Source organism: Bradyrhizobium australiense (genome assembly GCF_013114825.1).
Taxonomy (GTDB): domain Bacteria; phylum Pseudomonadota; class Alphaproteobacteria; order Rhizobiales; family Xanthobacteraceae; genus Bradyrhizobium; species Bradyrhizobium australiense.
This window is the reverse complement of the sequence record NZ_JAAVLX010000002.1, coordinates 219,613-277,283: the sequence shown is the minus strand read 5'-3', so window position 1 is coordinate 277,283 and position 57,671 is coordinate 219,613. Positions and strand designations below refer to the sequence as shown.

Genomic DNA, 57,671 nt, shown 5'->3' with positions numbered 1-57,671 from the left:
ACGGCGCCGGCCACCGCGCCGAGGGCCGCATCGCCTGCGCGCTGCGCAAGCGCGGCAGAGGGCGCGAGTACCAGGAGCATTGCGGCTGTGGTGAAGGCCTTGATCATATTTTCGTCCCGTCCATGAAAGGCGGGATGCTGGTCGGCTTTTATGGCGAGATGCGTGAAGTTTTGTGGCCGGAGCATGGACTTTCGGGTTCCATGACCTGCCGCACGCCCAGTGTGGCTTTCCTGTCGCCCCCTTAAGTGTTTCGACGACATCGCCGTCGTCCCTGCGAACGCATGCGAAGGCAGGATGACCTGTGGCTAGATCGCTTCGCCGCGCGCCAGCGCGGCCGCGTTACGGATCGCGGAGATGTTGGTCCTGTAGGCTTCCACGGTGCCGCCCTTGAACACCGCGGAGCCCGCGACCAGCGCATTGGCACCGGCGGCAGCCAACTGGCCGGCGACATCTGGGGCGACGCCGCCATCGACCTCGATGTCGATCGGACGGCCCGCCGTCATCGCCCTGACATCGCTGACCTTGCCGAGCGCGGATTTGATGAAAGCCTGGCCGCCGAAGCCGGGGTTGACCGACATCACCAGCACCAGGTCGATCAGGTCGATGACATATTCGATCGCGCTCGCCGGCGTGCCCGGGTTGAGCGAGACGCCGGCCTTCTTGCCGAGCGCGCGGATTGCCTGCAGCGAGCGATGCAGATGCGGGCCGGCCTCGGCATGGACGGTGATGTGATCGCAGCCGGCTTTTGCGAACGCCTCGAGATAGGGATCGCAGGGCGAGATCATCAGATGCGCGTCGAAAATCTTCTTGGTGTGCGGGCGCATCGCCTTGATGACGTCCGGGCCGTAGGAAATGTTCGGTACGAAATGCCCGTCCATCACGTCGAGATGGATCCAGTCGGCACCGGCGGCGTCGACGGCGCGGACTTCCTCGCCGAGCTTGGCGAAATCCGCCGCCAGGATCGATGGCGCTATGACGAGGGGACGCGACGCAAATTGCTGGGACATGTGCGCTTTCCCGATGCGAGAGGGCGGAACGGCCCCGCGTAACATGCAGTACGGCCGGGGGCAATGCGGCCGACGACCTCTGCTGTGGGCGGAAAAATCTGCCGCGGCGGGCAGCTATTGCCGACTTCGCCGGACCGGAAGGGATGCGGGAAAGCCCGGCTTTATTGGGTTTTTCTTGATGGCACGGCACTTGCTCAGGAAAGCGGAACACGAGCAGTCGGCCGCTATCCACGCGGCATTGTTGGAGTTCCGCCATGTTCTTTGCTCTGGGCGCCGCGTCATCGGCTTTCGAGGCTCTCAAGGCGCTGACGTCGTCGAAATCGTCGTCTGCGGCATCCACCGGCGTCAGCCAGAACGCTGCAAGCCCTTTCGATCTGTTGTCCTCGAGCTCGTCGGCCTCGCTCGGCCAGGGTTCCGGATCCGGCGGCGGTTGTGCGCAGATCTCGCCGGAGACCATGAGCGCGCTGCTCGACGCACAGAGCCAGTCCAGTTCGGATGTATCGTCGCTGTCGATGCGCTCAAATTCGCTGAAGGATTGGTTCGCCAAGGTCGACAGCGACAGCGACGGCAAGATCAGCAAATCGGAGTTCGAGGCGCTCGGCGCCGACGGCAACAGTGCCGCCCAAGCCGACAGCGTGTTCGGCAAGCTCGACAAGGACGGCGACGGTTCGGTCAGCCTCAAGGAGCTGGCATCGGCGCTGAAGGGTACCAGGAAGCATCATAATGATCATGCTGCTGACAGCGGCTCCGGCGATGCTGGCGGATCGAACTCCGATCCACTCTCGCAGGCGCGCCAGAGCGCCACCACCACTTCCGTCACCAACAGCGACGGTTCGGTGACGACGTCACTGACCTATGCGGACGGATCGAAGGTGACGATGACGTCGCCGGCATCAGGAAGCTCATCCGCATCAGCGACATCATCCTACAATTTCATCGAGCGGATGATTCAGCGCGAGGCCAAGGCGATTTCGTCCGGCGCCACCGCATCGCTCTCGGTCAGCGCCTGAGCACGAGACCCGGCGATGATCCTTCGGATTGCGGTAGTTCTTTGCTTGAGCATGATCTCTTCGAAAAACCGGTACTCACTTTTCCGGACCATGCTCTAACCGAAACGATCGCCCCACGCCGGCAGCGCACCCAGAAAGCGTAGCGCGGTCGCACTATGCACGCCGCGCGCTATAGCGCGAGCCACCGTATTGGCGGCCACCATGCCGAGTTCGGTGAGGCCGAACAGCGGATCGATCGACTTCTTGCCGGTCGCGGCGGCGAACACCACGTCGCCGTCCAGCGGGGCATGCACGGGATAGATGGCACGCGCCATGCCGGTTTGCGCGATCATCGCGAGCCGCCTGGCCTGCGGTTTGGTCAGCACGGCATCGGTGACGACGACCACCAGCGTGGTGTTTTCTGACGGCGTCGCTAACGGCCCGCCCTTGAGGCGTGCTCTCAGCATGTCCGGCGTGAACGCGGCCGGCAGTCCGTGCCCGCCAAACTCGTTGTCCTTCTCGAATGGCGCGGCCCAGAACCAAGGGCCGTCGGCGACGGTGACGCTGCCCACCGCATTGACCACCGCGAGCGCGCCGACAGTCACGCCGCCTTCGGTCTGTGCCGAAGCGGAGCCGAGGCCGCCCTTGAAATTGGCAGTGGTCGCGCCGAGACCGGCGCCTACGCTGCCGAGCGCGAAATCGTCGGCAGCCGCATTGGCCGCGGCGTAGCCGAGGTCGCGATAGGGCGGGAAGCGTCCCCATGCCTTGTTGCCGCCGTTGAGCAGATCGAAGCAGATCGCGCCCGGAACGATCGGGATGATCGCGTCGCGAATGCGAAAACCGCGCCCCTGTTCGGCGAGCCAGGCCTGCACGCCGCCCGCGGCGTCCAGTCCGAGCGCCGAGCCGCCAGCAAGCGCGATGCCGTCGATCGCCTCGACGGTGCTTTCCGGGCTGAGCAGCGCTTCCTCGCGGGTGCCGGGGCCGCCGCCGCGCACGTCGATCGAGGCAATCGCGGGCGAGTCGAAAAGGATCGCGGTGACGCCGGAGGCGACGCTTGCGTCGTGGGCGTGGCCGATGCGAACGCCGGAAATATCGGTGAGCAGGTTTTTCAAAGTGCCGGTCCGTGGGCTGTATCTGCCGGGGGCGTTCCATCCACGGATATATCAGCCGCAGGGCTTGCTTCAACTGGCAAGCGCCAGTCGGATCATCCGGGCGAGTTCGGATTTACGATAGGGCTTTGCCAACAGCAGCACGCCGGAATCCAGGCGGCCATGATGGACGATGGCATTTTCGGTATAGCCTGAGGTGTAGAGCGTCTTGAGGTGAGGCCGGCGCTTCAATGCCTCGTCGACGAGTTGGCGGCCGTTCATGGTGCCGGGCATGATCACGTCGGTGAACAGCAGATCGACGGCGAGCCCATCGTCGATGATGCGCAGGGCATCGGAGGCGTTGGCTGCCTCCAGAGTCGTATAGCCCAAGCTCTCGATCTGGGTCATCACGTAGCGCCGCACCAGCGCATCGTCCTCGACGACGAGGACCGTCTCCTTGCCGCCCTCGATATTGGCCGAGACCGCCGCTTCCGCTGCGGTCTGCTGCAATCCCGTTGCCGGCGGCAAATAGATCTTGACGGATGTGCCGTGGCCTTCCTCGCTGTAGATCTTGACGTGGCCGCCCGACTGCTTGACGAAGCCGAAGACCATGCTTAGCCCGAGCCCGGTGCCCCTGCCGACTTCCTTGGTCGTGAAAAAGGGCTCGAATACCCGTTCGAGCAGCGCGGGCGGGATTCCGGTGCCGGTGTCGCTGACCGCAATCATCACGTAATTGCCGGGCGTGACCTCGCTGTGACTGCTTGCGTAGTTTTCGTCGAGGAAGACGTTGCTGGTCTCGAGCGCGAGCTTGCCGCCGTTCGGCATGGCGTCACGCGCGTTGATGGCCAGGTTGAGGATGGCCGTAGTGAGCTGGTTCGGATCGGCCAGCGCGGACCACGCGTGCTCGGCCAGTAGCGGCGTGATTTCGATGTGTTCGCCAAGCGTGGGGTGCAGCAGCTTGGCCGCCTCCAACACCAGCGCATTGACGTCGACTTCGACGGGCTGCAGGGGCTGCTTGCGCGCAAAGGCGAGCAGATGCTTGGTCAGGTTGGCCCCGCGCTCGGCGGCTTCGTCGATCAGCTTGGCGACGGCGGCGAGTTGGGGCTGATCGGCGACGGCTTCTTCCAGAATGCCGATGGTGCCGGTGATCACGGTCAGGATGTTGTTGAAGTCGTGCGCTACGCCGCCCGTGAGCTGGCCGACCGCATCCATCTTCTGCGCATGCCGAAATTGGGCTTCCGCTGCCTGCTTTTCCGTCAGGTCGCGTCCGATAAAGAAGTGGCGGCGAACTGGCTCCGACCACGTCCCAGTCCAGTTCAGCGCGACGGATTTGCCGTCCTTGCTGATATAGCGCGTCTCGAAATTGCGCTTGCTTTGTCCGCGCCGGCCCGCCCGCATTTCAATGCGCGTACTTTCGAGATCGTCGGGGTGGATGAATTGGATCGCGTTGTGTCCGACCATTTCCGACGGCTGGTAGCCTAGAATCTCGGTGACGCTCGGGCTGACCTGGATCAAATTCCCCACGGAGTCGCTCACCAGGATGAGGTCGTTCGAGGATTCGAAGATGCGCCGCCGCTCCTCCATCTCCTGGCTAAGCGCCTGCTCCGTTCGCTTGCTTTCGGTAATGTCGCGCGCGATCTTGGAAGCACCGATGATCTTACCGGAAGCCGACCGGATCGGAGAGATGCTTAGCGAAACGTCGACCGTGCGTCCGTCCTTGCAGACGCGCGAGGTTTCATAATGTTCGATCCGCTCGCCGCCGCCGACGCGTTCCAGTATATTGCCGATCTCTGCGCGTTTGTTGGGCGGGACGATGATATTGATGCTCTTGCCGACCGCTTCCGCCGCCGTGAATCCGAACAGCCGCTCCGCGGCGCCGTTCCAGCCCGAAATGGTTCCGTCGAGCAGTTTGGTAATGATGGCGTCGTTGGACGATTCCACGACGGCGCTGAACAGGCGCTCGCGTTCGGTGCGAAGATTCCTTTCCGAGACGATTTCCCGGCGCGATGTTCCGAGCAGGCGCGCGAGCTTGGCCTGCAGGCCGACGTTGTCGATCAGCAACACGGCAAGCACGAAGCTCGCGGCGCAGAGGCTGTAGATGCGGCCGAGATAGAAGCCGAGGTCGAAGCGGGCCACGTTCAGGATCGCCGACAGCGCAATATCGAACAACCAGGCGCTCATCACGACCATCAGCCAGATGTCGAGAACGAAATGCGGTCTGCGAAGCCACAGCACCATCAATGCAGCAAAGCTCAGGCACCATACAGTCGAGACCACCCCCAGCATGATGGGCGTGTAATGACCGCCGCTCAGAAGAATCGGCAGACGGTCATGCTGCGCGGTGACGAGCCAGGCGAACGCGGCCATCACGGCACTGACCATAACGATGCTCGTAACGACGGCCGCGCCGGCCGAGCCCCGGACCTTGTCGTTGTCCGTCGCCTTCAGCAGCGCATAGCCGAGGACCAATAGCGGGAATACGCCGTGCCAGACCATATAGAGCCAAACGGTGGTCTGCGTTCCCGCGCCGAGCAGCCCGCCCGGTGCAAACAGGCCGGGAAAGGTGACGGCATGGACGATGGCTGCCATGGCCGTAAACAAATATCCGCTCGCAAGCAGCAGCAGCCCCCGTGAGCGCAAGATCGCGAATTGTGAAAACAGCAGGACGGCGGTGATCAGATCGTTGACCGCCAGCGCGGACTGGTAGCTCGCGACGAACGCCGGGACAGGGGCAAGCGGCACGCCGGCAAACGGCACAGCACAGGCGAACAGCACCGCCGAGACGCCGACCACCGCCAGCGCAGACATGCGATCGCTGCGCGTCGCCTTCATCGTGGAAAGAAAGATGTTGCGCTCGTCACCCATGTCATCTTCCGGCCAAAATGGCAGCGAACGCGCCATGACAACAGCTTTAAAGCACGCAATAGCAATAATGCATCGACGCGGCCTGACATCCAGCCGATACCAGCGCGGGAATCGCACCGCCAAGCTACGCTAGCGGCGCCGCGGCGGGAATCAACCCAAGGTACGAATTAGCTGAAGGAAACAGCAGGGAAGCCGATCAGGGTAACCACCTCTTCACCGACCGGCTGAATAGTGCCTGCGGAACCGCCGAAATCGACGAATTTCTGTCGTAAGTTAGCACGACCGATCCGGGAGGCTTCGATGCCCCGCGTGCTTGTTGTTGACGATCAGGCCGGCGTTCGCACGATGATCGCCATCGTGCTGCGTATCAATGGTTTCGAAATCGCCGAGGCCGAAAGCGCCGCATCTGCATTGCAGCTGTTCGCGGATACGAGCTTCGACCTTGCGGTCGTTGATATATTTCTGCAGGGTACCAACGGTTCCGATCTGATTGCAGCGATGCGCGCCCGCGCGCCGGGCCTGCCCGTCATCGCGATTTCGGGAATGACCGCGCTGGATTTTCTGTCCGAAACGCCTGAACTTTCCGACATCGTCGGTCTACAGAAGCCGTTTCGGCCGCCGGATTTGATGCGCGCGATCGAAACGGCGCTGGGATCGGTCCGGCCACAGGGCGGTGCCGTAGCGAGGGCAACGCGTTAGTTCTGCTACGTCATAGCCGCTCAAGCTGTCATCCTGAGGAGCCCGCAGAGCGGTCGTCTCGAAGGATGTAGGCCACAGACGGCCCTCTTCGAGACGCGCGGAGCCTGTCATCGGGCCGCTCTACGCGCGGACCCGTTGGCGCTCCTCACGATGAGGGACTTATGATGCGCTGGTCCGTCCTGCACCGTCTTACCGCTCGGCGCGTCGCAGACCATTGCCGTCGACAGCAGCCTCGACGAGGGAAACCGGATCGGCGGCAAACTGCCGTTGCGACAACGGAACCGACAGACGGCAAAGGAGGCCTTCCGAGCGCCAGTCGAATTCCGCCCGGCCACCAAGCTGCGATTCGATGCTGGCGATGACACTTCTGGTTCCGAAGCCTCGCGACACCGGCTTCTCGACGCGCGGCCCGCCGGTCTCCACCCATGTGATCTTGAGCAGGCCCGCCTGATTCTCCCAGCTCACCGACAGCCGGCCCGACAGCGCAGACAGCGCGCCGTACTTCGCCGAATTGGTGACGAGCTCGTGCAGCGCCAACGCAACTGTCTGAGCTGTCGCCGGCTCAAGCTGGACCTCCGGACCGGACAAGTCGATCTGCTCGCCGGTGGAATAGGGCGCCAGTTCCTCGGCGATTAGCTTTCTTATTTCGGCGCCTTGCCAGCTCGACAACGAGAGCACGGTATGCACGCGCGCAAGCGCATTGATCCGTCCTTCGACGGAACGGACGTAGCTCTTCACATTCTCGCCGCGCGTCAGCCGGACGATGGATTGCGCAAGCGCAAGTGCATTCTTGGCGCGGTGATCGACTTCCCGCGCCAGCAGGCTTTGCCGCTCCTCGGCCTGCTTCCGTTCGGTGATATCGACGGTGACGCCGCTGACGCGGATGACGCGGCCGCCCTTGTCGGTGCTTGCCGCCGCCGTTCCCGCGCACCAGCGCATCTCGCCATTCGGCCGGATAATGCGGAATTCCGCTTCATATGATTTCGCGCCCCGGGCGAAGCTCGCCCACGCCTCGTGCAATTCATGAACGTCGTCAGGGTGAAGCAGCGCCTGGATATTGGCCGGCGTCAGTTCGAACTTGCCCGGATCGACCCCGAGTATTTGGTACTGGCCCTCGTCCCACATAAAGTCGCCATTGACCCAGTCCCAGTCCCAGGACCCCATCTTTCCGGCTGCGATCGCAAGGCTGCGGCGCTGCTCGCTTTCCAGAAGCCTGGCGTGCGATTCCTCCAGTTCGGCGGTGCGCGCGCGCACGCGATCTTCGAGTTCGACATTGAGTCGCTCGAGCTGGCGCGTCTTGCGATAGAGTTCGGCGAACACCTTGATCTTAGCGCGCAATACTTCCGGCACCACAGGCACCGGAACGTAGTCGACCGCGCCCATTTCATAGCCGCGCAGCCGGTCGATATCGCTGACCTGAATCGCGGAGATGAAGATCATCGCCGTCTTCTGGAAGCGGGGATGCTCGCGGATCATGGCAGCGAGTTCGAACCCGTCGAGTTCCGGCATGCAGACATCGACCAGGATGATGGCTACATCGTTCTTGAGCAGGAATTCGAGCGCTTCGCGCCCGGACGAGGCCTTGACCAGGTTCTCGCCGAGCTCCTTCAGGATGACCTCGTAGGCGAGCAGCTTCGCCGGCTGATCGTCAACCAGAAGAATGTTTACCTTCTCTTGATCCATCATCTGCTTACGCCGATCAGCGGTGTAACCACATTCGGATGGCGAGCAGCAACTGCTCGGTGTTGACGGGCTTGGCGAGATAGTCCGAAGCGCCGGCTTCGAGGCATTTCTCGCGGTCGCCCTTCATCGCCTTGGCGGTCAACGCAATGATTGGCAGGCGGCTGAAGGACGGATTTTCGCGGATGACGCCGATGGTCTGATATCCGTCCATCTGCGGCATCATGATGTCCATCAGCACGATTGCGATATTTGGGGTAGTCTCAACCAGCGCAATGGCCTCGTGGCCGGTCGTCGCGGTCAGCACCTTCATGCCGCGCCGTTCGAGAACGCTCGATAGCGCGAAAATGTTGCGTGCGTCATCGTCAACCAGAAGCGCGGTCTTGCCAACGAGATCCTCATCGGAGCTATTGAGCTTTTCGAGCATTCTCTGCTTCTCGACCGGCAATTCCGTGATCACACGGTGCAAAAACAGCGACGTTTCGTCGAGCAGGCGTTCCGGCGACTCGACGCCTTTCACCACGATGCTCCTCGCCATGGTGTGAAGTTCCGCATCCTCCTCGGCCGAAAGTTCCCGCCCCGTGAACACCACGACTGGCACGTTCGATAGCGCTTCGTCGTTGCGGAGCCGGTCGAGCACCTCAAAGCCGCTCATGTCAGGCAATCGCAGATCGAGCACGACGCAGTCACAGGGCTGGTTCCGCAGCGTCGACAGCGCATCGGCGCCGGTGGCGGCGGTGAGGATCTCGATGTCGTCATGGCCGAGCAATTCGGTGATGCTCATCTGCTCGGCGGCATTGTCCTCCACGATCAGCAGGCGCTTGCGGCGAGGTTTGGCGTATTCCTTGATCTGCGACAGCGCCGCGCTGACGCCCTCGGTCGTCGTCGGCTTGTTGACGAAGGAAAACGCGCCGCGCGCCAGCGCATGCTGGCGGTCCTCGTCCAGCGTGATGATCTGCACCGGAATGTGCCGCGTTAGCGGATTGTGCTTGAGCTGGCTCAGCACGGTCCAGCCCAGCATGTCAGGCAGGAATACGTCGAGCGAGACCGCGGTTGGCTGGAACTGCTTGGCGAGTTCGAGCGCTTCGGCGCCACGGCTTGCGACCAGCACCTTGAAGCCCTTGTCGCGCGCCAGATCGATCAGCACCCGCGCATAATGCGGATCGTCCTCGACAATCAGGAGGATGGTGTCTCCCGGCGCGAGATCGAGGCGGTCGTCCGGCAATTGCTCGATGACCCGCTCCTGCGTTGAGGTGGCTTGCAGCGCCGGCGCAGGCGTGAATGGCGACGGGGCAGCGATGCGCGGCGCGATCGTGGGGCCGGAATATTTCAGCGGCAAATAAAGCACGAAAGTGCTGCCCTTGCCGGGTGCGCTGCGCAGATGGATTTCGCCGCCGAGCAGGCTGGCGAGCTCGCGGCTGATCGCAAGGCCGAGGCCGGTGCCGCCGTATTTCCGGCTGGTACCGGCATCCGCCTGCTGGAACGCCTCGAAGATCAGTTTCTGCTTCTCCAAGGGAATGCCGATGCCGGTATCCGTGACCTCGAAGGCGACGACGGCTGGCGCGTGATTGAGGATCGGATGCTCGCCGCTCCAGCCGCCGACGGCCGCCGACACGTTCAGCTTCACGCCGCCTTCCGCCGTAAACTTGAACGCGTTCGACAGCAGATTCTTCAGCACCTGCTGCAGCCGCTTGGAGTCGGTGACCATGCTGCGGGGCAGGTTCTCGTCGACATTGAGGTTGAATGAGAGATGGCGGTTTTCGGCTTCGTGCTTGAACGGGCGGCCGACGGTCTCCAGCAGGTTCGACGTCAGGATCTCCTCGGCATCGACCGTCACCGTACCGGATTCGATCTTCGACAGGTCGAGGATGTCGCTGATCAGGTTGAGAAGGTCGGTGCCGGCGCCGTGAATGGTGCGGGCGAACTCGACCTGCTTCGGCGACAGATTGCCGTCGGGGTTTTCGGTGAGTTGCTGGCCGAGGATCAGGATGCTGTTGAGCGGTGTGCGGAGCTCATGCGACATGTTGGCGAGGAATTCGGACTTGTACTTCGAGGTCAGCGCAAGCTCGGTTGCCTTTTCCTCCAGCGCGCGCCGCGCCTGTTCGATTTCCTGGTTCTTTCTTTCCACCTCGACGTTGCGTTCGGCGAGCTGCTGGGCCTTCTGCTCGAGCTGTTCGTTGGTCTGCTGCAATTCCTTCTGCTGCGTCTGCAGTTCGCCGGCGAGCTGCTGGGATTGCTTCAACAGGCCCTCGGTCTGCATCGTGGCCTCGATCGAGTTGAGCACGATGCCGATGCTGTCGGTCAGTTGTTCCAGGAAGGTCATCTGCGACGTCGTAAACGATGAGATCGAGGAAAGCTCGATCACGGCCTTCACCTGGTTCTCGAACAGCACCGGAAGCACGACGATGTTCTTCGGAATCACGCGCAGCAGTGCCGAATTTACGGGCGCTGTATCGCGAGGAATGTCCGACACCAGCCGCTGGCGCTTGTCCATGGCGCATTGGCCGATCAATCCTTCGCCGAACTGCACGACCTGCGGATGCGGATGGGCGCCGTCGCCGGCGTAGGACGAGAGCAGGTGCAATTGCGGGCTGTCGGCGTTCTCGACCTGGTAGATCACGCCCATATGCGCGTTGACGAGCGGCGCCAGTTCGGTCAAGAGCAGCCGGCCGACGGTGGACAGGTCGCGCTGGCCCTGCAGCATGTTGGTGAATCTGGCGAGGTTGGTCTTCAGCCAGTCTTGCTCGGTATTGACCTGCGTCGTGAGACGCAGGTTGCCGATCATCGTGTTGATGTTGTCTTTGAGTTCGGCTACTTCGCCGCGGGCGTCGACCTGGATCGAGCGGGTCAGGTCGCCCTTGGTCACGGCGGTCGCCACTTCCGCGATCGCGCGCACCTGCGAGGTCAGGTTGGCGGCGAGCAGGTTGACGTTGCCGGTGAGATCCTTCCAGGTGCCGGCCGCGCCGGGCACGTTGGCCTGGCCGCCGAGCCGTCCCTCGACGCCGACTTCGCGCGCAACGCTGGTGACCTGATCGGCAAAGGTCGCCAAGGTCTCCGTCATGTTGTTGATGGTGTCGGCAAGCGCTGCGACTTCGCCCTTCGATTTCACCGTCAGGTTCTGCTTCAGGTCGCCGTTGGCAACCGCCGTCACCACCTTGACGATGCCGCGGACCTGTTCGGTCAAATTGGCCGCCATGAAGTTGACGGTGTCGGTCAAGTCCTTCCAGGTGCCCGCGACGCCCGGGACCTGAGCCTGACCGCCGAGCTTGCCCTCGGTGCCGACTTCGCGCGCCACGCGCGTCACTTCGCCGGCAAAGGCGTTGAGCTGGTCGACCATCGTATTGATGGTGTTCTTCAGTTCGAGGATTTCGCCCTTCACGTCGACAGTGATTTTGCGCGACAGGTCGCCGCGCGCCACGGCGGTCGTAACTTCCGCGATGTTGCGGACCTGCGTGGTGAGGTTGGCCGCCAGCAGGTTGACATTGTCGGTCAGATCCTTCCAGGTGCCACCGACGCCGGGCACCACGGCCTGGCCTCCGAGTCGTCCCTCGGTGCCGACCTCGCGCGCGACGCGCGTCACTTCGGCAGCAAAGGAGCGTAGCTGCTCGACCATCGTGTTGAGAGTATCCTTCAGCAGCAGGATTTCGCCGCGGACGTCCACCGTGATCTTCTTCGACAAGTCGCCGCCGGCGATCGCGGTTGCGACCTCAGCGATGTTGCGGACCTGCGCCGTCAGGTTCGAGGCCATGAAGTTGACGTTGTCGGTCAGGTCCTTCCAGGTGCCGGCGACTTCAGGCACCTGGGCCTGACCGCCGAGCTTGCCTTCGGTACCGACCTCGCGCGCCACGCGCGTCACTTCCGATGCGAACGCGTTGAGCTGGTCCACCATCGTGTTGACGGTGTTCTTCAGTTCGAGGATCTCGCCCTTGACGTCGACGGTGATCTTCTTCGACAGGTCGCCCTTCGCCACCGCCGTGGTCACCTCGGCGATGTTGCGGACTTGGCCGGTCAAATTGCCGGCCATCGAGTTGACGTTGTCGGTGAGGTCCTTCCAGGTGCCGGCGACGCCGGGCACGTTGGCCTGGCCGCCAAGCCGTCCCTCGGTGCCGACCTCGCGCGCCACGCGGGTCACTTCGCCCGCGAAGCGGTTGAGCTGGTCGACCATCGTATTCAGCGTTTCCTTGAGCTGCAGGATTTCGCCGCGCACGTCGACCGTGATTTTTCGCGAGAGATCGCCGCCGGCGATGGCAGTTGCGACCTCGGCGATGTTGCGCACCTGCGCAGTCAGGTTGCCCGCCATCGAGTTCACGGAATCCGTCAAGTCCTTCCAGGTGCCGGCGACGCCGGTCACCTGGGCCTGGCCGCCAAGCTTGCCGTCGGTGCCGACTTCGCGCGCAACGCGGGTCACTTCGCTGGCAAAGGCGTTGAGCTGGTCGACCATCGTGTTGAGCGTTTCCTTCAACTGCAGGATTTCGCCCGACACGTTCACCGTGATCTTCTTCGACAGGTCGCCCTTGGCGACGGCGGTCGCGACCTCGGCGATGTTGCGGACCTGGCCGGTGAGGTTCGAGGCCATCGAGTTGACGCTATCGGTCAAATCCTTCCAGGTGCCGGCGACGCCGCGCACCAGCGCCTGGCCGCCGAGCTTGCCTTCGGTGCCGACCTCGCGCGCCACGCGGGTCACTTCGCCGGCAAAGGCGTTGAGCTGGTCCACCATGGTGTTGATGGTGTCCTTCAGCTCCAGAATTTCGCCGCGGACGTCCACCGTGATCTTCTTCGACAGGTCGCCGTTGGCGACGGCGGTCGTCACCTCGGCGATGTTGCGGACCTGCGCCGTCAGGTTGGAAGCCATCGAGTTGACGCTCTCGGTGAGGTCCTTCCAGGTGCCGGCGACACCGAGCACGTTGGCCTGGCCGCCGAGCCGTCCCTCGGTGCCGACTTCGCGCGCCACGCGCGTCACTTCACCGGCAAAGGCATTGAGCTGGTCGACCATGGTGTTGAGCGTTTCCTTCAACTGAAGGATTTCGCCCGAGACGTTCACGGTGATTTTCTTGGAGAGGTCGCCGCCCGCGATCGCGGTAGCGACGTCGGCAATGTTGCGGACCTGCGCCGTCAGGTTGGAGGCCATGAAGTTGACGTTGTCGGTGAGGTCCTTCCAGGTGCCAGCCACACCAGGCACCTGGGCCTGGCCGCCGAGCTTGCCTTCGGTGCCGACCTCGCGGGCAACGCGCGTCACTTCGGATGCAAACGAGTTGAGCTGGTCGACCATCGTGTTGATGGTGTCCTTCAGCTCCAGGATTTCGCCGCGGACATCGACCGTGATCTTGCGGGAGAGGTCGCCACGGGCGACCGCGGTGGTGACGTTGGCGATGTTGCGGACCTGGGCGGTGAGGTTGCCGCACATCGCGTTGACGGAGTCGGTCAGATCCTTCCAGGTGCCGGCAACGCCGGGAACGATGGCCTGGCCGCCGAGCTTGCCGTCGGTGCCGACTTCGCGGGCGACGCGCGTCACTTCGGAGGCGAAGGAGCGGAGCTGGTCCACCATCGTGTTGATGGCTTCCTTGAGCTGCAGAATCTCGCCGCGGACGTCGACCGTGATCTTCTTCGACAGGTCGCCATTGGCGACCGCAATGGTCACTTCGGCGATGTTGCGAACCTGGCCGGTCAGGTTGTTGGCCATCGAGTTGACGCTCTCGGTGAGGTCCTTCCAGACGCCGGTCACTTCCGGCACCTGGGCCTGGCCGCCGAGCTTGCCCTCAGTGCCGACCTCGCGCGCCACGCGCGTCACTTCCGAGGTGAACACGCCGAGTTGCTTGATCATCGTGTTGACGATGGTGGCCGACTGCAGAAATTCTCCGCCCAGCGGGCGGCCGTCGACGTCGAGTTTCACGGTCTGCAGTAGATCGCCTTGCGCGACGGCGGCGACCGCGCGCGTGACTTCGCGGGTCGGCCACAAGAGATCGTCGATCAGCGTGTTTACGGAGCCTTCCATGTCCGCCCATGAGCCGCTCGAGAGGTCGAACTTGACGCGCTGGCGCGTCTTGCCTTCGCGCCCCACCACCTGGCCGACGTGCTCCAGTTGCTGCGCCATTCGCTGGTTGGCGGCGACGATCTCGTTGAACGTGTCGGCGATCTTGCCTTCGATGCCGATGTGATCGCCGGTCATGCGTACCGAGAAATCGCCGGCGCGCATTGCCTGCAAAGCGTGCAGCAGGTCCTGCATCGGATCGGACGCGCCGTTGGTGGTAGGTGGTTTGGATTTGGCTACCCGGCGAGCGGAGGGTGATGCTCCAGGGGAAAGATCACTCATGGTGTCTCCTCGGCCGGTTCGCGCAAATCACTTGGCTGAAATGCGATTTCACAGATAGAACCGCTGCCCCTGCGGCAGATCAAGTTGGAATAACGGTTAGGGTCGTGAAATCAATGACATGGAACTCAGCCCGGGGTTCCTCAATGCGCCCGGAACCCGATAGTTCCAACGCTCGCAAAAATTATTTGGAACCAAAACGAAAAACGCCCCGGCAAGCCGGGGCGTTTGAGGTTCTGATCGGCGCTGATCATCGAAGTGATCAGGATCCCTTGGGATTGATCTCGGCGTAGTTGCCCTTGGCGTCCCACTTGTAGACGACGTAATCGATCACTTTGATGTCGCCCTTGGCGTCGAAGCCCAGCTTGCCGAGCACGGTGTCCCAATCGCCGGCCTTGATGGTCTCCATGACTTTCTTCGGTTCGGTGGTCTTCGCCTTCGCCACCGCCTGCGACCAGACCTGCATCGCGGCATACGTGTAGAGGGTGTAGCCCTCGGGGTCGATGTTCTTGGCCTTGAATTTCTCGACGATCGCCTTGGCGGTGGCCTTGTTGCGCGGGTCGGGACCGAAGGTGAACAGCGTGCCTTCGGCGGCCGGACCGGTGATCGAAGCGAACTCCTTGTCGTTCATGGCGTCGCCCGCCATCAGCACCGTCTTGAGGCCCTGGTCGCGCATCTGGCGCAGGATCAGGCCGGCTTCCTGATGGTAACCACCGACGAAAACGAGGTCGATGTTGTCGCGCTTCAGCCGCGACACGATCGAGTTAAAGTCCTTATCGCCCTTGTTGTAGGACTCGAACATCTTCTCGGTGAAGCCAGCCTTGTTGAGCGCCTTCTTGGTCTCGTCGGCCAGACCCTTTCCGTAGGTGGTCTTGTCGTTGAGGATGGCGACGTTCTTGCCCTTGTAGTTCTTGACGATGTAGTCGGCGGCAACCAGGCCCTGCTGGTCGTCGCGGCCGCAGACGCGCGCCACGTTCCACAGCTTGCGCTCGGTGAACAGCGGGTTGGTCGAGGCCGGCGTAATCTGCAGCACGTTGCCGTCGGCGTAGGCTTCCGACGCCGGGATTGACGACGACGAGCAGAAGTGACCGGCAACGAATGGAATCTTGGCGCTGGCGAATTTTTCCGCCACCGAGCGCGCCTGCTTGGGATCGCAGGCATCGTCGCCGACCTGCAGCGCCAGCTTCTTGCCGAGCACGCCGCCGGCGGCGTTGATGTCGGCCACCGCCTGTTCGGCGCCGTTCTTCATCTGCCGGCCGAATGCGGATTCGCCGCCCGTCATCGGGCCCACCACTGCGATGGAAATCTCCTGCGCCAGTGCCGTCGTCGAGAGCGCCAGCGATGCGCCCAATGCCAGGCCGATGAGTTTCAGTGATTTCATGAGATATCCTCGCAGGTCAGTCGATTTCGGGAAGCACCCGGCAGGCCGGGTAGGAAAATCACACCTATTGTCGGCTGATTTTACGACGAAGTCATCGGCAATTTTCAGGCAAATCCACGATCGGTTCGCAGCATCTTGCCGCAGCGCGCGCCAAGGGTGGTGCCAAGTGTGCCGTAGGGCAGGTGGGACGCTACTCCCGCCGGCCGCCCTCCAGATAGGCAGCGCGGATTTCAGGGCGCTGCAGCAATTCGCTGCCGGTTCCGGAGAGCGTAATCAGGCCGTTGACCATGACATAGCCGCGATGGGCCAGTTTCAGCGCGTGGTTAGCGTTCTGCTCGACGATCAGAACGGTCAGCCCATCCTGCCGGTTCAGGGTCCGGATCGCATCGAAAATTTGCCGCGCGATCAGGGGGGCCAGCCCCAGCGATGGCTCGTCCAGCATCAACAGCCGCGGCCGGCTCATCAGCGCCCGGCCGATTGCCAGCATCTGCTGCTCGCCGCCGGACAGCGTGCCGCCGCGCTGGGTCATGCGTTCCTTGAGTCGCGGGAACAGCGCGAAGACGCGCTCCAGGCCGCTCGCCCGGTCGGCCTCGCTGCTATCGGTCGCATCCGCGCCCATCTGCAGGTTCTCCGCCACGCTCATGCGCGGGAAGATCCGGCGGCCCTCGGGCGACTGGGCGATGCGCAGCCGCGCGATCTCATGCGTCGGCACGCCGGTGATATCCCGGCCGTCGAATTCGATGCGGCCGGCACGGGCGCGCGGCCGGCCGAAGATGGTCATCATCAGCGTCGACTTGCCGGCACCGTTGGCGCCGATCAGCGCAACGATCTCGCCGGCATTGATGTCGAGATCGACGCCCTTCAGCGCCTCGATCTTGCCGTAGGCCGCCCGTAGCGAGCGGATCGCGAGCAGGGGGTGAGTCATGCGATGCTCCCCGTGTCCCGGGCGCACTGCGGCGGGTAGCGCCGCTGTGCAGAACCGGGACCCATGCTCCCGCGCACAAAAGCAGATCCCGGAACAGCGGAGCAGCGTTGCACGCTGCACCGTATCCGGGAAACGTGCGGAAAGACCCTCACGTTCCGCTCTCCATCACCGCGATGGCTTCCTCCTCGTCGGCGCCGAGATAGGCGGCGATCACCTTGGGATCGTCGCGGATCTGGCGCGGCGTGCCTTCGGCGATCTTGAGGCCATGGTCCATCACCACGACGTGGTCGGAGATTTCCATCACCACGCTCATGTCGTGCTCGATCAAGAGGATCGAGGTGCCCTGGTCGGCGCGGATCGACAGTAATAATTCGCTCAAAGCAGCGCTTTCGCGCGCGTTGAGGCCGGCGGCCGGCTCGTCGAGGCAGAGCAGCGCGGGCTGGGTACACATCGCGCGCGCGATCTCCAGACGCCGCTGGTCGCCATAGGGCAGGTTGCCCGCCGCATCGTCGGCGCGGTCCAGCAGACCGATGCGGTCGAGCCAGGTCCGCGCCAGATCGATCGCGGCCTGTTCGGCGCTGCGCCAGGACGGGGCGCCGATCAGGCCAAGGAACGTCAATCCGGAGGCGCGCATCAGCGCGTTGTGCTGTGCGACCATCAGGTTTTCGAGCGCCGTCATGCCGGGAAACAGGCGGATGTTCTGGAAGGTGCGCGCGACCTTGGCCAGTTTGGCAATCCGAAAATCGTTCAGACGCTCGAGCCGGATGGCGTGGCCGTCATCATGGGTGAGCCGGATGCCGCCCGAGGTCGGCTTGTAGAAGCCGGTGATGCAGTTGAACACCGTGGTCTTGCCGGCGCCGTTCGGTCCGATCAGCGCGGTGATCTTGCGCCGCTCGGCGTCGAAGGAGAGATCGTTGACGGCGACGATGCCGCCGAAGCGCATCGACAGGCGATCGACCGAGAGAATTTGGTTGCCGCTCATCCGTGTCCCTCCTTGACGAGGTCGGACGAGATCGCCTGGCTGCGCTTGAGAAACACGGTCGGCGCCCGGTGACCGATCAGGCCGCGCGGCCGCCAGATCATCAACAGCACCATCGCCATGCCGAACACCAGCATGCGGTACTGGTCGAGCCCGCGAAAGAGCTCGAAGCCGCCGATCATGGCGAGCGCGGCGAGCGCGACGCCGAGCTGCGAGCCCATGCCGCCGAGCACCACGATCGCCAGCACCAGCGCCGATTCATGGAAGGTGAAGGATTCCGGACTGATGAAGCCCTGCCGGGTTGCGAAGAACGCGCCAGCAAAGCCGCCGAACATGGCGCCGGTTGCAAACGCCGTCAGCTTCGTCGTAGTGGTGTTAATGCCGAGCGCGCGGCAGGCGACCTCGTCCTCGCGCAACGCTTCCCAGGCGCGGCCGATCGGCAGGCGGCGCAGCCGGATCGTGACCCAGTTGGTGAGAAGGGCCAGCGCAAGGATCAAATAGAACAGGAAAACGATGCGGTGGGTCGGCGAGAACTCGATGCCGAGCAGGGCAGCAAGCCCGTCGTCGGCGGGCGAGAGCGGAATGCCGAACAGCGTCGGCCGCGGAATGCCGGTGACGCCATTCGGCCCGCCGGTCAGGCTCTGCCAGTTGATGATGACGAGGCGAATGATCTCGCCGAACGCCAGTGTGACGATGGCGAGATAGTCGCCGCGCAGCCGAAGCACGGGAAAGCCGAGCAGCACGCCCCAGAGCGCGGCGAGAATGCCGGCAAGCGGCAGGCAGATCCAGAACGACAGCCCGAAATTGGTGGCGAGCAGCGCGTAGGAATACGCGCCCACCGCATAGAACGCGACATAGCCGAGGTCGAGCAGGCCGGCGAGACCGACCACCACGTTCAGTCCCCATCCGAGCATCACGTAGGTGAGCACGAGGATGGCGAGGTCAAGAATGTAGCGCTCATTGTAGAAGAGGACCGGCACCAGAAACGTGAAGACCAGCAAAACCGGCGCGACCAGGCGTCCCACGAGCGACAGCGCGCTTTGCACTGAAGCCGGCACCACTCTGACGGTGTCGACCGGTCCCCACCATTGCCGCAGCAACTCCATGAGGATGCTGCCGACGAACACGGCCGCAACCATCGCGGCGAGGTCATCGAAGCGCGTCCAGTAGATCAACTGTCCTTGCGGGCCGGCCTCGGTGCGTACGCCGATCATCAGCGAAAACAGCACCAGCGCCACGAACGCGCTGATCAGCGCTTTCTTGAGGATGAAGGCGGCGCCCGGAGCGCGCGAGGTTTGGTCGGCGGGGGGTGCGCTCACGCTGCGGCCCGTCAGACTTTTTCGACTTCGGGCCGGCCGAGCAGGCCGGTCGGAAGGAAGATCAGGACCACGATCAGGATCGAGAACGCGGCGACGTCCTTGTACTCGACCGAAAAATAGGCCGACCACAGCGTCTCGATCAGGCCGATCAGGAGTCCGCCCAGCATCGCGCCGGGCAGCGAGCCGATGCCGCCGAGCACGGCCGCGGTGAACGCCTTGATGCCGGCGACAAAACCCATGAAGAAATCGACCAGCCCGTAATAGAGCAGGTACATCATGCCGGCCACGGCAGCGAGCGCGGCGCCAATCACGAAGGTCATCGAAATGGTGCGGTCGACGTCGACGCCGAGCAGGGAGGCCATGGTCTGGTCCTGTTCGCAGGCGCGCATGTCGCGGCCGAGCCGCGTGTTTGATACCAACCAGGTGAACAGTGCGAGCAGCACGATGGTGGTGATGACGACGATGATCTGGACGTTGGAAAGCTGCACGACAAAGCCTTCAGCACCCTCATGCAGGGTGTAGCCGCCGGTGATGATCGGCGGCACCGGTTTGACGCGCGCGCCCTGGGCGACCTGCGAATAATTGGTCAGCACGAATGACATACCGATGGCAGAGAGCATCGGCGCCAGGCGAAACGAATGCCGCAGCGGCCGGTAGGCGATGCGCTCGACCGTCCAGCCATAAAGCGCCGTGATCGCCATCGATACCAGCAGCACGACCAGCAGGATCAAGGGGATGGCGGTCAGCCCGAACGAGACCAGGATCAGGAAGGTGATCAGGGCGATGAAGCCGCCGATCATGAAAATATCACCATGGGCGAAATTGATCATGCCGACGATGCCGTAGACCATGGTGTAGCCGATGGCGATCAGGCCGTAGATTGAGCCGAGCACGAGGCCGTTGATCAGTTGCTGGGCGAAATAATCCATGCGCTGCCGCTTGAGCCTGTTCAGGACTGAACACGCTCTGGTTTTCCTTTTGACGCGTTTTCTTCACGCGAACCGGTACCCACTTCGCTCGAAAACGCTATTAAGAAGCCTGCGACGCGGCGAGAGCTCCGGCAGCCCAAGACGACGCGTCGTGTCATTTTCTAACAGTGGGAACCAAGGGCGGCAACAGCGCCGGGTGCGGCTTATTTGGCTTGTACAGAGCTAGTTTTTGCGCAGCTGGTTCCGGCCCCACACTCCTGCCACGCCTTTGCCTTCCGATGATCGCATCGGAACCTGTGTTTCAATGCAACCAACGCCTGGGCCCTCCGTTGCTTCCGGCTACGTTTAAACAACGGAGATCCTCGATGAGCAAGATGAACCAGAACCCGGGCCAGCAGAACCAGAACCCGGGTCAGAAGCCCGGTCAGCAGCAGCAGGGCGGCGGCCAGAAGCCGGGCCAGCAGCAGCAGGATCCGGGCCGCCAGGGTCAGAAACCCAGTCAGGATCCACGGCAGATGCCAGAGTAGAAAATCAGAGTAGAAAAAGGTCCCGCCGAAAGGCGGGACTTTTTGTGCGCGGTCCAGCCGCATCATGGCCGGCCGGACTTGATTCCAATTCGTGTCCCGGACGCGGCGCAGCACCTGTTGGCGGTGCGCCGCACAGCCGGGCCCCCGATGCAGCCGCCACCTGGATCCCGGCTCTGCGTCGCGTCACTTCGTGCCGCGCCGCGTCCGGGACACGAGTGCTCGGCTATTCATCTTCTTTCGAAAAATGGATCACTAGAGGCAGGCTTTCGAAAACTGGATTTATTAGAGGCAGGCGAGCCCGGCCAAGATGAGTGCCTACCGCCATCGCGATGCCAAGCTAGCTCTTCAGCAAACCTAGTTCGGCGATGATCGCGTTCGCCTCCTTGATGGCGTGATTGGCCGCCGGCACGCCGCAATAGATCGCCTGCTGCAGCAGGATTTCCTTGATGTCGTCAGGCGTGAAGCCGCCTTCGGCGAGCGCTGCGCGCACGTGCAGGCGGAATTCATCCCACTGTCCCAGCGCCACCATGGTGCCGATCACGAGCACGCGGCGGGTGCGATGGTCGAAATGCGGCCGGGTCCAGATATCGCCCCATGCATAGCGCGTGATCAGGTCCTGGAACTCGGTGTTGAATGCGTTGCGGTTCTTGATCGACTTGTCGACCCATTCATCGCCGAGCACCTTGCGGCGCTGGGCCATACCCTCATCGCGGCGTTGGTTGTCGTCCATGGTAAGATCTCTCCCTGTCATTGCGAGGAGCCAAGCGACGAAGCAATCCATGTATCCGCGAGCGGATTGCTTCGCTTCGCTCGCGATGACGTCCTTGGTTGCGGTAACTACCGTTGCGTCAGGAAGCCGATCACCGCGTCGGTGAAGGCGTGCGGCTGCTCGACATTCGAAATATGCGCGGCATCGAGGATTGTCATGCTCGCGCCGGGAATCCGGCTTCGCATGAATTCGGCGTCCGCAACTGTCGTCGATATGTCGTGACGTCCGGTGATCACCAGCGTCGGGCTCTTGATCTTGGGCAGCAGCTCGCGCTGATCGAGCGTCGACAGCGCCTCGCAGCAGGCGATGTAGCCCTCGACCGGCGTGGTCAGCATCATCGCCTTCATGTTGGCGGTGATTTGTGGCTCGCGCTCACGAAAGTCCGCCGTCAGCCAGCCGGCTATGACGGTATCGGCCACCGCGGCGATGCCGCCTTGCGTCACCGCCTTGATGCGGTCATGCCAGCGCGTCGGGTCCGGGTAATGGCAGGTGGTATTGGCCAGGATGATCTTGCCAAACCTGTCGGGTGCGTTGGCGCCCAGCCATTGCCCGACCATGCCTCCCATCGACAGGCCGCACCAATGCGTCCGCGCGATGTTGAGATCGTCGAGGATCGCCAGCACGTCACGGCCGAAACGCTCCAGCGAGTAGGGCCCTGGCGGCACGTTCGACTTGCCATGGCCGCGCCGGTCGTAGCGGATGACGCGGAACATCTGCGTCAGCGCCTTCATCTGCGGCTCCCACATCTGCATGGTCGAGCCCAGCGAATTCGACAGCATCAGCGTCGGTCCGCCGTCGCGGCCTTCGACGGATACGTTGAGCAGGCAACCGTCGGCGTCGATCATCGGCATGGGTTTTGTTCCCTCGTCATGCGCGGGCTTGACCCGCGCATCCATCTTAAAAATTGAATCTATCCTGGACGATGGATTGCCGGGTCAAGCCCGGCAATGACATTCGGAGAGATTCGTCGGCAACATTACGCTTTGCCCAGCGAAGCTAGCAAACGGTCGATCAGGGCTTGCGAAGCTCCCTGATAGGCCATCGGCTCGAACAGCTTTTCAATCTCGTCGGCGCCGAGATGTGCGGTGACGTTCGCATCCTCTCGCAGCACATCGCGCAGATGATTCTTGTCCTTGACCGCCTTCTTGCTGGCGGCTTCGACCAGATGATGCGCGTCGCTCTTGCCGATCTTTTCGGCCAGCGCCATCGCCACCGCCTCGGCCATGATCAGCCCATCGGTCGCGTCGAGATTGGCCCGCATGCGCGCGGCGTCGACTTCCAGCCCTTCCGCGATATCCACAATGGCCGCAAGCGCGCCCGAGGTGACGAGCAGCAGCGTCGGTAGCGTTGGCCATTCCGCATGCCACGGACCGGCGCTGCGCTCGTGATCCTGCACCTGCGCCGCAAAGATCGTGGCGGCGAGATTGGGCGCCATGGTCGCCGCGGCGAGCGCGCTGGCTGCCGCCACCGGATTGCGCTTGTGCGGCATGGTGGAGGAGCCGCCGCGGCCTTCGCCAGACGGCTCGAACGCTTCGCCGACATCGGTCTGCATCATCAGCGAAACGTCGCGCGCAATCTTGCCGCAAGTGCCCGCGAGAATCGCGAATACAGAGGCCGCTTCCGCGATGCGGTCGCGGTGGGTGTGCCAGGGCGCGTCGGATAGGGGGAGGTTTAGTTCCCGTGCTAGTCTCTCCGCGACCGCCAATCCCTTATTACCGAGGGCTGCGAGCGTGCCGGCCGCGCCGCCAAATTGCAGCGCCAGCGCCTCGCTGCGCACGCGCTGCAGCCGCAGCTTGGAGCGGTGCAGCGCCGCGGCGTATTCGGCGAGCTTCAGCCCGAACGGCATCGGCAGCGCATGCTGCAGCCAGGTGCGGGCGACGACTGCGGTGTGGCGGTGCTGACGCGCCAGTTTGGCAAAGCCTGCGATCGCGCGATTGATGTCGGCGAGCAGTGCATCGATGCCGGCGCGAAGGCCGAGCATGGCGGCGGTATCGATGACGTCCTGGCTGGTCGCGCCCCAATGCACGTAGCGTGCCGCCGCGGCATCCGATTTGGCGACATTTGCGGTCAGCGCCTTGACGAGGGGGATCGCGAGATTGCCAGCCTTGGTCACCGCGTCAGCCAATGCGGCGATGTCGAATGATTCGGCCCGGCACGCGCTGGTAATCGGGTCGGCCGCGCTTGCCGGAATCACCCCGAGCGAGCCTTCCGCGCGCGCTAGCGCGGCCTCGAAATCCAGCATGTTCTGCAGACTTGCCATATCGTCGCAAATCGTGCGCATCGCTGCGCTCGACAGCATCGGGGCAAGCAAAGGGGAGAGGGACGTGCTCATTGGCGCGACCTAACCATTCCGGCCGGTCAATGCCAATGCCCCTTGTCGGGTTCGCGCCTGCTGCGGTTGCGAATATGCATTGCTCATCGCGCCAGCCGGCCTTCCTTTTGGCCCGGGCGTGCTTTACTTGGGGTCTATCAGGTTGACGCGATCGAGGAGGCACCCCCCATGGCCATGACAATGAACGGCGAAGTCCAGCTTGCGGCGTCGCGCGAGGCCGTGTGGGCCAAACTGAACGATCCGGAAGTGCTGAAGGCCTGCATCCCCGGCTGCGAGGAGCTGGAAAAGACCGAGGACAACGGCTTCCGCGCCACCGCCAAAATGAAGGTCGGACCGGTCTCCGCCCGCTTCAAGGGCAAGGTCATGCTGAGCGATCTCGACCCGCCCAACGGCTACAAGATCTCGGGCGAAGGCGAGGGCGGTGTCGCCGGCTTCGCCAAGGGCGGCGCCACGGTGGCGCTGTCCGAAAAGGATGGCGGCACGCTCCTAAGCTACAACGTCGAGGCGCAGATCGGCGGCAAGCTGGCCCAGCTCGGACAGCGGCTGATCAATGGCGCGGCCAAGAAGCTGGCCGACGAATTCTTCGCCAATTTCGGCAAGGCCGTGCAAGGCTGATCTTGAGGCTGCCTTAAGGCTGATTCCTGCGCGCCGGCCCTGGTCGAACACGCCCGTCAAGTCACTCAGGCCATGCCCCAGGCGAGGGGCTCCTGAGGTTGCTCATTAGCGGGATGGCCCATATTATGGGCTTTGGAATGACTATAAACGCCTGCGTTGCCGGTACATCCGGCGGTGCAGCCCAAGAGAGTGCTGATGGCCAAGATTTCCCTGATCGTGAACGGTAATCCCGTAAACGCCAACGTCGATCCCCGTACCCTTCTGGTCCAGTTTCTGCGGGAAAATCTCCGGCTGACGGGCACCCATGTCGGCTGCGACACCTCGCAGTGCGGCGCCTGCGTCGTGCATCTCGACGGCAGGGCGGTCAAGTCCTGCACCACGCTCGCAGTCATGGCTGACGGCCACGAGGTCCGTACCATCGAGGGCCTGGCGCCCGACGGCGCGCCGCTGCACCCGATGCAGGAGGCGTTCCGTGAGCACCATGGCCTGCAATGCGGCTTCTGCACCCCCGGCATGATCATGACCGCGGTCGATCTGGTGCATCGCAAGGGCCACGATTTGTCAGACCACGTCATTCGCGAAGAGCTTGAAGGCAATCTTTGCCGTTGTACCGGCTATCAGAACATCGTTGCCTCGATCGCCGCTGGCGCCAAGGCGATGGCCAAGTCTGATCTGGCTTAAAGTCCGACCTCGCTTAATCGATTTCATCGCGACCCGCGATCAGGAAGTTCTCATGTACGAATTCAAATATCATCGGCCGGCGACCGTGCGGCAGGCCGCCAACCTCCTGGTGAAGAACGAAGACGCCAAGGTGATCGCCGGCGGCCACACGCTGGTGCCCGTCATGAAACAGCGGCTAGCCAGCCCGCCGCATCTGATCGATCTCTCCCATATCGAAGGGCTCGACGTCATCGAGATGAAGGGCCGTTCGCTGGTGATCGGCGCGACTGCCAAGCATGCCGATGTCGCGACGTCGCCGATCGTCGGCGAAGCCATTCCGGCGCTCGCCGAACTCGCCGGCGGAATCGGCGATCCCGCAGTGCGCCACAAGGGCACGATCGGCGGCTCGCTTGCCAATAATGACCCGACGGCGGACTACCCCGCGGCTGTGCTCGCGCTTGGCGCCACCATCGTCACCAACAAGCGCCGCCTCAAGGCGGAGGAATTTTTCCAGGGCCTGTTCACGACGGCGCTGGAAAATGACGAGATTATCACCAAGGTTATGTTCCCGCTGCCGAAGAAGGCGGCTTACGTCAAATTCCGCAACCAGGCCTCGCGTTATGCGTTGGTCGGCGTGTTCGTTGCCAAGCGTCCTTCCGACGTGCGCGTCGCCGTCACCGGCGCGGGCTCTGAAGGCGTGTTCCGCGCCACCGCGTTCGAGGAAGCGCTGAAGAAGCGTTTTTCGCACAAGGTGCTCGACGGCATCTCGGTATCGCCGGAGGGACTGAACAGCGATCTGCACGGCAGCGCCGAATACCGCGCACATCTGATCGGCGTCCTGGCCCGCCGTGCCGTCGAAGCCGCGACGGCGAAGTAGGTTTGCCGCTTTCCGGCTCATTAAGATTGGCTATCCCATGAGTGCATCGACGCTACCCAAATCCGTCGATGGGATGCTGGAGCTATTGACCTCGCGCGGCTATCTCGCCGAGCGGTCGCTGGCGACGGTGACCTATCTGTCGCTGCGCATGGGCCGGCCGCTGTTTCTCGAAGGCGAGGCGGGTGTCGGCAAGACCGAAATCGCGAAGGTTCTGTCGGCGGCGCTGGGGCGCAAGCTGATCCGCCTGCAATGCTACGAGGGTCTCGACGTTGCCTCCGCCGTCTACGAGTGGAGCAGTGCGGCGCAGATGATCGCGATCCGGCTGGCGGAAGCCGCCGGTGACACCGATCGCGAGCAATTGTCGTCGGATATTTTCGCTGAACGCTTCCTGATCAAGCGCCCGCTGCTGCAGGCACTGGAGCCAGACGTCGCCGGAGCGCCGGTGCTCCTGATCGACGAACTCGACCGGGCCGACGAGGCGTTCGAGGCGTATCTTCTCGAAATCCTCAGCGACTTCCAGGTCACGATCCCTGAATTCGGCACCATCAAGGCGCCGCACCCGCCGATCGTCATCATCACCTCGAACCGCACCCGCGAGATCCATGACGCGCTGAAGCGCCGCTGCCTCTATCACTGGGTCGATTACCCCGAGGCCGAGCGGGAGCTTGCGATCGTCAAGTCGCGCGTGCCGGGCATTTCTGCGAAACTCTCTCAGCAGGTCGTCCACTTCGTGCAGGCGCTGCGCGACCAGGATTTCTACAAATCGCCGGGCGTTGCGGAGACCATCGACTGGGCCACCGCCCTGACCGAGCTCGACGCCCGCTCGCTGACGCCGCAACTGGTCGGCGACACGCTCGGCGCGCTGTTGAAGTACCAGGACGACATCGCGCGGATGCAGGGCGACACGCTGCAAAAGGTTTTGAAGGACGCGACGAGCGAAGATTAGTTTCGCGCGGCGTGACAGCACGCGCCGTCATTCTGGGGCGATGCGCAGCATCGAACTACGGTGCGCAATTGTGCACCTGAGAATCTCGAGATTCCGGGTCTGGTGCTAACGCACCATCCCGGAATGACGGAGAGGTTAGCGCACCATGACCACCATCGACCACCTCAATCCCCCGACCGGCCACATGGCCGACAACGTCGTCGGCTTCGCCCGCGCGCTCCGCGCCGCCGGCATTCCCGTCGGCCCCGGCGCGGTGATCGACGCACTCGACGCGCTGCAAGCAATCGAAATCGGCAACCGCGCCGACGTCTACGCCACGCTGGAGGCGATCTTCGTCAAGCGCCATGAGCATATGCTGATCTTCGCCCAAGCCTTCGACCTGTTCTTCCGCGCCGCCGAGGACTGGAAGCACATGTTGGATTCGGTGCCGCTGCCGGATCACGCCAAAAAGAAGCCGCGACCGGCCTCGCGCCGCGTGCAGGAGGCGATGGCGCAGCCCTCGATGCGCGATGAGACGCAGCACGAGCAGCAGCAGGAATTGAAACTGTCGGTCTCCGACAAGGAGATCCTGCAGAAGAAAGACTTTGCGCAGATGAGCGCGGCCGAGATCGCCGAAGTCACCCGCGCTATCGCCAATATGAAGCTGCCGCAGGCGGAGCTGCGCACCCGCCGCTACCAGCCCGATGCCAAGGGGCTTCGCCTCGACATGCGCCGCACCCTGCGCAGCTCCTTGCGCACCGGCGGCGAGATCATCGACATCCGAAAGCTCGGCAGGATTGAGAAGCCGGCGCCGATCGTGGCGCTCCTGGATATCTCTGGATCGATGAGCGAATATACCCGCCTGTTCCTGCATTTCCTCCATGCCATCACCGACGCGCGCAAGCGCGTCTCGGTGTTCCTGTTCGGCACCCGCCTCACCAACGTGACGCGGGCGCTGCGGGCAAAGGATCCCGACGAAGCCTTGGCGAGCTGTTCGTCCTCGGTGGAAGACTGGGCTGGCGGCACCCGGATTGCCACCTCGCTGCACAGCTTCAACAAATTGTGGGGGCGCCGCGTGCTCGGGCAGGGCGCCATCGTGCTGCTGATCTCGGACGGGCTGGAGCGCGAGGCGGACGCCAAGCTCGCCTTCGAGATGGACCGGCTGCACCGCTCCTGCCGCCGCCTGATCTGGCTCAACCCGCTTTTGCGCTATAGCGCCTTCGAGGCCAAGGCGCAGGGCATCAAAATGATGCTGCCGCACGTTGACGAATTCCGCCCGGTGCATAACTTGACCTCGATGGAAGGGCTGATCGCGGCGCTTTCGGCGCCGCCGCCGCCGCATCACATGAGCCGCATCCGCTCAGCAGCTTGAAAGGGCGTCAAAATGCTCAACCGCGACGAAGACATTCTGCAGGCCGCCGAGAACTGGCAGAAGGCCGGTCATGGCGTGGCGCTCGCGACCGTGGTCGAGACCTGGGGCTCGGCCCCGAGGCCGGCCGGCTCAAGCCTCGTCATCAATGATGACGGCACGTTTTTGGGGTCGGTTTCCGGCGGCTGCGTCGAAGGCGCCGTCGTGACCGAAGCGCTGGATGTGATCGCCAGCGGCAAGCCCAAAATGCTCGAATTCGGCGTTGCCGACGAGACCGCCTGGAATGTCGGGCTGTCCTGCGGCGGCACCATCCGCGTCTTCGTCGAGAAGGTGGGTCAATCGTGAAGCTGGAAACCCTCACACAGGTCAATGCCGAGCGCGCCGCGCGCCGGCCGGTCATCGTGGTCACCGACGTCGCCAATGGCGATCAGCGGCTGGTGAAAGCCAAGGATATCGCGACCGATCCGCTCGGTGCCGAGCTTTCAAAGCAGCTCCGCATGGGCAAGAGCGGCATGGTCGAGAGCGGCGGCAAGAAACTGTTTCTCAACGTCTACGCCCCGACTGCACGGCTTGTCATTGTCGGCGCAGTCCATATCAGCCAGGCGCTGGCGCCGCTCGCACGTTCGCTCGATTACGACGTGACGGTGGTTGATCCGCGCACGGCGTTCGCCAGCCCCGAACGCTTTCCCGACGTGCCGCTGATCGCGGAATGGCCTGATGTGGCGCTGCCGCCGCTCAACATCGATCACTACACGGCGTTTGTCGCGCTGACGCATGATCCGAAGATCGACGACCCGGCGCTGCTGCACGCGTTCGAGCGCGACTGCTTCTATATCGGCGCGCTGGGCTCGCGAAAGACCCACGCCAAACGCGCCGAGCGGCTGAAGGCGCAGGGCGCGTCGGATGCCGACATCGCGAGCATTCATGCACCGATCGGGCTTTCGATCGGTGCGGTGTCGCCATCAGAGATCGCGGTCGCGATCATGGCCGAGATCACTGCCGAACTGCGGCTGCCCAAGGAAGGCGTCAAGCAAACCGCGAAGGTGCAGGCGGCATGAAGTTCGGTCCCGCCAGTCCTGCCGATGCGATTGGCGGCGTCACCGTGCACACGCTGCGGCAGGGATCGCTGGTGCTGAAGAAAGGCACCACGATCGGTCCCGCCGAAGTCGAGGCGCTCAACAAGGCTGGTGTCAAGGAAATCGTCGTGGTGCGGCTGGAGGAGGGCGACGTCTCCGAAGACGAAGCCGCCGCCAGCGTCGCGCAGGCCGTTGCCGGCGAAGGCGTCACCGTCGAGCGCGCCTTTACCGGCCGCGCCAATCTGTTTGCGGCGCAAGCCGGTGTATTGGTGGTGGACCGCGCCGCGGTCGACCGCATCAACGGCGTCGACGAAGCCATCACCTTTGCGACGCTTTCGGCTTTCAAGCCGGTGGTCGAAGGCGAGATGATCGCGACGGTAAAACTCATTCCGTTCGGGGTCGAGGCGACGCTGCGCGATGCGGCTGTGGCTGCCGCGGGCCGGGACGTGCTGCGAATTGCGCCTTACGTCATCAAGCGTGTCGGCGTGGTTTCCACGCTGCTGCCGGGGCTCTCGCCAAAAGTGATCGACAAGACCTTGCGGGTGACGGCGGAGCGGCTGGCGCCGGCCGCTGCCAGCATCATTGCCGAGCGGCGCGTGCCGCATGACGAGGCAGCGCTGGCTGCGTCCATCAAGGAATTGCTGGGGCTCGGGGCCGAACTGGTGATCGTGTTCGGCGCGTCCGCGATCGCCGACCGCCGCGACGTGATTCCGGCGGCGATCACCGAAATCGGCGGCGCCATCGAGCATTTCGGCATGCCGGTCGATCCCGGCAATCTGCTGCTGATCGGCAGCGCCGGCGGCGTGCCGGTGCTGGGCGCGCCGGGCTGCGCCCGCTCGCCGGTGGAAAACGGTTTTGACTGGGTGCTGATGCGGCTGATGGCGGGTCTGAAAGTCACGCGCGCTGAAATCACCGGCCTGGGCGTCGGCGGCCTGTTGATGGAAATCGTGACAAGGCCGCAGCCGCGCACGGTTGCCGATACCGAAGCCGACCGCAACGTCACGGCCATCGTGCTTGCGGCCGGCCGGTCGACGCGGATGGGCGGTCCCAACAAGCTCCTGGCCGAGATCGACGGCAAGAAGCTGGTGCGCATCGTGGCCGAGCAGGCGCTGGCTTCGAAGGCAACGGACGTGATCGTCGTCACCGGCCACCAGGCCGATCTGGTCGAGCAGGCGCTGGCCGGCCTCAAGGTAAAGTTCGTCCGCAACCCGGATTTCGCCGGCGGGCTGGCCTCGTCGGTGAAGACCGGCATCGCGGCGGTGCCCGAAAACGCCGACGGCGCGATCGTCTGCCTCGGCGACATGCCGCTGATCTCCGCACAGCTGATCGACCAGTTGATCGAGACCTTTGCGCCGGACCGCGGCCATCTGATCGCGGTCCCCGTCAGCGACGGCCGCCGTGGCAATCCGGTGCTGTGGTCGCGGCGCTTCTTCAAGGAATTGATGACGCTGGATGGCGACGTCGGCGCCCGTCACCTGATCGCCAAGCACACCGAAGCGGTCGCCGAAGTGCCGGTCGATGGCCAGAGCGCCTTCCTCGACATCGACACGCCGCAAGCGCTGGAAGCGGCGCGGCGCGGGTAGATTCGTAAGCGTGGGCAAAGGCGCACTTGCGCCGTGCCCACAATCTATCCCAATGGCTCGGTTTGGATGGTGGGCACACGGAGCCTGTCATCGGGCCGCGCTACGCGCGGACCCGTTGGCTTTGCCCACCCCTGCGAAACCTCCCGTTCACCAAGTGGAAACTCCCGCGGGCTTAGAACTCTGCCTGTTACCTCGGGGGGAGGGGATTTTGATTGTTTCGACCGTCGCGGCGCAACACCGCGCATTGTTCGTCGTTGCATTGACGCTGCTACTGGCCGTCTCGAGCTACATCACCAAGGCGTGGGCGGCCGGCGCGGTCGCGATCGGCAAGTGCGGCGCTTACGGCCAGGCCTATGATTATGCCAGCGAGGCCGACGCGCGCACCGCGGCGCTGAAGCAGTGCAAGGGCACCTGCGCCGCGATCACCATGAAACGCGCCTGCGCCGCGTTCGCCGTCGACATGACCAATCCCTGCGGTCCCCACGGTTATGCCGTGAAACCCAAGATTTCGACTTCGCTCAACGCCGCGACAAAGAAGTGCTACGAATTCGGCGGCAAGGAATGCGTCATCCGCGCCTGGGCCTGCGACGCCAAGGGGTGATAGACTCGCCGTCATTCCGGGGCGATGCAGAGCATCGAACTATGGTGCGCAATTGCGCACCTGAGAATCTCGAGATTCCGGGTTCGCGTCTGCGACGCGCCCCGGAATGACGATCGCACCGGGAGACATTATGCAATTCGACACCAAGATCGCGGTCATCATCCGGACCGATCTCGAAGCCTGGCAAAAACTCAACGTCGCTTCCTTCCTGGCCGGCGGCATTGCAGCTGGTTTTCCCGAATGTATCGGCGAGCCTTATCTCGACGGCTCAGGCACCAAATATCTGTCGCTGATCGGCCAGCCGATTCTGATCTACGGCGCCGACCGTCCGGCGATCTCCCGCGCGCTCGAACGGGCGCTCGCCCGCAACGTGACGCCCGCCATCTATACCGAGGACATGTTCAAGACCACGCACGATGCCGCCAACCGCGAGGTAGTCCAGGGCGTGATCCGCGCCGAGCTCAACCTCGTCGGCCTCGCAATGCGCGCCGAGCGCAAGGTGATCGACAAGATCATCGACGGGCTGAAGTTTCACAGCTAGCGCTTGCGCCCGGCGGTCTTGCAGCAAGGCCGCAAAACGCGAATACTCCCGCCAGCCGGTTTCCCGAACGGAACTGCGGCCAAAAAGCCCGGCATAGGGCAACGAAGGAGGATATCATGGCGCGGGAGTCCAGGCGCGATGCGCCCAACGGCAACAACTTCGATACCAACCGGCGCAGGTTTTTGGGCAGTTCAGGGCTGGCTGCGATCGGCGCGGTGATAGGCGGCGCCATGCCATTCTCTCGCAACGACAGCGGCATTCCCAAGGCTCACGCGCAGACCGCTCCGCCCGCCGCGCCCCCATCGGCTGCCGCGCCCGCGCCGGCGAAGGGACCGCAGTACCTGAAATTCCCCGGCAAGCACGAAGGCCTCGTCGTGCTCGGCGAAAAGCCGCTGGTCGCCGAGACGCCCGAAAGCCTGCTCGACGATGACACCACGCCGATCGAGAAGTTTTACATCCGCAACAATGGGCAGATCCCCGAGGAGGCGAAGGATCCCGACTCCTGGAAAATCACCATCGACGGCGAGGTCAACAACAGACTCGAGATCACGGTCGGCGAGTTGAAATCGAAATACAAGGCGGTGACGCGGCGCATGGTGCTGGAGTGCGGCGGCAACGGCCGCGCAGGCTTCTCGCCGCCGGCGCGCGGCAACCAGTGGACCAATGGCGGCGCCGGCTGCGCCGAATGGACCGGCATTCCGCTCGCCGATCTGCTCAAGAAGGCCGGGTTGAAGCCATCCGCAAAATACACCGCCCATTATGCGGCCGACCTGCATCTGTCGGGCGACGCCAATAAGCCCAGCATCTCGCGCGGCGTGCGGTTGGAAAAGGCAATGGACCCGAATACGATGATCGTGTGGGGCATGAACAGCCAGCCGCTGCCGAACATCCATGGCGGGCCGGTGCGGCTGATCGTGCCGGGCTGGGCAGGTTCTGCCTCGCAGAAATGGCTGACGCGCATCACCATCCGCGACCGCGAGCATGACGGCCCCGGCATGACGGAGTTTTCCTACCGCACGGCGATCAAGCCGATGGTGCCCGGCGGCAAGGCCGACCCGGCGAACTTCCGCATCCTGGAATCGATGCCGGTGCGCTCGATCATCACCAATCCCGCGAACGGGGCGAAGTTCGCGGCCGGCACCAAGGAGCTGAAACTGCGCGGCGCGTCCTGGGCCGGCGATCTCACTGTCAAGCAGGTGGATATCTCCACCGATTTCGGCGCGAGCTGGCAGCGGGCCACGCTTGAAAAGCCGAAGAACAAGTATGACTGGCAGCGCTGGACCGCGACCCTGAAACTGCCGAGTGACGGCTACTTCGAGATCTGGGCGCGCGCCACCGATTCCAAGGGCGCGATGCAGCCGCATCAGTCCGGCTTCTGGAATCCGCAAGGCTATGGCGGGAACGCCATGCACCGCATCGCCGTGCTGGTCGGTTGATGCAGCGCTTTGCGTGGTTCGTGGTGGCCGGCGCGCTTTGGATGGCGCCGGCCGTGGCGCAAATCGGCTTCACGCCGCGTGACGAAAGTCCGGAGGAGTTTGCCGCAGGACCCGGCCGCGATGAAGCCTTCTACGCCTGCACCGCCTGCCATGGTTTCCGCCTGGTGGCGCAGCAGGGCATGACGCGCGCGCAGTGGGAGGATTCGATCAATTTGATGATCCGCCGCCACAACATGCCGCCGCTCGACGACAAGGATCGCGAAAAGGTGCTGAACTATCTCGAGACAGCCTATCCGCCGCGCGCGCCGGCCGGCCGGGGAGGCTGGGTGAACCCGTTTGCGAGGTGAGCGCTCGCGACTCACACTTTGCCCAGCGATCTCGCAGCATCGATGATTCGCCTGGTTCGGCGGACATGCGTATTTGATATCACAGCCATGTGATTGCGCCGCGCATTTTGCGCGGCGAGGTGCAAAATTGATGCATGATTGCGAGGTATTTGGTCTCGCATTTGCTGACACCAATACCTATCTCTCGAGTCAGGGAAGGAAATTCGCCCAGGGACAACTCCGATTAAGGGAGCCATCCATGGCGAACGTACTCACCACTGGGGCCTGGTTTTCTGCCCCGACCAGAAAACCCTCGTTTTTCAACCGATTGTTGCGCGTTCAAATCGAAGCCCGTCAGCGACGGGCTGACCGCGTCGTTGAGCAGCACCTTGCCGCCCGCGGGTTCAAGCTGACTGACGACGCCGAGGGTCAGACCGGGCGTCTGCTCACCAAGCCGGGCCGGCAGCCATGATCACACTCATTCTCGTGCACTCGGCAAGCAGGCTCGCTCGTCTTAGCAAGGAGGTTGTTGCGGCGTGGCACGAAGCTCAGCGCCTTCGTCGTCTCCTTCCCGGCCCGACCGAGGAGTAGTCCGTTGGCGTGAACAGGACGCGCCGAACCAAAAATCTCGAGCCTCGGTTCTGGTTCGATCAGCAGGCGTAGCCCGGATGAGCGACTTGTCCGCCGTAGCTCGAAAAGCGAAGGCGGAAGCGACATCCGGGTCTGGGCCCCGCATATCGCTTCGCCAATGCGGCTACTTGCCACCAGTGGTCATAAGCCGCTACCTCACGGCGATCGGTGAGACCGTGGAGCCCGAGCCGCCCTGAATCTTGAGCGGCTGCATTACAAAAGCGAATTCTCCGACGCCCTTTTGCGCGAGCTCGTCGAGCTTGAGGTTCTCCAGGAGATGGATTCCGTTCACCACGAGCGCGATCTGGTGCACGGGCAGTGACAATTGCTTGTCGGGGTTGGGCGCGACTTCGACTGGCCAGTTGTCGGCGCCGAGCAGCATCGGGTCCTTTGTGGCAAGCCAGAGCGCGGCCTGCACGCCGATGCCCGGGCAGGATTTCACGTAGCGCGGGTTGTCCTTGCCGTAGAGCTTGCCCCATCCGGTATGGATGATCACCGCGTCGCCGGGCTGCAGCGTCAAGTTTTGCTTCTTCAGAGCGCCCTCCAGATCGTCCACCGTGATTTCGTAATTGTCGCCCAGCATCTCAACGCCCTTGAAACCCGCAACGTCGATTAGGACGCCGCGCGTGAACAGCGCACCCACATTATGGATGCCGAACTTCTTGAAGCCGGTGCGATCTGTATTCTCGTCGACCTTCTGGCAATTGTACCAGCTATTGAGATGGGTCTGGTGCGCAAAGCCGTCGAACTGCGTGCCGACCTGGCCGAGCTCGGTGATGATAATCTCTTCGTTCGAGCCGCGCATGTTGGAGAACTGGTTCATGAACGTGCGCTTGGTATGCATGTCGAAGCGCCGCGTTCCGAAGAACGCCATGTTGGGACCAAGCACATGCGCCAGCTCGATCACCTCGCCGTTCCTGATCAGCTTCGCGGCGTTCAACACGGCCGCCGGCTTCTGGTGATTGGCCGAACCGCGCTCGTCGGCGGCGCCCCACTTCGATGGACAGCGTTGGCTTTCGGACGGGACCGTCCAGGTTGGTGCTTGCGCGTAGGCCGCAGCGGAAAATGCAAGCGTGATCACCGCACTCCATGTGAAAGCTTTCATCTGTAACCTCCCAGGAGAGGGCGCTCTGGAGACGGCGCCCCCCGGACAAATAATGCTGGTCCGATTGAGGCGGTTCAAGCGGCAATCTGCCTGATCACGGTGAGGTTGTTCTTCCACGCATGCCTCGAAGTCCGTTATGGTGAGGTCAAACGGGGGGAAGGCCCTTTGCGCCCACGCCAATCGACTTTCATTTTAGGGAGTAAGCACAGTATGAAACGCCGTACGTTCCTCAAAGGCAGCGCTGTGGTCGGCGCGACGACGCTGGTTGCGGCGCCTGCGATCGCGCAAGGTGCGCCCGAGATCAAGTGGCGTTTGACCTCGAGCTTTCCGAAATCGCTCGAAACCATCTTCGGCACGGCGCAGACTTTCGCGAAGTACGTGGCTGATGCCACCGACAACACGTTTCAGATCCAGACCTTTGCGGCGGGCGAGATCGTGCCCGGCTTGCAGGCCCTCGATGCGGTGAGCGTCGCGACCGTCGAGATCGCGCAGACGCCGCTCTATTTCTATATCGGCAAGGAGCCGGCCCTGGCCTATGCGACGGGCGCGCCCTTTGGCATGAACCATCGCCATCAGCATTCCTGGTGGACGTTCGGCGGCGGCGCTGATCTCTGCAATGAAGCGCTGAAGCCCTTCAATGCGCATGCGATTCTGTGCGGCAATTCCGGCACGCAAATGGGGCGGCTGGTTCCGCAAGGAGATCAAGACCGTCGACGATCTCAAAGGCCTTAAGTTCCGCATCGCAGGCATGGGCGGCCATGTGCTCGCAAGGCTCGGTGTCGTGCCGCAGCAGATCGCGGGCGGTGACGTATATCCAGCGCTCGAGCGAGGGACGATCGATGCCGCGGAGTTCGTCGGTCCCTATGACGATGAGAAGCTCGGCTTCTACAAGGTGGCGAAGTACTACTACTTCCCCGGTTGGTGGGAAGGTGGGGCGATGCTGCACATGGTCGTAAACGAAGAGAAGTGGAATGCGCTTCCCAAGCCATACCAGGCGGTCCTCAACCAGGCCGGTTCGGCGGCAGGCGCGTGGATGATCGAAAAATACGACAGCGTCAATCCTGCGTCCCTGAAGCGGCTCGTCGCCAACGGGGCGGAGCTGCGTGCGTTTCCGCAGCCGGTCATGGAAGCCTGCTACAAGGCCACGCAAGACCATTTGAACGAAATTGCCGAGAAGAGCCCGCTGTTCAAGAAGACAAAGGAGAGCCACGACGCGTACATGAAGGAAGTGCTGTTCTATACGCAGATCGCGGAAAACTATTACGACAACTACCTGCTCGGCAAAATGCGCAAGGGGTGAGTGTGTAAAGATCAGGCTCGCTTCCGTTGCGATCCTGATCGTCAGGCCGACGTGGCACTTATATAGGGAATGCTGCTCACCACAGCGGCCAGCAGGACTGTGTTGGACAGCATGCCGCCCCAATGCAGTTGGCGGAGCCGGCGCACCGCAGCGGCGTCGCCGGCATCCCGGGCGCTAAGCTGGGCATCCCACTGCCGCAAGAACCAGCCGCGCCCCCAGATCGCGACCGCCGCGATTAACGCGATTCCAAAGGCGAAAACCGGCCGACCGGCCGTGGCAAAGGCCACCATCCCGATGAGAGCGGCAATGCGCAACATCAGAAAATGGGCATTGAACATGCCGCGCAACAATTGCGCGACAGGCGGGATGTCGAGCTTCACCAGCAGAAAGGCAGGCGAGGCCAGAAAAAAATAGCCCATCGGAAAAAGCAGGATGACAATGGCAGCTAAGGCGATTCCGTCTGATGTCATGCGGTCACCCCTTCTTTCCCTCGGGCGAGGGCCGTTCCGGCGACACTTTGTAATGATACCGCGGACGTTCTTCGACACTATTGGGCTTTGGTCGGATCAGCCGCGCTTCCCGCCAATCGAGATGAAGGCCATGAGACAGGGCTCCGGCAACGGATTGCGCCAGCGATGGCGCGTACCGTTTTGCACAATGCAATCGCCCTGGCGCAAATGCACCTTCTGCCCGTCGTCCAATTCCAGCGTCATCTCGCCGCGAACCACGACGCCATAATCGATGGTGTCGGTCGTGTGCATGCCCGGAGCTTCGCGCTCGAAATGGTCGCCCATGCCGGGGACCTTTTCCGACAATTCTCTCAGCGCGCTCTCGAACGTCACGCCGGGCGGCGGCTTGTAGCCTTCGGGACGCCTGGGCGGATAAGAAATCAGGCGAAACATCGTGCCGCCTGGGTCGGGAAACGCTTTCGTCGATTTGAGCATCGGGTCCGGCTCCTGGCCGGTGAGCGCTGGCACGCCTTCTGTCATGTAGAGTTCATAGAAAGTCAGCCCCGGATTGGTATCGATCTCCACCACCTTGGGCGTGATGTCAAAGGACTTGAACACCGACTTGCCGGCCTCATTGCGGCCAGTCAGCGCCCGCTTTGGCGGTGGCAACTCGCTCGCATCTTTCGCGACAGCGGTCTGCGGCATCGCCAAGGCGGCGCCGCCGGCCATGGCGGAGAGCGCCTGCAGCAGTCGTCGCCGATCGCCGCCCTCAATTCGTTCGGAAGAAAGCTCCGCGTCATCAGCGGATTTGCTCTTGCCCCGCGGCCACCAGTCGCGAGAGAACCTTGCTGCGAACCTGCCCATCTGCGTTCTCCGTTGCAACCTGCAAATCAGCCCACCGCTACAAGCAGGGAATGAATGGCAGGCTGCTCGCAACTGTAGCAAGGCCAAGGACGTTGGCCAGACTACTTCCGGCTAGCTCATCAAACAGATTCAACCTGATTTGGGTCGTCCAGTCGTGTTCGCAAATATATTCCCCTTGTTCGCGACCCCAAATCACTGGCTATTTCCGCGCCGTCCCGTCTCGAAAAGAGGGGCGTATCGCGGTCGTCACGAACGCGAGGCGGGATGCGGTGGACGCGAGGGCGTCGGCGCGCAAAGTGGGCGCGCAAGATGAACGACGCTATTGCGTACGGCAAACCGTGTGGTCCCGACACCCGTGGCTGGTGCCAAGCTGCCGGTGGCGAATTTGATCCAACCGGATCGATGAGCCATCAAGCCGGCAGCGACGGAGGCAAGAGGAATTCCTCTCCGGGGAGAGCGCGGCATAAGCCGTCAAACCATTGCGCAGGGAATGCCGGAGTGCCTCGGCTGTACCTGTATGCTCGTGTGCGCATCTCTTAGCGCCTTTGCACACGAGACCGCGGGTGCAGCAAGCACCCGGCATTCCCTGCACCCTCCGATTTTGGGGAGGGGACATCAAGACGCAAACCTCGGGCGCGATGCGTCGCGAGAACGCCGATACGCATTCGCCCGTCATCGTCCGCGAAGGCGGACGATCCAGTATTCCAGAGACATTGATGATCAAACTCATAGAGCGGCAGCGTACTGGATGCCCGCCTTCGCGGGGCATGACGACTCGTTGTGGCGCTTCGGTGCTTCACTGTCATTGCGAGCGCAGCGAAGCAATCCATTGCCGCCTTATGCGCGGAGAGATGATTGCTTCGTCAGCTCCTCGCAATGACCTGGAAACGCCATAGCGACATCCCGCTGCATGGGATGTGACGCTTCTTTGGCGAGACGCAAAATCCCCCGCGAAGCGGCGCGATCGGCCGTTTGCAGCGACGCTCACGCCCATGTGAAAGGCCACTTCCAGTGGCGGATTGACAGTGACTGACCGGTCAGTCATAAATTAAGCATGACAAGTGAAGCTACCAAAGCCGCCAGGAAACCAGCTCCGAAGCCGGCCAATCGCCGGACCGGAGCGAGGGCGCCGACGTCCCCTAAGCCGAAGCCGGCCTCCAACCGAGCCCAGCGGGCGGCCGAGCGGCGCGGCGCCATTATCGCGGCGGCGATGGATGAGTTCATTGCGCGCGGGTTTGCGGCGACACGCCTCGACGACATCGCCAAGCGCGCCGGGGTCGCCAAGGGCACGATCTACCTGCACTTCAAGGACAAGGAATCGATGTTCGAGGAGCTGATCCGGACCGCCATCGTGCCGCTGGTCACCCGCCTCTGGGCGACACCGCCGCAGCCCGGGGCCTCGGTGCGCGACATGGTGGAGGGGTTTGCCAAAACCTTCATCGAGGAGGTGGCCACGACACGGCGCGGCGACCTTGTGCGGCTGATCGTCGCCGAAGGCCCGCGATTTCCTGCAGTAGCGGACTTCTATTACCGCGAAGTGGTGTCGCGAGGCCTCGCGGGCATGCGTGCGCTGATCGAACTCGGCATCGCGCGCGGCGAGATCCAACACAAGAACCTGGCGCGGTTTCCGCAAATCATGGTGGCGCCCGCGCTCATCGCCGTGATCTGGCAGAGCCTTTTCAGCAGACATGCGCCACTGGATGCGCTCGAAATGTTCCGGGTGCATCTCGATCTGATTTTTGGCGAACGGAGAACAGCATGACTTCGTCGCGAACGATAACGATCCTGGTCGCACTGGCGCTGGCCGCCGTGCTCGGTGGTTGCAACGAGCGCAGGGATCCGGGCTTCCAGGGCTGGGTCGAGGCCGACATGATCTTCGTCAGCCCCGACGAAAGCGGCCGTGTCACCAAACTCAACGTGCGCGAGGGCGACGAGGTGAAGCCCGGCATGCAGCTCTATACGGTCGACGACGATTTGCAGCAGGCCGACCTCAATCAGAACAAGGCGACGCTCGCCAATGCGCAGCAGACCTATGACCGCGCCGCGTCACTGAGCAAGACCGGCTCCGGCACGCAGGCCAACCTCGATTCGGCAACCTCGGCGTTGCGCGTCGCGGAAGCCCGCGTCAATACTTCCCAGACCCGGCTGGCGCGGCGGAGCGGCTTTGCGCCGGTCGGCGGCACCATCCAGCAGATCTATTTTCGCGAGGGCGAAATGGTGCCGGCGCAGCGGCCGGTGCTGTCGATCATGCCGCCCGGTAACATGAAGCTGCGCTTCTTCGTGCCGGAGACGGAACTGCCGAAGCTTGCGATCGGTGACGAGGTGAGGGTGACGTGCGACAATTGCGCGGCCGACCTGACGGCGAAGATCTATTTCATCGCGACGACGGCGGAATATACACCACCGGTCATCTACAGCCTCGATGAGCGCAACAAGCTGGTCTACCTGATCCAGGCGCGGCCGAGCCGGCCCGACGTGCTGCGTGTCGGCCAGCCGATCAGCGTGTTCCTCAATCCCCGGACGCCAGTGGCGGACAAGCGATGAACACAGTGCCTGCATCAAGCCCGGATATCGCCATCAATGTCGAGGGCCTGTCAAAATCGTTCGGCGGCCGCGAAGTCGTGCATGATCTCTCGATGCAGGTGAAGCGCGGCTCGATCTACGGCTTCCTCGGTCCGAACGGCTCCGGCAAGACCACCACCATCCGCATGCTGTGCGGGCTGTTGACGCCCGATGCCGGCGAGGGCACTTGCCTCGGTTACGACATCCGCCGCGACGCCGACAAGATCAAGCGGCAGGTCGGCTATATGACCCAGCGCTTCAGCCTGTATCAGGACCTCTCGGTGCGCGAGAACCTGGAATTCGTCGCCCGGCTCTACGGCCTGCGCGACGCGCGGGGCGCCGCGGCCGACATGATCCAGCGCATCGGCCTGAACGGCCGCGAGGAGCAGCTTGCCGGCGAGCTTTCCGGCGGCTGGAAACAACGCCTGGCGCTCGGCGCCTGCACGCTGCCCAATCCGCGACTGCTGCTATTGGACGAGCCGACCGCCGGCGTCGATCCCAAGGCGCGGCGCGATTTCTGGAATGAGATCCATGCGCTGGCCGCCGAAGGGCTGACGGTTTTGGTCTCCACCCATTACATGGACGAGGCCGAGCGCTGCCACGAGATCGCGTACATTGCCTATGGCCACCTGCTGGCGCATGGCACGGTGGACGAGGTGATCGCGAAATCGGCGTTGTCGACCTGGACAGTTTCCGGCGACGATCTCAACGGGCTTGCCGCCGAACTCGCCGGCAAGCCGGGCGTCGACATGGTGGCGCCGTTCGGCACCAGCCTGCACGTCTCGGGGCGCGACAAATCCGCGCTGGAGGCGACCATCGCGCCTTATCGCGATAAGAGCGGATGGCGCTGGGAGGACAGCGAGCCGTCGCTGGAAGACGTGTTCATCGACCTCATGAACCGCTCAAAGGATAATTTCCAATGAGTGCAACCGATGCTGCCAGCCAAAATCGCGACGTGCCGGAGCCGGCCTTCGGCTTCTGGCGGCGCAGCTTTGCGATGCTGGTCAAGGAATTCATCCAGCTCCGCCGCGACCGCGTCTCGTTCGCGATGATCGTGATGATCCCGGTGATGCAGTTGCTCCTGTTCGGCTATGCCATCAACACCACGCCCCGCCGTCTGCCGACGGCGGTGCTGATCCAGGAGGACAGCGATCTGGCGCGCTCGGTACTGAAGGCGCTGGAGAATACCAGCTATTTCCGCTTCACCCGCGAAGTACACAGCGTCGCCGAATTCGACGATCTCCTGCAGTCGGGCAAGGTGCTGTTCGGGGTCGAGATCCCGCGCGGCTTCGAGCGCGCGGTACGGCGCGGCGACCGTCCGGCGCTGCTCGTCGCCGCCGACGCCACCGATCCGGTCGCGGCCGGCTCGGCACTCGGCGCGCTTGGAATGGTAATGCAGACCGCGCTCGCGCACGACCTTCACATCGGCGATCCGCCCGCGATGCCGTTCGAGATCAGAGCGCATGCCCGCTACAACCCGGCCGCGGAATCGCGGCTCAACATCGTGCCGGGCCTGGTCGGCACCATCCTGACCATGACCATGCTGATCTTCACCGCGCTATCGGTGACGCGCGAAATTGAACGCGGCACCATGGAGAGCCTCTTGTCGATGCCGATCAAGCCGGTGGAGGTGATGTTCGGCAAGATCATTCCCTACGTGATCGTCGGTTTCGTGCAGGCCTTGCTGATCGTCAGCATCGGGGTCCTGTTGTTCGGCGTACCGATTCTCGGCAGCGTGGTGCTCTTGGCGTTGCTGACTACGCTGTTCATCACCACCAATTTGTCGATCGGCTACACCTTCTCCACCATCGTGCAGAACCAGTTGCAGGCAATGCAGATGTCGATGATGTTCTTCCTGCCCAGCATTCTGTTGTCCGGATTCATGTTTCCGTTCGCGGGCATGCCGGTCTGGGCGCAATACCTCGGCGAGGGCCTGCCGCTGACCCATTACATCCGCATCGTCCGCGCCATCATGCTGAAAGGCGCCGCTCCCTCCAACCTGCAATACGACACGATTGCACTCATTGCACTGATGCTGATTGCGATGACGATCGCGGTGACACGCTTCCGTCGCACGCTCGATTGAGGTTATAAGTGCTGGCAGCAAGAAGGTTGTGCGGTGGGTCCATTCGTCATTGCGAGCGAAGCGAAGCAATCCATGCTTCTTCAACGGGGCAATGGATGCTTCGCCGAGCCTGCCATCGGGCGCCGCTTTGCGCCGACCTGTTGGCTCGCAATTACGGAGAAGCCCAGGCGTCGTCCATACGCGTCCGGGATAGCAGGTGAGGCGATGGCTGGGTTCTGGGGCAAAGGGAAGAGCGACCAAGATTCGGGGGTATCAGCCGACTTCCAGCGCGCGTTGATGCAGGAAGTGATGACGACCGAGCTGTTGCGTATCAAGGCTCTGATCGCGACCACCGCGCTGCTCGCGATCATCCTGTGGACCATCTATTTCTTCGCATCCGAGGCGGTGAGCCGGGTCTGGCACGGCAATCTGAAGCCGGAATACCTCTATTCGATCATCGGGCCGTTCATCCTGTTCGAGCTGTGGGTGCATAGCCAGATCACCCGCCATATGCGGCAGGGCCGCGACCTGCCGGTGGTCCGGCGCTATATCGGCGCGCTGATCGAGACGTCGATGCCGACCATCGCGCTGGCGCTTCACATCAACAGCATGGGGTCGGTGGCCGCGCTCGGATTCGTGACGCCGATGATCTATTTCATCTTCATCATCCTCTCCACGCTGCGGCTGGATTTCTGGCTCTCGACCTTCACCGGCGCGGTCGCCGCCGTTCAGTTGTTTTGCATGGCGATGTTCTATCATCCGGCTGTCGGCGCAGAGGCCGAACCGCTCTACTATCACGCCGCGCGCAGCCTGATCGTCTTGATCTGCGGCATGCTCGCGGGTGCCGTCGGGCACCAGCTGCGGCGGCAGTTCGAGGCCAGTATCAAGGCGGCGACCGCGCGAGACCGCATCACCAATTTGTTCGGCCAACACGTCTCGCCGCAAGTGGTCGAGCGGCTGATGGCCGAGGGCGTCGGGACCGGGAGCGATATCCGCCGCGTCGCCGTCATGTTCGTCGATTTCCGCAGTTTTACCGCAGGTGCGCGGACGCGCACGCCACAGGAAGTGGTGAACCGGCTCGACGGCGCCTTTGCCGTGCTGGTCGATATTCTCGATCGTCACGGCGGCATCGTGAACAAGTTTCTCGGCGACGGATTTCTGGCGCTGTTCGGCGCGCCGCTCGAGGCGCCGGATCCCGCGCACCGGGCGGTCGCCGCGGCGCGCGAGATGCTGGAAGCCAATGCGCGGATCAACGAGGCGACGAGCTGGCCGCTGCGTATCGGGATCGGCATTCACCTCGGCGAGGTCGTCGCAGGCAATATCGGCTCGCCGCGGCGCAAGGAATACACCGTGATCGGCGATACCGTGAACTTCGCCTCGCGGCTCGAAGCGCTCAACAAGGATTTCAACTCGCAATTCCTGATCTCCGAAGCGGTTCGCGACGCGCTGGGCGAAGCGTGCCGCGATGCCGTATCGCTCGGCGAGGTGGAGGTCAGGGGCTACGAGCGGCCAATGGCCGTGTGGCGGCTGGGATAAGGGAGAGAAGAAATGCAGCGGCGTTACATCACTGTCGACGTTTTCACCGACCGCGCCTTCGGTGGCAATCCGCTTGCCGTGGTGCTCGATGCCGGCGGGCTGTCGACTGAACAGATGCAGGCGATCGCCACTGAGTTCAACTATTCGGAGACGACCTTCGTGCTGCCGCCGCGCGAGCCCGCCCACGACGCGCAGGTTCGTATCTTCACGGTGAACCGCGAAATACCCTTCGCGGGCCATCCTAATGTCGGCACAGCCTTTGTGCTGGCGACGCTGGCGGAAAAAAAGCCACCGGCGCGGCTGTTGCTCGAGGAAAAGGCGGGCCTGGTGCCGGTCGAGATCGTGAGCGAGCAGGGCAGGGTCGTCAGCACGGAATTCACGGCGCCGCAGCCGCTGAAGCGGATGTCGCATGTCAGTGTCGAACAGGCGGCGGCCTGTCTCTCGCTGTCGGCTGGCGACGTCAAGATTGACCGGCATCCGCCGCAGATCATCTCGGTCGGCCTGGCTTTCCTCGCGGTGGAAGTCGCCTCGCGCGAGGCGTTGCGGCGGGCGAGGCCCGATGCCGCGGCGTTCGCAAAAACCTTCCCGTGCGACGGCAGCGACGCCGTCTACTTCTATACGCGCGATGTGCCGGCCGGCGAAGAACCATGCAACTTGCAGGCCCGCATGTTCCACCCCGGCGCCAGCGGATTGTCCGAGGATCCCGCAACAGGCAGCGCGACCGCTGCGGCCGCGGCGCTGCTTGCCGATCTCGACGAAACCAAAGACGGCGAGCTGAAATTGCGGATCGGGCAAGGCGTCGACATGGGCCGGCCGAGTCTATTGCTGACCCGCGTCCGCAAGCAGAATGGCGCGATTGCGTCCATTCACGTCGGTGGCAGCAGCGTGAAGATGATGGAAGGAATGTTGCAGCTCGATCGCGAGGGGTGAGACATCGCCACGTGGTCATTGCCAGCGAAGCGAAGCAATCCATGCCGCCGCGCAAGGAAAGAATGGATTGCTTCGTCGCTTCGCTCCTCGCAATCACGGCTAAGTTAAACCTGCGGCGCGACCAGATTCTCCACCTTCACGCCCTCGCGGTCCTCGATGATCTCGGCGATCCATTGCCGGTGGCAATGCGTGTGATCGCGCTCGTAGCAGAGAATGCACACCGGCCCCGATTGCTTCACCAGCGCCGAGAGCTCGTCGAGCTCCTCCTTGGCCTGCGCCGTCTTCAGATGCTTGGAATAAATCCTATGCAGCAGATCGAACTTGCCGCTCCGCGCCGCCTCGCGGCCCTCCTTCGGCGTCCCGAGCCCCTTCAGGTGCAGGTAGGAAATGCCGCGCTCATCGAGGCCGGCCGCGAGTTGATTCTTCGAGAAGCCCGGCCGCCGCGAGGATGCAACGGCGCGCACGTCAACCAAAAGCTTGACGCCGGCGGCTTCCAGCTCGTCGAGCACCGCCTTGGCCGGCGTCTGCTCATAGCCGATGGTGAAGAGGCGTTTGGTCCTGCGGGCCATGTCGATGTCCAGTGCGCGGGTCTACGCTCAGGGAAGCTAGGGTGGCGCGCGCGTGATTTCCATATCCCGCGTTGCCGCCGGACCTGGCATACCGCATAGTTGTCCGAAAGAGCCTGTCGAAGGCCGCACTTGCAGGGGGAACACCATGAACCAATCTTGCCAGGCGTTCACATGCCTGCTCGCGCTCCTCTTCAGCATTGCCGGGGCGCACGCGCAGTCAGGCTATCCCGACCGTCCGGTGAAGGTCATCGTCCCGATCGGGCCTGGCGGCAGCTACGATCTGGTTGGGCGGCATCTGGCGGACGCGCTGTCGAAGCGGATGGGGCAGGCTTTCGTCGTCGAAAACAAGCCGGGCGCCGGCACCGTCGTCGGCACACAGGCCGCCAGCCAGAGCGAGCCGGACGGATACACGTTGCTGGTCGGCGGGCTCTCCAACATGGCGTTCAATTCGGCGCTATATTCGAAGCTCGGCTACGATCCGCGCAAGGATTTCGTGCCGGTCGCGTTGGTCTACAAGTTCGGTTACGTGATGGTCGGCCGCAAGGATTTGCCGTATGCCAAGCTGGCGGACATCGTCGCTGCAGCAAAGGCCAATCCCGGCTCGATCTCGGTCGCGACGGCGGGCGTCGGCACCGGTCAGCAACTGGTCGCGGCTGCCTTCATGAAGACAGCGGGCGTGAAATTTCAGGAAATACCCTACAAGGGCTCGCCGCCGGCCTTCACCGATCTGCTGGCGGGCCGCATCGACCTGTTCTTCGACTCGATTGCCGCCGGGCTCCCTTACGTGCGCTCGGGGCAGGCAAGGGGCATCGCCGTGCTGTCGTCGAAGCGCAGCCCGCTGGCGCCTGACGTGCCGACCATGTCGGAAGCCGGCGTGCCCGGCCTCGACGTCGATTCCTGGCTCGGCATTTTCGCACCGGCCAAGACGCCGGCGGACGTCATCACAAAACTGCGCCGCGAAATTCGCGCCTCGCTGCCTGAACTCAAGGAGCGTTTCGAGAAGAGCGGCGGTGAGCCGTGGGATCTGCCTGACGACAGGCTCGATGCCTTCGTCGCGTCCGAATACGACAACTGGACGAAACTGATCCGCGAGGCCGGCATCAAGCTAGACTGAATGTTTGATCATTTGACGCGCTCAATCAGCTCCATTGCGCCCGCCGGCGCGCGCACTTTGCCTTCGTGGATCACGTAGGCGAACACGTCGCGCGGCGCCTTCTTCGGCTTGGCCTTGTCGACGCGCGGCAGATCATCGGGCTCGCCGCCCGCGGCCCAGGCCTGAAAGCGTTTCGCCCAGGCATCGAGCTGCTTCGGCGGATAGCAGGTCTTGATCTCGTCATTGCCCTTCTGCAGCCGCGCATAGACGAAATCGCTGACGATGTCGGCAATCGCCGGATATTTGCCGTGCTCGGCGAATACGACAGGCGTTTCGAATTCGCGTAGCAAGGCGATGAATTCCGGCACGCAGAAACTGTCGTGCCGCACCTCGACCGCGTGGCGCAGTGCACGGCCGTCGAGTTTGCGCGGCAGGAGTTCGAGGAATTTTCCGAAATCGGCCCCGTCGAATTTTTTGGTCGGCGCGAACTGCCAGAGCACCGGACCGAGCCGGTCGCCGAGCTCGATCACGCCGGAATCGTAGAAGCGCTTTACGGAATCGCCGGCTTCCGCCAGCACACGGCGATTGGTCGCGAAGCGCGGTCCCTTCAACGAGAACACGAAGCCGTCGGGCACTTCACGCGCCCATTTGCGAAAACTCTCCGGCTTCTGCGAGCCGTAGTAGGTGCCGTTGATCTCGATCGAAGTCAGTTTCGACGCGGCGTAGGACAGCTCCTTCGCCTGCGCGAGTTTCTCGGGATAAAATACGCCGCGCCATGGCTCGAAGGTCCAGCCGCCGATGCCGATATAGATGTTGCCGCTGCTGTTTGCGGTCGATTTCGAGGACTTGCTCACTGGAAGACTCTTCGGAAAGGGGGAGGGCTCCGAGCCATGTTAACCAACTAGACCCCGATTAGCCAGTTTGTCACACTGGCGACAAGCTCTCGGAAATACGGGAAAGTCACGGAGTGCGATGGCCCGATCTATGGACATGGAAGTTCCTTCATCGGAGAATTGGCGTGCCTCTTGCAGAGCTTACGGGGACCGGAGCGAGGCTCCGTCTGGATCGACGCAACACGGGATGTAGTTTGGCTTCGAGCGGATCAATAATGAGCAAGCACCACCCGTCGCAATCCGCGTCTGCTCTCGGCAAGCCCGGTGCACCCGCGCAGTTCGGCGCGCTCTTGATGACCGACAGTGGGACGCAGCGGAGCGGTCCACCATACCTGTTCAGCGGACTGTCGGAATCTGAAATCGCGCACGTGTTGGGTTCGGGAAAACGCAGGGTGCTCTACCGCGGCGCGCAACTGTTCAGCCAAGGCAGTCCGCAAGACGGCATCTTCCTGATCGAGAGCGGCCGCATCAAGGTGTTCTACACCGCGCCCTCGGGGCGCGAGATCACGCTGGCTTACTGGCACTCAGGAAATTTCGTCGGGGGTCCGGAAGTTTTCAAGCAAGGCCTGCACGTTTGGTCAGGAGTCGCTGCCGTCAACAGTACGGTGCTGCATTTGCCGGGCGACGTGCTGCGGCGGATGGTGATGACGATCCCCGCGCTCGCGATCGGCATCATCGAGGGCCTCAGCTTCAAGGGGCAATGCTATTCGGCGCTGGCGCAGATGCTCGGCACGCGCTCGCCCACCGAACGGCTCGCGCAACTTTTGCTGCACCTGATGAATCTCTATGGCGTGGAAGAGCGCGACGGGGCGTTGATCGCCGCATCGTTCACCCACGCCGACCTCGCGCATATGACGGGCGTGACGCGCCAGTCCGTCACCATCAGTCTCAAGCGATTTACAGAGCTTGGTATCCTCACCGCGCACGGCTCCAACCTTGTGATCAAGAACGCGGACATGCTGAGCGACATCCGCGATGGCAAGCTCGCCAAGCCCGCGGCGTCGGACGAGGCCTGAGGGCTGGCGCCGCTCGCCAAGTCCACTTCATGCGCGGCGTAACCGTCGATGCCGGGCCGATTCCGTGCCTTGGAGCGTCCGGGGCTGAATTCAGCTGACTAATTTGTAGCCAAGGCGCTCACCCGATAGCCAATCCAGGCAGCATTCCTGTCCATTAATTGAGCAACGGGATATTTCTTCGCAATACGTTGCTCGCTTCGCACGATCGTCGTTTCCGATTCAAAGACCGCCGTTCAGAGTTTGTCTACCGGACGTCTCAAGCGGCCGGGATCGAAGCAAACGAGTTCACGGCAAATGACGTCTAGCCCCTTCATTTACGTTGCAGTTCGCGAACCGGGTCATCGCGAACAAGAGCCGCTGCAGGTCGTCAGGAGGGCTCCCCGTGGCATGTCGCTTGCACCATCAAACCATCAGGCCAGTCAATTTGCTCAGCGCCGAGCGACTCAGCCGCCCTTCGTGATGGCCGCCGGGGCGCCTCGCATGGGCACTGCACAAAATCCAGCACAGTTCGGTTCGAAAGGATTTGTCTAATGAGCGTCGGCCCTGCGTCCAAACTTTCTGGCTTCCTTCCCTTGCTGGTCGCTGCAACCGTCGGGTTGGTACCTGTGACGGCGAGCGCGGAGACCCTCGAAATCGGCATCGGCACACAGAACACGACGACCAATACGGTAACGGGTGGTGTTGTTCTGAAGGAGCTCGGCCTGCTCGAGAAGCACTTGCCCAAGACCGGCAAGTACAAGGATTTCCAGTACAAGCTGAGCTGGCAGAACGCGACGTCGGGCCCGCCGATCACCAACGGCATGATGGCCAACAATATCCAGATCGGCATGATGGGTGACTATCCGTTGATGGTGAATGGCGCCACCGGACAGGCCACCAAGAACGAAACCCAGCTCGTCGCCATCATCGCCTATAACGCCGTCGGCGGCGGCAACGGTATCGTTGTTCATAAGGACTCGCCGTTCTATGAACTCGGCGATCTCAAGGGCAAGAACGTCTCGGTGCCGTTCGGCTCCGCTGCGCACGGCATGATGCTAACATCGTTGCAGAAGCGCGGTCTGCCGCCGGACTTCTGGAATCTGGTGTCGCAATCGCCGGAAGTCGGCAGCACCAATTTGCAGGAAAAACGCATCGACGCGCATGGCGACTTCGTGCCGTTCGCCGAATTGCTGCCGTTCAAGGGCTTTGCACGCAAGATCTATGATGGCGCGGAGACTAAAACGCCGACATTCCACGGCGTCGTCGTGCGCAAGGATTTTGGCGAGAAGTATCCGGAAATCGTCGTGGCCTACATCAATGCGCTGATGGAGGCGAACGAGTGGATGCGCAAAAATCCGAAGCTCGCAGCCGAAAAAATCGAGGAGTGGACCAAGATCAACAAGGAAGTGGTCTACATCTTTCTGGGTCCGGGCGGCGTGCATACGCTTGACGCGACTATCAAGCCGCAGTGGGTCGACTCCGTCGGCGCGAACTATGCGATTCTGCAGAAACTGAACATGATCAAAGAGCTGAATATCGGCGCCTGGGTCAACGACAAATATGTTCGACAGGCCTTCAAGGAGCAGGGGCTCGACTACGACAAACAGCTTGCTTCGTTCGATACCTATAACGTCGGCGGCACCGATCCGATCTGCAACGCGCCGGTCAATGACCCCAAGAAGACCGGGGAGATCTGGATCCAGGGCGGCGATATCGTGCCATTCAGCTCGCCGGTTTGCACGCTACTCGGCGTGAAGAAATACGGCGCCGAAGGCAAGAAGTTCAACGCCGTCTACCTGGTCGATCGCCAGCTCGGCATCAAGGTGTTCGCCGACGCCGCCTTCTATTCCGTCGGCGGTAGCGACCCGAAGAAGCCGGATGTGGTGCCCTTCCTGCTGAAGAAGGATGCGGAAGCCTACGCGTCCAAGAACGGTGCCAAGCTGGCGACCTATGCCGAAGTGCTCGGCGCGATCAACGTCGGACAATAGGGTGGACTGATGGGCAGCATGGCACGCGCGAAGGTCGTAGCGTTATCGATGGTGGACAAGCATCCCGAACCTCAGCCGCTGCTGGCCGTGAAACTATCCCCAGCGGAAAATCCCACGGCGGAAGCTGGGGCTGACGCAGCTGCGCCAATCAACTCCTCTGCACTTCCGGCGCCGGAGCCAGAAGTCGTTCCGACGGTGTCGTTGACGAAGGTGTTTCGAAACCTGCTGGCGCAGATTACCCGTGAGCGCATCACCACCGCCGCACTCGCCTGCGTTTCGATCGGCGCCCTGTTCCTGTTCTGGTATATCGGGACGAAGTACCGAGTCGAGTTCTACATCCGCTTCAAGAACGTTCCGACGCCGTATGAAGTGTTTCAGCAACTGACGCAGGTCGGGCTGTCGAACAAGTACCTGGTCAATATTGCCATCAGCGTGCGGCGCATTCTGCTCGGTTTCTTCATCGCGATGGCGATCGGCGTGCCGCTCGGGCTCGCGATCGGAAAATATCAGCGCGTGCGCGACCTGTTCATGCCTGTCGTCGAGATCCTGCGGCCGATTCCGGCGATCGCCTGGGTTCCGATGTCGATCATGCTGTGGCCGAACAACGAGGCCAGCATCGTCTTCATCACCTTCATCGGCGCGTTCTTTCCTATCCTGCTCAATACCATCCACGGCGTTCATTCGCTGGACGGTGTGTTGATCCGCGCGGCGAAATGCCTCGGCGCAAGTGAATTCCGTCTCTTCCTCAACGTCATCCTGCCGGGCTCGCTGCCGCATATCTTCACGGGTCTTGCGGTCGGTATGGGCGTGGCGTGGGTCTCGCTGATTGCGGCCGAGATGATCTCGGGCCAGTTCGGCGTCGGTTACTTCACCTGGGAAGCCTATTCGCTGGTGGACTATCCCGCGATCGTGCTCGGCATGATCACCATCGGCTTTCTCGGACTGGCCTGTAGCGGCATCATCCGGATGGTTGGCAGCCTGCTGATGCCGTGGCTCGCGTTCGCACCCGGAGGCAAGCGATGATAATGGCGACAGCAATGGCCGAAACCCAGAAGGGCTTGATCGACGTACGCGACATGGGCGTGACGTTCGGCGCCAACGATAATAAGATTATCGCCGTCGACAACGTATCGCTCAATGTCCAGCCGGGCGAGTTCGTCTCGCTGATCGGGCCCTCCGGTTGCGGCAAGTCGACCTTGCTCAGCATCGTCGCCGGCTTCGTCAAGCCGACGAGCGGCGACGCGAAGCTCGACGGCAACGCGATCACCAAACCCGGTTCGGATCGTGGCGTGGTGTTCCAGCAATATTCGCTGTTTCCATGGCTATCGGTTCGCAAGAACGTCGAGTTCGGCCTGAAGATGGCCGGCCTCGAGCAAAGCAAGCGGAACACCACGGCGCGGGCGCTGCTCGATCTCGCGGAGCTCTTGTCATTCGAGAACCATTATCCGGACCAGCTCTCCGGCGGCATGAAGCAGCGCATCGGCATCGTCCGCGCGCTGGCGACCAGCCCGCAGGTGCTTTTGATGGACGAGCCGTTCGGCGCACTGGACACGCAGACGCGCGTGGTGATGCAGGAAATCCTGACCAACATCTGGCAGCAGTTCAAGATTTCGGTGCTGTTCATCACACACGACATCGAGGAATCGATTTTCCTCTCCGACCGCATCTACGTCATGACGGCGCGGCCCGGCCGCATCAAGGCGGAAATCAAGGTGCCGCTGCCGCGTCCGCGCCGGGCCGAGATGACCGACACGCCGGAATTCATGAACCTGGTGCAGGAGCTCAAGGGCCTGATCCGCGAGGAATCGCTGGCTGCCATGGCTCCGGAGATCAAGGATCGAGGCCTTTCAGGCTTTGGAATGAAAGTGGGACCGAAAGGAGTGGGCGACATCTTCTAACATCCGTTTGAACGTCGCGGCCGGACAGGCGCGAAACACCAAATCAACGACAGCAACCAAGGAGAGACGCGAACCGGCGTGCGCGTCAACGATGACCCGCGCCTGCGTCATAGATCGGAGAATTCAATGGCAAAGAAACCCAACATACTGTTTTTTCACGTCGACAACCTCGGCATGGGCGAGCTCGGCTGTTACGGCGGCGGCATTTTGCGCGGCGCCGATACCAAGCGCATGGATAGTTTCGCCAAGCAAGGCGTCAAGCTGACGCATTACGTCGTCGAACCGCAGTGCACGCCGACCCGCTCGGCGCTGATGACCGGCCGCTTCCCGATCCGTTCGGGCAATCACACCATAGCACTCGGCGGCAATGGCGGCGGCATCGTCAAGTGGGAGCGCACCATCGGCTCGATCCTCTCGGAAGCCGGCTACACCACCTCGATCTACGGCAAGTGGCACATCGGCGCCGAAGACGGCCGCTTCCCGACCGACCACGGTTTTGATGAATGGTACGGGCCGCTGCGTACCTACGACGAGTGCATGTGGCTCACTGATCCGCACTACGTAGCGGAGCGCGACGGCTTCTCGCACATGCATGAGGGCGTCAAGGGCAAGGGTGCATGGCCGCTTCTGGACGAGCAGCTCACCATGGAGACCAAGAAGACCTGCGACCTCGAGTACCAGAAGCGCGCCATCAAGTTCATGGAGAAATCAGTCAAGGCGGACAAGCCGTTCTACTGCTACTTCAACCACTCGCTGATGCACTTCCCGATGAGCCCGCGCGACGAATTCGTCGGCAAGAGCACCAACGGCGACTGGGGCGACTGCCTCTTGATGCTTGACCACGATTTCGGCGTGCTGCTCGACAAGCTCGATGAACTCGGCGTGGCCGACAACACCATCGTCGTGATGTGCGGCGACAATGGCGCCGAGGATCATCTGGCCGGCCGCGGCACCGGCGGCTTCTTCGACGGTTCCTACTTCAGCTCTGCCGAAGGCGGTATCCGCACGCCGCTCTTGATCCGCTGGCCGAACCACATTCCGGCAGGCGTTGAAAGCAACGAGATGGTTCATGTCACCGACATGTTCACCACGCTGTTGTCGATGACCGGATGCCGGGCGCCCGCGGATCGTCTGATCGACGGCGTCGACCAGAGCCCGTTCTTCCTCGGCAAGCAGCCAACCTCCAACCGCGAGTCCTGTATCGTCTGGCTCAAGGATGAGCTGCACGCTGTGAAGTGGAAGGACTTCAAGATCAACTTCAAGCGGCAGCAGCATTTCCACGATCCGGAGCTGCCGCTCGGCTTCGCCCGCATCACGCATCTGCAGGAAGACCCGAAGGAGCGTGAAGCCGTCAACCAGCGCTACGTGCGCTGGTGGGTAATGCAGCACGCCCAGCGCATCATCAGGGACTTCGAGGAGAGTGCGAAGAAGGAGCAGCTGATTCCGCCGGGAGCGCCGCTCGACTTCGTGCCCAAGCAGCACGCCAAGGCGTGAACGCAATGACTGCACCGACGAGAGCGGAAACGATCGCACTGGGTGCAGCCGGCAATCGCCGGGGAGAGGGCTGCTGCGCTCTCTCCGGCAAGGCCACGGCGGGCAACTTGCCCGGCGCGGCCAAGCTTGAATCCATGAAGTGGATTTCCGGCGGCGGTTTCTTGATGGGTTCCAACAGCTTCTATCGGGAAGAACGCCCGGTTCGTCCGGCCGTCGTCGAGGGCTTTTGGATGGACATTTACCCGGTCACCAACGGCGAATTCCGCAAATTCGTCGAGGCGACGGGATACGTCACTTATTCCGAACGTCCGCCGGACGCGGCGATGTATCCCGACGCGGACCCAGCGCTGCTGGTTCCGGGCTCGCTGGTCTTCGTCAAACCGGATCGTCCGGTCAGCCTGCGCAACAATCTCGCCTGGTGGGAGTATCGGCCCGGTGCGGACTGGCGCCATCCAGAAGGGCCTGACAGTTCAATTGTTGCCGGCCGTGACGATCATCCTGTCGTTCACGTCGCCTATGAAGATGCGCTCGCCTATGCCGCGTGGTGCGGCAAGGAGTTGCCGACCGAAGCGGAGTGGGAATTTGCCGCCCGCGGCGGCTTGGAAGGCAAGGCCTATCCGTGGGGCGACGCCGCCAATCCCGAGGGACGGTTCTTGGCCAATACCTGGCAGGGCCGCTTCCCTCACGAGAATCTCGCCGAGGATGGCTACGAGGGCACTTCGCCGGTCGACGCGTTTCCGGCCAATGGCTACGGCCTGTTCGACATGGTGGGCAACGTCTGGGAATGGACGTCGAGCCCATATGACGCCGCGCCGGATCAATTGCTGCAATCCTGCTGCCATCCGAACGCTGGCGATGACACGACCACGCGCCGCGTGGTGAAGGGCGGCTCGCATCTTTGTGCACCCAACTATTGCCTGCGCTACCGGCCGTCGGCGCGTCAGGGCGAAACGGTCGATTCCTCCACCTGTCACATCGGATTCCGCTGCGTCGTGCGTAAACCGCCGGGCTGATCAGCCTGCAGCTTTTCAACGAACAGCCAACGTCTTGGATATATCATGCAAGTCACCGGTCCCGCCGCAACACAATCTGACTTCGAAGACTCGCCATCAATCCTTGCAGTGCTTCGCGCGCCGAATCTCTTTGTTCGTGAATCGCTTGCCGGCGTCATCACGGCGCTGGCGCTGATTCCGGAGGTGATCTCGTTCTCCTTCGTCTCTGGCGTCGATCCGAAAGTGGCGCTGGTCGCCTCGATCGTGCTGTGCCTCGTGATGTCGATTCTCGGCGGCAGGCCCGCCATGGTCACGGCCGCTGCCGGTTCGATTGCGCTGGTGATTGGACCGATGGTGAAAGTGCATGGCGTCGGCTACATCCTCCCGACCGTCCTGCTTGCGGGCATCATCCAGATCGCATTCGGCCTCGCCGGACTGGCGCGGCTGATGCGCTTCATCCCACGTTCGGTGATGATCGGTTTCGTCAATGCGCTCGGCATTCTGATCTTCGCTGCGCAATTGCCTCACATCTTCAATGTTCCCTGGCTCGTCTATCCCTTATTCGCGTTGACAATTGCCATCGTCCTGGTGATGCCGCGGATGACGACCGCCGTGCCGGCGCCGTTGGTCGCGATCATTGTCGTGACTGCGGTCGTGATCGTGGGGCATCTGACAGTCCCGAACGTCGGCGGCGAGGGCACTATGGCGCCGGGACTGCCGGGCATCACCGCATTCGCGGTACCGTTCGACCTCAACACGCTCCGCATCATCTGGCCGACCGCCATCAGCGTCGCTTTTGTCGGCCTGCTCGAAACCCTGCTGACCGCCAAGCTCGTTGACGAGCTTACCGACACGCGTTCGCACAAGGGCAGGGAATCCTGGGCGCTCGGCGTGGCCAATATCGCCGCCGGCCTTTATGGTGGCATCGGCGGTTGCGCGATGATCGCCCAGACCGTCGTCAACGTGAAGATCGGGCAGGGCCGGACCCGCATTTCAACGGCAGTCGCCGCCATCGTGCTGCTGCTGCTGGTGACCGGGCTCAACGAATTGATGGCGCAGATACCGATGGTCGCGCTGGCCGCCGTCATGATGATCGCGGCTCTCAAGACGATCGATTGGCACAGCGTCAGGCCGGCGACGTTCAAGCGCATGCCAATCCCGGAAACGATCGTCATGGTGACCACCGTTGCGGTGACGGTCATCACCAGTAACCTCGCGATCGGCATCGCGGTGGGCGTGGTATTGGCGATGATCCTGTTCGCCCGCCGGGTCGCGCATGTCATTCGCGCCGAGCGCACGGTGAGCCAGGACGGCGCGTCGGTCCGCTACAGCGTCCATGGGCCGTTATTCTTCGGCTCCAGCAACGATCTGGTCGAGCGTTTCTCCTACAGCGACGACCCCAAGCGCGTTCTGATCGATCTCACCCATTCCCAGATCTGGGATGCATCGAGCGTCGCAGCGCTAGATTCGATCGAAACCAAATACCGCGAACGCGGCGCCACCGTCATCTTCACCGGCCTTGATCAGCGCAGTTCCTCGTTTCACCAGCGGCTCACCGGCCAGCTCGGCGCCTGAATTTTCGGATAGCGGCACGAAAGGATCAATCAATGGCCATCTTCCATTGGCTATCGAGCCTTACGAGCAAGATCATGCGAGCCTGGGCCGGCCGCTATCGCCCGGAGCGGCACTATATGCGCGGGTCCGGACCGGCATCGAAACGACGCCAGACCCAGGGCGCCGGTTCATAGGCGTGGTCGCTTCGCAAGGAAAAGGGCTCCGGCAAACCGGAGCCGTTCACGAGTCTTGCCAGACCGGTATGGCGTGATGCCTTAGGACTTGCCGCGCGTTTCCGGTGCCTTGCCTACGAGGCCCTGAAATGGCTGGAGAGTCTGCTTGGCGAGCTTGTTGTGAAGCTCGCAGATCTTCTGCGACTCGGCGACCGAGGTTTCATAAGCCCGCTTCACAAATTCGCTTTGAACCGTCATCGCCTTGTCGAGCGAGCGAACGCCGCTGAGTTGCTCGACAAAGGATCCGAATTCCTCGAGCGATTTCCTTGTGTAGTCGCGATAGGCGTTCGCGATGGTCTGCAGGCTGACGGGCGGAGGCTCCGCCGCGGGCTCGACGGGCGGGGACCGGATCGACGCGACCTCGGCTGGTGCCGGCTCGGCCGGCGAGGGCGCTGCAGTCGGCTGCGGCTCGGGCGACGCGGCCGGTGCATCGACCGGCTCGTCGACGGTCGGCTGATCCATCTTCGGGCTTTCCGCGTCAGCCAGTTCCGGCTGCAGTGGTGGATCCTGATCCGGGCTCTGCAATTCAACCGGCGCCGGGCTCACGGTCGGGCTCTCGGTCGGGCTCTCTTGGGGAGCGGCCTTTTTGCCCCGCTCTCCCTTGCGGTTGCGCCGTCCGGATTTCCCGGCCGGCTTGGCCTGATCTGTATTCGACATCTTGTTCCCCTATTCCTGTCAAATCAAAGGTCGAGACTCCGCCATGTTTGCGATCTAAT

General features: G+C 62.8%; 50 protein-coding genes and 1 pseudogene (1 of these 51 running past the window's edge). 31 read left to right on the top strand and 20 right to left on the bottom strand.

All coding sequences use genetic code 11. The features are described from left to right. On the bottom strand, nt 1-185 hold the 5' portion of the coding sequence (locus tag HCN58_RS04955) for a hypothetical protein (protein WP_376701145.1). It extends 274 nt beyond the left edge of the window; the window shows 185 of its 459 coding nt (coding positions 1-185); it begins with the start codon at nt 183-185; its stop codon lies beyond the left edge, outside the window. 120 nt (nt 186-305) lie between these two features. Next, nucleotides 306-1,007 (bottom strand): ribulose-phosphate 3-epimerase, encoded by a 702-nt coding sequence (gene rpe, locus HCN58_RS04950; protein WP_171578239.1) that lies wholly within the window; start codon nt 1,005-1,007, stop codon nt 306-308. A 254-nt stretch (nt 1,008-1,261) separates the two neighbouring features. Between rpe and HCN58_RS04945 the strand changes: the two genes are divergently transcribed. Then, a complete protein-coding gene (locus HCN58_RS04945) occupies nt 1,262-2,017 on the top strand; it encodes an EF-hand domain-containing protein (protein ID WP_171578238.1) in 756 nt (251 codons plus the stop codon). 95 nt (nt 2,018-2,112) lie between these two features. Here HCN58_RS04945 and HCN58_RS04940 read toward each other — a convergent pair whose 3' ends face one another. Then, entirely contained in the window at nt 2,113-3,108 is a 996-nt protein-coding gene (locus HCN58_RS04940) for a P1 family peptidase (protein ID WP_171578237.1), read from the bottom strand. 69 nt (nt 3,109-3,177) lie between these two features. Beyond that, a complete protein-coding gene (locus HCN58_RS04935) occupies nt 3,178-5,949 on the bottom strand; it encodes a PAS domain S-box protein (protein WP_235983383.1) in 2,772 nt (923 codons plus the stop codon). Nucleotides 5,950-6,249: 300 nt separating this feature from the next. Between HCN58_RS04935 and HCN58_RS04930 the strand changes: the two genes are divergently transcribed. Beyond that, the gene (locus HCN58_RS04930) at nt 6,250-6,648 is read left to right on the top strand and encodes a response regulator (RefSeq protein WP_171578235.1); all 399 of its coding nucleotides are present in this window, start codon (nt 6,250-6,252) and stop codon (nt 6,646-6,648) included. Nucleotides 6,649-6,837: 189 nt separating this feature from the next. Here the strand turns inward: HCN58_RS04930 and HCN58_RS04925 are convergent, their stop codons facing one another. From HCN58_RS04925 to HCN58_RS04895, 7 genes are all read right to left on the bottom strand, one after another. After that, nucleotides 6,838-8,331, bottom strand: a complete 1,494-nt coding sequence (locus HCN58_RS04925; protein WP_171578637.1) for an HWE histidine kinase domain-containing protein — start codon at nt 8,329-8,331, stop codon at nt 6,838-6,840. A 16-nt stretch (nt 8,332-8,347) separates the two neighbouring features. Next, nucleotides 8,348-14,638, bottom strand: a complete 6,291-nt coding sequence (locus HCN58_RS04920) for a HAMP domain-containing protein (RefSeq protein WP_171578234.1) — start codon at nt 14,636-14,638, stop codon at nt 8,348-8,350. Nucleotides 14,639-14,897: 259 nt separating this feature from the next. Beyond that, the gene (locus HCN58_RS04915; protein ID WP_171578233.1) at nt 14,898-16,016 is read right to left on the bottom strand and encodes a branched-chain amino acid ABC transporter substrate-binding protein; all 1,119 of its coding nucleotides are present in this window, start codon (nt 16,014-16,016) and stop codon (nt 14,898-14,900) included. 190 nt (nt 16,017-16,206) lie between these two features. Next, entirely contained in the window at nt 16,207-16,941 is a 735-nt protein-coding gene (locus tag HCN58_RS04910) for an ABC transporter ATP-binding protein (RefSeq protein WP_028349942.1), read from the bottom strand. A 148-nt stretch (nt 16,942-17,089) separates the two neighbouring features. Further along, nucleotides 17,090-17,923, bottom strand: a complete 834-nt coding sequence (locus HCN58_RS04905; protein ID WP_171578232.1) for an ABC transporter ATP-binding protein — start codon at nt 17,921-17,923, stop codon at nt 17,090-17,092. Beyond that, nucleotides 17,920-19,239, bottom strand: coding sequence for a high-affinity branched-chain amino acid ABC transporter permease LivM (gene livM, locus HCN58_RS04900; protein WP_171578231.1), 1,320 nt, complete (start codon nt 19,237-19,239; stop codon nt 17,920-17,922). Before livM ends, HCN58_RS04905 begins: the two co-directional genes overlap by 4 nt. An 11-nt stretch (nt 19,240-19,250) precedes the next feature. Next, the gene (locus tag HCN58_RS04895) at nt 19,251-20,168 is read right to left on the bottom strand and encodes an ABC transporter permease subunit (RefSeq protein ID WP_171578230.1); all 918 of its coding nucleotides are present in this window, start codon (nt 20,166-20,168) and stop codon (nt 19,251-19,253) included. Nucleotides 20,169-20,533: 365 nt separating this feature from the next. Between HCN58_RS04895 and HCN58_RS04890 the strand changes: the two genes are divergently transcribed. Beyond that, complete coding sequence (locus HCN58_RS04890; RefSeq protein ID WP_171578229.1) at nt 20,534-20,695, top strand: hypothetical protein; 162 nt, start codon at nt 20,534-20,536, stop codon at nt 20,693-20,695. Between the two features lie 337 nt (nt 20,696-21,032). Here the strand turns inward: HCN58_RS04890 and pcaC are convergent, their stop codons facing one another. From pcaC to HCN58_RS04875, 3 genes are all read right to left on the bottom strand, one after another. After that, nucleotides 21,033-21,425: a 4-carboxymuconolactone decarboxylase gene (pcaC, locus tag HCN58_RS04885; RefSeq protein ID WP_171578228.1), complete on the bottom strand. Its 393-nt coding sequence runs from the start codon at nt 21,423-21,425 to the stop codon at nt 21,033-21,035. Nucleotides 21,426-21,532: 107 nt separating this feature from the next. Then, nucleotides 21,533-22,315 (bottom strand): 3-oxoadipate enol-lactonase, encoded by a 783-nt coding sequence (pcaD, locus tag HCN58_RS04880; protein WP_171578227.1) that lies wholly within the window; start codon nt 22,313-22,315, stop codon nt 21,533-21,535. Between the two features lie 125 nt (nt 22,316-22,440). Next, complete coding sequence (locus HCN58_RS04875; protein WP_171578226.1) at nt 22,441-23,796, bottom strand: 3-carboxy-cis,cis-muconate cycloisomerase; 1,356 nt, start codon at nt 23,794-23,796, stop codon at nt 22,441-22,443. Between the two features lie 168 nt (nt 23,797-23,964). On the opposite strand from HCN58_RS04875, the gene HCN58_RS04870 reads away from it, so the two are divergent. From HCN58_RS04870 to HCN58_RS04810, 13 genes are all read left to right on the top strand, one after another. Further along, nucleotides 23,965-24,411, top strand: coding sequence for an SRPBCC family protein (locus HCN58_RS04870; RefSeq protein WP_065750337.1), 447 nt, complete (start codon nt 23,965-23,967; stop codon nt 24,409-24,411). 195 nt (nt 24,412-24,606) lie between these two features. Continuing rightward, nucleotides 24,607-25,092: a (2Fe-2S)-binding protein gene (locus tag HCN58_RS04865; protein ID WP_171578225.1), complete on the top strand. Its 486-nt coding sequence runs from the start codon at nt 24,607-24,609 to the stop codon at nt 25,090-25,092. A gap of 52 nt (nt 25,093-25,144) precedes the next feature. Continuing rightward, nucleotides 25,145-25,948, top strand: a complete 804-nt coding sequence (locus HCN58_RS04860) for an FAD binding domain-containing protein (protein ID WP_171578224.1) — start codon at nt 25,145-25,147, stop codon at nt 25,946-25,948. Between the two features lie 37 nt (nt 25,949-25,985). Beyond that, complete coding sequence (locus HCN58_RS04855) at nt 25,986-26,894, top strand: AAA family ATPase (protein WP_171578223.1); 909 nt, start codon at nt 25,986-25,988, stop codon at nt 26,892-26,894. A gap of 145 nt (nt 26,895-27,039) precedes the next feature. Beyond that, nucleotides 27,040-28,245: a vWA domain-containing protein gene (locus HCN58_RS04850; RefSeq protein WP_171578222.1), complete on the top strand. Its 1,206-nt coding sequence runs from the start codon at nt 27,040-27,042 to the stop codon at nt 28,243-28,245. Nucleotides 28,246-28,257: 12 nt separating this feature from the next. Continuing rightward, the gene (locus tag HCN58_RS04845; protein WP_025589337.1) at nt 28,258-28,587 is read left to right on the top strand and encodes an XdhC family protein; all 330 of its coding nucleotides are present in this window, start codon (nt 28,258-28,260) and stop codon (nt 28,585-28,587) included. Then, the gene (locus HCN58_RS04840) at nt 28,584-29,300 is read left to right on the top strand and encodes an XdhC family protein (RefSeq protein ID WP_171578221.1); all 717 of its coding nucleotides are present in this window, start codon (nt 28,584-28,586) and stop codon (nt 29,298-29,300) included. The genes HCN58_RS04845 and HCN58_RS04840 overlap by 4 nt, the downstream gene beginning before the upstream one ends. After that, nucleotides 29,297-30,901 (top strand): NTP transferase domain-containing protein, encoded by a 1,605-nt coding sequence (locus HCN58_RS04835; RefSeq protein WP_171578220.1) that lies wholly within the window; start codon nt 29,297-29,299, stop codon nt 30,899-30,901. The genes HCN58_RS04840 and HCN58_RS04835 overlap by 4 nt, the downstream gene beginning before the upstream one ends. A 211-nt stretch (nt 30,902-31,112) precedes the next feature. Next, on the top strand, nt 31,113-31,502 hold the full coding sequence (locus tag HCN58_RS04830; RefSeq protein WP_171578636.1) for a DUF4189 domain-containing protein: 390 nt from the start codon (nt 31,113-31,115) through the stop codon (nt 31,500-31,502). A 130-nt stretch (nt 31,503-31,632) separates the two neighbouring features. Next, nucleotides 31,633-32,043: a DUF2000 family protein gene (locus tag HCN58_RS04825; RefSeq protein ID WP_171578219.1), complete on the top strand. Its 411-nt coding sequence runs from the start codon at nt 31,633-31,635 to the stop codon at nt 32,041-32,043. A gap of 116 nt (nt 32,044-32,159) precedes the next feature. Next, nucleotides 32,160-33,479, top strand: a complete 1,320-nt coding sequence (locus HCN58_RS04820) for a sulfite oxidase (protein ID WP_171578218.1) — start codon at nt 32,160-32,162, stop codon at nt 33,477-33,479. Next, entirely contained in the window at nt 33,479-33,826 is a 348-nt protein-coding gene (locus HCN58_RS04815) for a hypothetical protein (protein ID WP_171578217.1), read from the top strand. Before HCN58_RS04820 ends, HCN58_RS04815 begins: the two co-directional genes overlap by 1 nt. Before the next feature lie 238 nt (nt 33,827-34,064). Continuing rightward, nucleotides 34,065-34,277 (top strand): hypothetical protein, encoded by a 213-nt coding sequence (locus HCN58_RS04810; protein WP_171578216.1) that lies wholly within the window; start codon nt 34,065-34,067, stop codon nt 34,275-34,277. Nucleotides 34,278-34,586: 309 nt separating this feature from the next. Here the strand turns inward: HCN58_RS04810 and HCN58_RS04805 are convergent, their stop codons facing one another. Beyond that, nucleotides 34,587-35,540 (bottom strand): cyclase family protein, encoded by a 954-nt coding sequence (locus HCN58_RS04805; protein WP_171578215.1) that lies wholly within the window; start codon nt 35,538-35,540, stop codon nt 34,587-34,589. A 210-nt stretch (nt 35,541-35,750) separates the two neighbouring features. Between HCN58_RS04805 and HCN58_RS04800 the strand changes: the two are divergent. Next, a pseudogene (locus HCN58_RS04800) lies at nt 35,751-36,840 on the top strand (TRAP transporter substrate-binding protein). Between the two features lie 41 nt (nt 36,841-36,881). Here the strand turns inward: HCN58_RS04800 and HCN58_RS04795 are convergent. Beyond that, nucleotides 36,882-37,310, bottom strand: coding sequence for a hypothetical protein (locus HCN58_RS04795; RefSeq protein WP_171578214.1), 429 nt, complete (start codon nt 37,308-37,310; stop codon nt 36,882-36,884). A gap of 96 nt (nt 37,311-37,406) precedes the next feature. Then, nucleotides 37,407-38,153, bottom strand: coding sequence for a cupin domain-containing protein (locus HCN58_RS04790; protein ID WP_235983378.1), 747 nt, complete (start codon nt 38,151-38,153; stop codon nt 37,407-37,409). 1,054 nt (nt 38,154-39,207) lie between these two features. Here HCN58_RS04790 and HCN58_RS04785 point away from each other — a divergent pair. The 6 genes from HCN58_RS04785 to HCN58_RS04760 all read left to right on the top strand — a co-directional run bounded on the left by HCN58_RS04785 (nt 39,208) and on the right by HCN58_RS04760 (nt 45,246). Next, complete coding sequence (locus tag HCN58_RS04785) at nt 39,208-39,915, top strand: TetR/AcrR family transcriptional regulator (RefSeq protein WP_171578213.1); 708 nt, start codon at nt 39,208-39,210, stop codon at nt 39,913-39,915. Further along, nucleotides 39,912-40,697, top strand: coding sequence for an HlyD family secretion protein (locus HCN58_RS04780; protein ID WP_171578212.1), 786 nt, complete (start codon nt 39,912-39,914; stop codon nt 40,695-40,697). The genes HCN58_RS04785 and HCN58_RS04780 overlap by 4 nt, the downstream gene beginning before the upstream one ends. Beyond that, nucleotides 40,694-41,638, top strand: coding sequence for an ABC transporter ATP-binding protein (locus HCN58_RS04775; protein WP_171578211.1), 945 nt, complete (start codon nt 40,694-40,696; stop codon nt 41,636-41,638). Before HCN58_RS04780 ends, HCN58_RS04775 begins: the two co-directional genes overlap by 4 nt. Then, nucleotides 41,635-42,801, top strand: a complete 1,167-nt coding sequence (locus HCN58_RS04770) for an ABC transporter permease (RefSeq protein ID WP_171578210.1) — start codon at nt 41,635-41,637, stop codon at nt 42,799-42,801. Before HCN58_RS04775 ends, HCN58_RS04770 begins: the two co-directional genes overlap by 4 nt. A 204-nt stretch (nt 42,802-43,005) precedes the next feature. Next, the gene (locus tag HCN58_RS04765; RefSeq protein ID WP_171578209.1) at nt 43,006-44,316 is read left to right on the top strand and encodes an adenylate/guanylate cyclase domain-containing protein; all 1,311 of its coding nucleotides are present in this window, start codon (nt 43,006-43,008) and stop codon (nt 44,314-44,316) included. A 12-nt stretch (nt 44,317-44,328) separates the two neighbouring features. After that, the gene (locus HCN58_RS04760) at nt 44,329-45,246 is read left to right on the top strand and encodes a PhzF family protein (protein ID WP_171578208.1); all 918 of its coding nucleotides are present in this window, start codon (nt 44,329-44,331) and stop codon (nt 45,244-45,246) included. A 104-nt stretch (nt 45,247-45,350) separates the two neighbouring features. On the opposite strand, the gene HCN58_RS04755 is transcribed toward HCN58_RS04760, so the two are convergent. After that, on the bottom strand, nt 45,351-45,815 hold the full coding sequence (locus HCN58_RS04755) for a DUF488 domain-containing protein (protein WP_171578207.1): 465 nt from the start codon (nt 45,813-45,815) through the stop codon (nt 45,351-45,353). Between the two features lie 145 nt (nt 45,816-45,960). Here HCN58_RS04755 and HCN58_RS04750 point away from each other — a divergent pair, with 145 nt between their 5' ends. Continuing rightward, the gene (locus tag HCN58_RS04750) at nt 45,961-46,929 is read left to right on the top strand and encodes a Bug family tripartite tricarboxylate transporter substrate binding protein (protein ID WP_171578206.1); all 969 of its coding nucleotides are present in this window, start codon (nt 45,961-45,963) and stop codon (nt 46,927-46,929) included. An 8-nt stretch (nt 46,930-46,937) separates the two neighbouring features. Here HCN58_RS04750 and HCN58_RS04745 read toward each other — a convergent pair whose 3' ends face one another. Then, nucleotides 46,938-47,762 (bottom strand): DUF72 domain-containing protein, encoded by an 825-nt coding sequence (locus HCN58_RS04745; RefSeq protein WP_171578205.1) that lies wholly within the window; start codon nt 47,760-47,762, stop codon nt 46,938-46,940. A gap of 254 nt (nt 47,763-48,016) precedes the next feature. On the opposite strand from HCN58_RS04745, the gene HCN58_RS04740 reads away from it, so the two are divergent. From HCN58_RS04740 to HCN58_RS04710, 7 genes are all read left to right on the top strand, one after another. After that, nucleotides 48,017-48,817 (top strand): Crp/Fnr family transcriptional regulator, encoded by an 801-nt coding sequence (locus HCN58_RS04740; protein ID WP_171578204.1) that lies wholly within the window; start codon nt 48,017-48,019, stop codon nt 48,815-48,817. Between the two features lie 530 nt (nt 48,818-49,347). Further along, complete coding sequence (locus tag HCN58_RS04735) at nt 49,348-50,784, top strand: ABC transporter substrate-binding protein (protein ID WP_171578203.1); 1,437 nt, start codon at nt 49,348-49,350, stop codon at nt 50,782-50,784. An 18-nt stretch (nt 50,785-50,802) separates the two neighbouring features. Beyond that, nucleotides 50,803-51,807, top strand: coding sequence for an ABC transporter permease (locus HCN58_RS04730; RefSeq protein ID WP_235983376.1), 1,005 nt, complete (start codon nt 50,803-50,805; stop codon nt 51,805-51,807). Between the two features lie 14 nt (nt 51,808-51,821). Beyond that, a complete protein-coding gene (locus tag HCN58_RS04725; protein WP_235983375.1) occupies nt 51,822-52,682 on the top strand; it encodes an ABC transporter ATP-binding protein in 861 nt (286 codons plus the stop codon). 126 nt (nt 52,683-52,808) lie between these two features. After that, a complete protein-coding gene (locus tag HCN58_RS04720; RefSeq protein WP_171578202.1) occupies nt 52,809-54,176 on the top strand; it encodes an arylsulfatase in 1,368 nt (455 codons plus the stop codon). A gap of 134 nt (nt 54,177-54,310) precedes the next feature. Then, entirely contained in the window at nt 54,311-55,189 is an 879-nt protein-coding gene (locus HCN58_RS04715; protein ID WP_171578632.1) for a formylglycine-generating enzyme family protein, read from the top strand. Between the two features lie 45 nt (nt 55,190-55,234). Beyond that, entirely contained in the window at nt 55,235-56,743 is a 1,509-nt protein-coding gene (locus HCN58_RS04710) for a SulP family inorganic anion transporter (RefSeq protein WP_171578201.1), read from the top strand. 254 nt (nt 56,744-56,997) lie between these two features. Here the strand turns inward: HCN58_RS04710 and HCN58_RS04705 are convergent, their stop codons facing one another. After that, the gene (locus HCN58_RS04705; RefSeq protein WP_235983374.1) at nt 56,998-57,612 is read right to left on the bottom strand and encodes a phasin family protein; all 615 of its coding nucleotides are present in this window, start codon (nt 57,610-57,612) and stop codon (nt 56,998-57,000) included. Nucleotides 57,613-57,671: the final 59 nt, after the last annotated feature.

Bases quoted from the DNA above. Each gene is read 5' to 3' on its own strand.
- HCN58_RS04890 (WP_171578229.1), top strand. From the start codon at position 20,534: ATGAGCAAGATGAACCAGAACCCGGGCCAGCAGAACCAGAACCCGGGT.
- HCN58_RS04775 (WP_171578211.1), top strand. From the start codon at position 40,694: ATGAACACAGTGCCTGCATCAAGCCCGGATATCGCCATCAATGTCGAG.
- HCN58_RS04845 (WP_025589337.1), top strand. From the start codon at position 28,258: ATGCTCAACCGCGACGAAGACATTCTGCAGGCCGCCGAGAACTGGCAG.
- HCN58_RS04780 (WP_171578212.1), top strand. From the start codon at position 39,912: ATGACTTCGTCGCGAACGATAACGATCCTGGTCGCACTGGCGCTGGCC.
- HCN58_RS04860 (WP_171578224.1), top strand. From the start codon at position 25,145: ATGTACGAATTCAAATATCATCGGCCGGCGACCGTGCGGCAGGCCGCC.
- HCN58_RS04760 (WP_171578208.1), top strand. From the start codon at position 44,329: ATGCAGCGGCGTTACATCACTGTCGACGTTTTCACCGACCGCGCCTTC.
- HCN58_RS04715 (WP_171578632.1), top strand. From the start codon at position 54,311: ATGAAGTGGATTTCCGGCGGCGGTTTCTTGATGGGTTCCAACAGCTTC.
- HCN58_RS04820 (WP_171578218.1), top strand. From the start codon at position 32,160: ATGGCGCGGGAGTCCAGGCGCGATGCGCCCAACGGCAACAACTTCGAT.
- HCN58_RS04770 (WP_171578210.1), top strand. From the start codon at position 41,635: ATGAGTGCAACCGATGCTGCCAGCCAAAATCGCGACGTGCCGGAGCCG.
- HCN58_RS04910 (WP_028349942.1), bottom strand. From the start codon at position 16,941: ATGACTCACCCCCTGCTCGCGATCCGCTCGCTACGGGCGGCCTACGGC.
- HCN58_RS04875 (WP_171578226.1), bottom strand. From the start codon at position 23,796: ATGAGCACGTCCCTCTCCCCTTTGCTTGCCCCGATGCTGTCGAGCGCA.
- pcaD (WP_171578227.1), bottom strand. From the start codon at position 22,315: ATGCCGATGATCGACGCCGACGGTTGCCTGCTCAACGTATCCGTCGAA.
- HCN58_RS04895 (WP_171578230.1), bottom strand. From the start codon at position 20,168: ATGGATTATTTCGCCCAGCAACTGATCAACGGCCTCGTGCTCGGCTCA.
- HCN58_RS04785 (WP_171578213.1), top strand. From the start codon at position 39,208: ATGACAAGTGAAGCTACCAAAGCCGCCAGGAAACCAGCTCCGAAGCCG.
- HCN58_RS04930 (WP_171578235.1), top strand. From the start codon at position 6,250: ATGCCCCGCGTGCTTGTTGTTGACGATCAGGCCGGCGTTCGCACGATG.
- HCN58_RS04815 (WP_171578217.1), top strand. From the start codon at position 33,479: ATGCAGCGCTTTGCGTGGTTCGTGGTGGCCGGCGCGCTTTGGATGGCG.
- HCN58_RS04730 (WP_235983376.1), top strand. From the start codon at position 50,803: ATGGCACGCGCGAAGGTCGTAGCGTTATCGATGGTGGACAAGCATCCC.
- HCN58_RS04755 (WP_171578207.1), bottom strand. From the start codon at position 45,815: ATGGCCCGCAGGACCAAACGCCTCTTCACCATCGGCTATGAGCAGACG.
- HCN58_RS04720 (WP_171578202.1), top strand. From the start codon at position 52,809: ATGGCAAAGAAACCCAACATACTGTTTTTTCACGTCGACAACCTCGGC.
- HCN58_RS04805 (WP_171578215.1), bottom strand. From the start codon at position 35,540: ATGAAAGCTTTCACATGGAGTGCGGTGATCACGCTTGCATTTTCCGCT.
- HCN58_RS04740 (WP_171578204.1), top strand. From the start codon at position 48,017: ATGAGCAAGCACCACCCGTCGCAATCCGCGTCTGCTCTCGGCAAGCCC.
- HCN58_RS04915 (WP_171578233.1), bottom strand. From the start codon at position 16,016: ATGAAATCACTGAAACTCATCGGCCTGGCATTGGGCGCATCGCTGGCG.
- HCN58_RS04855 (WP_171578223.1), top strand. From the start codon at position 25,986: ATGAGTGCATCGACGCTACCCAAATCCGTCGATGGGATGCTGGAGCTA.
- HCN58_RS04920 (WP_171578234.1), bottom strand. From the start codon at position 14,638: ATGAGTGATCTTTCCCCTGGAGCATCACCCTCCGCTCGCCGGGTAGCC.
- HCN58_RS04795 (WP_171578214.1), bottom strand. From the start codon at position 37,310: ATGACATCAGACGGAATCGCCTTAGCTGCCATTGTCATCCTGCTTTTT.
- HCN58_RS04765 (WP_171578209.1), top strand. From the start codon at position 43,006: ATGGCTGGGTTCTGGGGCAAAGGGAAGAGCGACCAAGATTCGGGGGTA.
- HCN58_RS04945 (WP_171578238.1), top strand. From the start codon at position 1,262: ATGTTCTTTGCTCTGGGCGCCGCGTCATCGGCTTTCGAGGCTCTCAAG.
- HCN58_RS04865 (WP_171578225.1), top strand. From the start codon at position 24,607: ATGGCCAAGATTTCCCTGATCGTGAACGGTAATCCCGTAAACGCCAAC.
- HCN58_RS04925 (WP_171578637.1), bottom strand. From the start codon at position 8,331: ATGGATCAAGAGAAGGTAAACATTCTTCTGGTTGACGATCAGCCGGCG.
- HCN58_RS04810 (WP_171578216.1), top strand. From the start codon at position 34,065: ATGGCGAACGTACTCACCACTGGGGCCTGGTTTTCTGCCCCGACCAGA.
- rpe (WP_171578239.1), bottom strand. From the start codon at position 1,007: ATGTCCCAGCAATTTGCGTCGCGTCCCCTCGTCATAGCGCCATCGATC.
- HCN58_RS04935 (WP_235983383.1), bottom strand. From the start codon at position 5,949: ATGGGTGACGAGCGCAACATCTTTCTTTCCACGATGAAGGCGACGCGC.
- HCN58_RS04705 (WP_235983374.1), bottom strand. From the start codon at position 57,612: ATGTCGAATACAGATCAGGCCAAGCCGGCCGGGAAATCCGGACGGCGC.
- HCN58_RS04790 (WP_235983378.1), bottom strand. From the start codon at position 38,153: ATGGGCAGGTTCGCAGCAAGGTTCTCTCGCGACTGGTGGCCGCGGGGC.
- HCN58_RS04850 (WP_171578222.1), top strand. From the start codon at position 27,040: ATGACCACCATCGACCACCTCAATCCCCCGACCGGCCACATGGCCGAC.
- HCN58_RS04750 (WP_171578206.1), top strand. From the start codon at position 45,961: ATGAACCAATCTTGCCAGGCGTTCACATGCCTGCTCGCGCTCCTCTTC.
- HCN58_RS04735 (WP_171578203.1), top strand. From the start codon at position 49,348: ATGAGCGTCGGCCCTGCGTCCAAACTTTCTGGCTTCCTTCCCTTGCTG.
- HCN58_RS04905 (WP_171578232.1), bottom strand. From the start codon at position 17,923: ATGAGCGGCAACCAAATTCTCTCGGTCGATCGCCTGTCGATGCGCTTC.
- pcaC (WP_171578228.1), bottom strand. From the start codon at position 21,425: ATGGACGACAACCAACGCCGCGATGAGGGTATGGCCCAGCGCCGCAAG.
- HCN58_RS04870 (WP_065750337.1), top strand. From the start codon at position 23,965: ATGGCCATGACAATGAACGGCGAAGTCCAGCTTGCGGCGTCGCGCGAG.
- HCN58_RS04710 (WP_171578201.1), top strand. From the start codon at position 55,235: ATGCAAGTCACCGGTCCCGCCGCAACACAATCTGACTTCGAAGACTCG.
- HCN58_RS04725 (WP_235983375.1), top strand. From the start codon at position 51,822: ATGGCCGAAACCCAGAAGGGCTTGATCGACGTACGCGACATGGGCGTG.
- HCN58_RS04835 (WP_171578220.1), top strand. From the start codon at position 29,297: ATGAAGTTCGGTCCCGCCAGTCCTGCCGATGCGATTGGCGGCGTCACC.
- HCN58_RS04825 (WP_171578219.1), top strand. From the start codon at position 31,633: ATGCAATTCGACACCAAGATCGCGGTCATCATCCGGACCGATCTCGAA.